The 57,671-nt window shown below is 63.4% G+C and carries 51 protein-coding genes (1 of these 51 running past the window's edge); 25 read left to right on the top strand and 26 right to left on the bottom strand.

Annotation, left to right across the window (positions count from 1 at the left end):
* From T5B8_RS04785 to T5B8_RS04740, 10 genes are all read left to right on the top strand, one after another.
* A protein-coding gene (locus T5B8_RS04785) for a metallophosphoesterase (protein WP_353176723.1) crosses the window boundary here: on the top strand, window positions 1-59 show its 3' portion. 712 nt of this gene lie to the left of the window's left edge; only the last 59 of its 771 coding nucleotides appear in the window; its start codon lies off the left edge, out of view; the stop codon is at window positions 57-59.
* Window positions 60-567: 508 nt separating this feature from the next.
* Window positions 568-1,347 carry a bifunctional hydroxymethylpyrimidine kinase/phosphomethylpyrimidine kinase gene (gene thiD, locus T5B8_RS04780; protein WP_353176721.1) on the top strand — a complete coding sequence of 260 codons (780 nt, stop codon included), beginning with the start codon at window positions 568-570 and terminating at the stop codon, window positions 1,345-1,347.
* Complete coding sequence (thiE, locus tag T5B8_RS04775) at window positions 1,344-1,961, top strand: thiamine phosphate synthase (RefSeq protein WP_353176719.1); 618 nt, start codon at window positions 1,344-1,346, stop codon at window positions 1,959-1,961. Before thiD ends, thiE begins: the two co-directional genes overlap by 4 nt.
* Before the next feature lie 49 nt (window positions 1,962-2,010).
* Window positions 2,011-3,336, top strand: coding sequence for a glutamate-1-semialdehyde 2,1-aminomutase (hemL, locus tag T5B8_RS04770; RefSeq protein ID WP_353176717.1), 1,326 nt, complete (start codon window positions 2,011-2,013; stop codon window positions 3,334-3,336).
* Between the two features lie 33 nt (window positions 3,337-3,369).
* Window positions 3,370-5,421 carry a VTT domain-containing protein gene (locus tag T5B8_RS04765; RefSeq protein WP_353176715.1) on the top strand — a complete coding sequence of 684 codons (2,052 nt, stop codon included), beginning with the start codon at window positions 3,370-3,372 and terminating at the stop codon, window positions 5,419-5,421.
* A gap of 78 nt (window positions 5,422-5,499) precedes the next feature.
* Entirely contained in the window at window positions 5,500-6,468 is a 969-nt protein-coding gene (ftsY, locus tag T5B8_RS04760) for a signal recognition particle-docking protein FtsY (RefSeq protein ID WP_353176714.1), read from the top strand.
* A gap of 18 nt (window positions 6,469-6,486) precedes the next feature.
* Entirely contained in the window at window positions 6,487-7,152 is a 666-nt protein-coding gene (gene ftsE / locus T5B8_RS04755; RefSeq protein WP_006914967.1) for a cell division ATP-binding protein FtsE, read from the top strand.
* A 4-nt stretch (window positions 7,153-7,156) separates the two neighbouring features.
* The gene (gene ftsX / locus T5B8_RS04750; RefSeq protein WP_353176713.1) at window positions 7,157-8,152 is read left to right on the top strand and encodes a permease-like cell division protein FtsX; all 996 of its coding nucleotides are present in this window, start codon (window positions 7,157-7,159) and stop codon (window positions 8,150-8,152) included.
* Between the two features lie 117 nt (window positions 8,153-8,269).
* The gene (gene rpoH, locus T5B8_RS04745) at window positions 8,270-9,148 is read left to right on the top strand and encodes an RNA polymerase sigma factor RpoH (RefSeq protein ID WP_353176711.1); all 879 of its coding nucleotides are present in this window, start codon (window positions 8,270-8,272) and stop codon (window positions 9,146-9,148) included.
* A 54-nt stretch (window positions 9,149-9,202) separates the two neighbouring features.
* Window positions 9,203-10,819 carry an OpgD/OpgG family glucan biosynthesis protein gene (locus tag T5B8_RS04740; protein WP_353176710.1) on the top strand — a complete coding sequence of 539 codons (1,617 nt, stop codon included), beginning with the start codon at window positions 9,203-9,205 and terminating at the stop codon, window positions 10,817-10,819.
* An 84-nt stretch (window positions 10,820-10,903) separates the two neighbouring features.
* Here the strand turns inward: T5B8_RS04740 and T5B8_RS04735 are convergent, their stop codons facing one another.
* The 4 genes from T5B8_RS04735 to T5B8_RS04720 form a co-directional block, all read right to left on the bottom strand.
* Window positions 10,904-14,353, bottom strand: a complete 3,450-nt coding sequence (locus T5B8_RS04735; RefSeq protein ID WP_353176708.1) for a mechanosensitive ion channel domain-containing protein — start codon at window positions 14,351-14,353, stop codon at window positions 10,904-10,906.
* 142 nt (window positions 14,354-14,495) lie between these two features.
* Window positions 14,496-14,840, bottom strand: a complete 345-nt coding sequence (locus T5B8_RS04730) for a hypothetical protein (RefSeq protein ID WP_353176706.1) — start codon at window positions 14,838-14,840, stop codon at window positions 14,496-14,498.
* Window positions 14,824-15,942 (bottom strand): fatty acid desaturase family protein, encoded by a 1,119-nt coding sequence (locus T5B8_RS04725; RefSeq protein ID WP_353176705.1) that lies wholly within the window; start codon window positions 15,940-15,942, stop codon window positions 14,824-14,826. Before T5B8_RS04725 ends, T5B8_RS04730 begins: the two co-directional genes overlap by 17 nt.
* 66 nt (window positions 15,943-16,008) lie before the next feature.
* The gene (locus T5B8_RS04720) at window positions 16,009-17,070 is read right to left on the bottom strand and encodes a ferredoxin reductase (protein WP_353176703.1); all 1,062 of its coding nucleotides are present in this window, start codon (window positions 17,068-17,070) and stop codon (window positions 16,009-16,011) included.
* Window positions 17,071-17,259: 189 nt separating this feature from the next.
* Here T5B8_RS04720 and T5B8_RS04715 point away from each other — a divergent pair, with 189 nt between their 5' ends.
* Window positions 17,260-17,928, top strand: a complete 669-nt coding sequence (locus tag T5B8_RS04715; RefSeq protein ID WP_353176701.1) for a TetR family transcriptional regulator — start codon at window positions 17,260-17,262, stop codon at window positions 17,926-17,928.
* Window positions 17,929-17,995: 67 nt separating this feature from the next.
* A complete protein-coding gene (locus T5B8_RS04710) occupies window positions 17,996-18,877 on the top strand; it encodes a dihydrodipicolinate synthase family protein (protein ID WP_353176699.1) in 882 nt (293 codons plus the stop codon).
* Between the two features lie 19 nt (window positions 18,878-18,896).
* On the opposite strand, the gene T5B8_RS04705 is transcribed toward T5B8_RS04710, so the two are convergent.
* Genes T5B8_RS04705 through T5B8_RS04695 form a run of 3 tightly spaced genes read right to left on the bottom strand, consistent with a single transcriptional unit; the run spans window position 18,897 to window position 23,088 of the window.
* Complete coding sequence (locus tag T5B8_RS04705) at window positions 18,897-19,475, bottom strand: DUF2059 domain-containing protein (protein WP_353176698.1); 579 nt, start codon at window positions 19,473-19,475, stop codon at window positions 18,897-18,899.
* Entirely contained in the window at window positions 19,444-21,192 is a 1,749-nt protein-coding gene (gene cysI / locus T5B8_RS04700) for an assimilatory sulfite reductase (NADPH) hemoprotein subunit (RefSeq protein ID WP_353176697.1), read from the bottom strand. Before cysI ends, T5B8_RS04705 begins: the two co-directional genes overlap by 32 nt.
* Window positions 21,193-21,252: 60 nt before the next feature.
* Window positions 21,253-23,088, bottom strand: coding sequence for an assimilatory sulfite reductase (NADPH) flavoprotein subunit (locus T5B8_RS04695; protein ID WP_353176695.1), 1,836 nt, complete (start codon window positions 23,086-23,088; stop codon window positions 21,253-21,255).
* Between the two features lie 344 nt (window positions 23,089-23,432).
* Between T5B8_RS04695 and T5B8_RS04690 the strand changes: the two genes are divergently transcribed.
* Both T5B8_RS04690 and T5B8_RS04685 read left to right on the top strand, forming a co-directional pair.
* Window positions 23,433-24,038 (top strand): transglycosylase SLT domain-containing protein, encoded by a 606-nt coding sequence (locus tag T5B8_RS04690; RefSeq protein ID WP_353176693.1) that lies wholly within the window; start codon window positions 23,433-23,435, stop codon window positions 24,036-24,038.
* A gap of 27 nt (window positions 24,039-24,065) precedes the next feature.
* Window positions 24,066-24,398, top strand: a complete 333-nt coding sequence (locus tag T5B8_RS04685) for a YqcC family protein (protein ID WP_353176692.1) — start codon at window positions 24,066-24,068, stop codon at window positions 24,396-24,398.
* Window positions 24,399-24,404: 6 nt separating this feature from the next.
* Here T5B8_RS04685 and cyoE read toward each other — a convergent pair whose 3' ends face one another.
* Genes cyoE through T5B8_RS04665 form a run of 4 tightly spaced genes read right to left on the bottom strand, consistent with a single transcriptional unit; the run spans window position 24,405 to window position 27,650 of the window.
* Window positions 24,405-25,328 (bottom strand): heme o synthase, encoded by a 924-nt coding sequence (gene cyoE, locus T5B8_RS04680; RefSeq protein ID WP_353176691.1) that lies wholly within the window; start codon window positions 25,326-25,328, stop codon window positions 24,405-24,407.
* Window positions 25,321-26,325 (bottom strand): COX15/CtaA family protein, encoded by a 1,005-nt coding sequence (locus tag T5B8_RS04675; protein WP_353176689.1) that lies wholly within the window; start codon window positions 26,323-26,325, stop codon window positions 25,321-25,323. The genes cyoE and T5B8_RS04675 overlap by 8 nt, the downstream gene beginning before the upstream one ends.
* A gap of 15 nt (window positions 26,326-26,340) precedes the next feature.
* Entirely contained in the window at window positions 26,341-26,913 is a 573-nt protein-coding gene (locus T5B8_RS04670; protein ID WP_353176687.1) for a redox-active disulfide-containing membrane protein, read from the bottom strand.
* Window positions 26,910-27,650, bottom strand: a complete 741-nt coding sequence (locus tag T5B8_RS04665; RefSeq protein WP_353176685.1) for an SURF1 family protein — start codon at window positions 27,648-27,650, stop codon at window positions 26,910-26,912. The genes T5B8_RS04670 and T5B8_RS04665 overlap by 4 nt, the downstream gene beginning before the upstream one ends.
* On the opposite strand from T5B8_RS04665, the gene T5B8_RS04660 reads away from it, so the two are divergent.
* Entirely contained in the window at window positions 27,651-27,857 is a 207-nt protein-coding gene (locus T5B8_RS04660; RefSeq protein WP_353176683.1) for a twin transmembrane helix small protein, read from the top strand.
* A gap of 281 nt (window positions 27,858-28,138) precedes the next feature.
* Here the strand turns inward: T5B8_RS04660 and T5B8_RS04655 are convergent, their stop codons facing one another.
* From T5B8_RS04655 to bioB, 8 genes are all read right to left on the bottom strand, one after another.
* Window positions 28,139-29,017, bottom strand: a complete 879-nt coding sequence (locus T5B8_RS04655; RefSeq protein WP_353176682.1) for a cytochrome c oxidase subunit 3 — start codon at window positions 29,015-29,017, stop codon at window positions 28,139-28,141.
* 221 nt (window positions 29,018-29,238) lie between these two features.
* Window positions 29,239-30,870: a cytochrome c oxidase subunit I gene (gene ctaD / locus T5B8_RS04650; RefSeq protein ID WP_353176680.1), complete on the bottom strand. Its 1,632-nt coding sequence runs from the start codon at window positions 30,868-30,870 to the stop codon at window positions 29,239-29,241.
* Between the two features lie 34 nt (window positions 30,871-30,904).
* Window positions 30,905-32,335: a cytochrome c oxidase subunit II gene (coxB, locus tag T5B8_RS04645; protein WP_353176679.1), complete on the bottom strand. Its 1,431-nt coding sequence runs from the start codon at window positions 32,333-32,335 to the stop codon at window positions 30,905-30,907.
* Between the two features lie 9 nt (window positions 32,336-32,344).
* Window positions 32,345-32,863, bottom strand: a complete 519-nt coding sequence (locus tag T5B8_RS04640; protein ID WP_353176677.1) for a DUF2244 domain-containing protein — start codon at window positions 32,861-32,863, stop codon at window positions 32,345-32,347.
* Window positions 32,864-32,927: 64 nt separating this feature from the next.
* Window positions 32,928-33,611, bottom strand: a complete 684-nt coding sequence (gene bioD / locus T5B8_RS04635; protein WP_353176676.1) for a dethiobiotin synthase — start codon at window positions 33,609-33,611, stop codon at window positions 32,928-32,930.
* A complete protein-coding gene (gene bioH / locus T5B8_RS04630) occupies window positions 33,608-34,393 on the bottom strand; it encodes a pimeloyl-ACP methyl ester esterase BioH (RefSeq protein ID WP_353176674.1) in 786 nt (261 codons plus the stop codon). Before bioH ends, bioD begins: the two co-directional genes overlap by 4 nt.
* Window positions 34,390-35,580, bottom strand: coding sequence for an 8-amino-7-oxononanoate synthase (bioF, locus tag T5B8_RS04625; RefSeq protein ID WP_353176672.1), 1,191 nt, complete (start codon window positions 35,578-35,580; stop codon window positions 34,390-34,392). Before bioF ends, bioH begins: the two co-directional genes overlap by 4 nt.
* A complete protein-coding gene (gene bioB / locus T5B8_RS04620) occupies window positions 35,577-36,638 on the bottom strand; it encodes a biotin synthase BioB (RefSeq protein ID WP_353176670.1) in 1,062 nt (353 codons plus the stop codon). Before bioB ends, bioF begins: the two co-directional genes overlap by 4 nt.
* Before the next feature lie 68 nt (window positions 36,639-36,706).
* Between bioB and T5B8_RS04615 the strand changes: the two genes are divergently transcribed.
* Window positions 36,707-37,411, top strand: a complete 705-nt coding sequence (locus T5B8_RS04615) for a double zinc ribbon domain-containing protein (protein WP_353176668.1) — start codon at window positions 36,707-36,709, stop codon at window positions 37,409-37,411.
* A 72-nt stretch (window positions 37,412-37,483) separates the two neighbouring features.
* Window positions 37,484-38,602 (top strand): magnesium/cobalt transporter CorA, encoded by a 1,119-nt coding sequence (gene corA, locus T5B8_RS04610; RefSeq protein WP_353176667.1) that lies wholly within the window; start codon window positions 37,484-37,486, stop codon window positions 38,600-38,602.
* Window positions 38,603-38,611: 9 nt separating this feature from the next.
* Here the strand turns inward: corA and T5B8_RS04605 are convergent, their stop codons facing one another.
* From T5B8_RS04605 to T5B8_RS04575, 7 genes are all read right to left on the bottom strand, one after another.
* A complete protein-coding gene (locus T5B8_RS04605) occupies window positions 38,612-40,576 on the bottom strand; it encodes a CASTOR/POLLUX-related putative ion channel (RefSeq protein ID WP_353176665.1) in 1,965 nt (654 codons plus the stop codon).
* Window positions 40,577-41,189: 613 nt separating this feature from the next.
* Window positions 41,190-43,307 carry an ATP-dependent DNA helicase RecG gene (gene recG / locus T5B8_RS04600; RefSeq protein WP_353176664.1) on the bottom strand — a complete coding sequence of 706 codons (2,118 nt, stop codon included), beginning with the start codon at window positions 43,305-43,307 and terminating at the stop codon, window positions 41,190-41,192.
* Window positions 43,300-43,695, bottom strand: coding sequence for a RidA family protein (locus T5B8_RS04595; protein ID WP_353176663.1), 396 nt, complete (start codon window positions 43,693-43,695; stop codon window positions 43,300-43,302). The genes recG and T5B8_RS04595 overlap by 8 nt, the downstream gene beginning before the upstream one ends.
* Window positions 43,696-43,781: 86 nt before the next feature.
* Window positions 43,782-45,944 (bottom strand): RelA/SpoT family protein, encoded by a 2,163-nt coding sequence (locus T5B8_RS04590; RefSeq protein ID WP_353176661.1) that lies wholly within the window; start codon window positions 45,942-45,944, stop codon window positions 43,782-43,784.
* Between the two features lie 687 nt (window positions 45,945-46,631).
* Window positions 46,632-46,949: a DNA-directed RNA polymerase subunit omega gene (rpoZ, locus tag T5B8_RS04585; RefSeq protein WP_353176659.1), complete on the bottom strand. Its 318-nt coding sequence runs from the start codon at window positions 46,947-46,949 to the stop codon at window positions 46,632-46,634.
* 77 nt (window positions 46,950-47,026) lie between these two features.
* Window positions 47,027-47,632: a guanylate kinase gene (gmk, locus tag T5B8_RS04580; protein ID WP_353176658.1), complete on the bottom strand. Its 606-nt coding sequence runs from the start codon at window positions 47,630-47,632 to the stop codon at window positions 47,027-47,029.
* A gap of 7 nt (window positions 47,633-47,639) precedes the next feature.
* A complete protein-coding gene (locus T5B8_RS04575; protein WP_353176656.1) occupies window positions 47,640-48,503 on the bottom strand; it encodes a YicC/YloC family endoribonuclease in 864 nt (287 codons plus the stop codon).
* 134 nt (window positions 48,504-48,637) lie between these two features.
* On the opposite strand from T5B8_RS04575, the gene rph reads away from it, so the two are divergent.
* From rph to pqiB, 8 genes are all read left to right on the top strand, one after another.
* Window positions 48,638-49,360, top strand: a complete 723-nt coding sequence (gene rph / locus T5B8_RS04570; protein ID WP_353176654.1) for a ribonuclease PH — start codon at window positions 48,638-48,640, stop codon at window positions 49,358-49,360.
* A gap of 6 nt (window positions 49,361-49,366) precedes the next feature.
* The gene (gene rdgB, locus T5B8_RS04565; protein ID WP_353176653.1) at window positions 49,367-49,984 is read left to right on the top strand and encodes an RdgB/HAM1 family non-canonical purine NTP pyrophosphatase; all 618 of its coding nucleotides are present in this window, start codon (window positions 49,367-49,369) and stop codon (window positions 49,982-49,984) included.
* Window positions 49,968-51,149 (top strand): radical SAM family heme chaperone HemW, encoded by a 1,182-nt coding sequence (gene hemW, locus T5B8_RS04560; RefSeq protein WP_353176651.1) that lies wholly within the window; start codon window positions 49,968-49,970, stop codon window positions 51,147-51,149. The genes rdgB and hemW overlap by 17 nt, the downstream gene beginning before the upstream one ends.
* 14 nt (window positions 51,150-51,163) lie before the next feature.
* Entirely contained in the window at window positions 51,164-51,352 is a 189-nt protein-coding gene (locus T5B8_RS04555) for a CPXCG motif-containing cysteine-rich protein (RefSeq protein WP_353176649.1), read from the top strand.
* Between the two features lie 278 nt (window positions 51,353-51,630).
* The gene (locus tag T5B8_RS04550; RefSeq protein ID WP_353176647.1) at window positions 51,631-52,902 is read left to right on the top strand and encodes a malic enzyme-like NAD(P)-binding protein; all 1,272 of its coding nucleotides are present in this window, start codon (window positions 51,631-51,633) and stop codon (window positions 52,900-52,902) included.
* Between the two features lie 37 nt (window positions 52,903-52,939).
* The gene (locus tag T5B8_RS04545; protein WP_353176646.1) at window positions 52,940-54,232 is read left to right on the top strand and encodes a citrate synthase; all 1,293 of its coding nucleotides are present in this window, start codon (window positions 52,940-52,942) and stop codon (window positions 54,230-54,232) included.
* Window positions 54,233-54,769: 537 nt separating this feature from the next.
* Complete coding sequence (locus tag T5B8_RS04540; protein ID WP_353176644.1) at window positions 54,770-56,029, top strand: PqiA/YebS family transporter subunit; 1,260 nt, start codon at window positions 54,770-54,772, stop codon at window positions 56,027-56,029.
* A partial coding sequence (gene pqiB / locus T5B8_RS04535; RefSeq protein WP_353176642.1) for an intermembrane transport protein PqiB occupies window positions 56,026-57,671 on the top strand: 1,646 nt, incomplete at its 3' end. The genes T5B8_RS04540 and pqiB, both read left to right, overlap by 4 nt.

Genomic DNA, 57,671 nt, shown 5'->3' with positions numbered 1-57,671 from the left:
ATCAGGGGGTTGCCAGCACAGTCGAACGCGTGCCGTGGCGCGACCACGGCTGTGGATAACTCTGGGGACAAAATGGGGGGCCGCAGCGCACGGGCTCGAAAGCCGTTGCGCCTAGCCCGACCCTTTCTGGCACTTTTCGAATTTATCTTTTAAATTCATAACGTTAGATATTATTCGAACGTGACGCAGTACGTCATAACAAACCGCTACCCGAACCACAACCGGGTTGACACTGTGCATAACCCGCCTCCTCGAGCAGACAGATTCTCAACTTTTTTCGCTAAACGCTTGAGCAAAAACGCGAAAGCACAGAAATACACAGCGGCTGTGGATAACTCTGTGGAAACTGTTTCGACAACCGCGCTTAAGCGGCGTGTTCTCAACGGTTTCGCCAAACCGGCGATTTTGTAACCATACCGCAACAGTTATTTATAATCAGATACTTATACATAGCCCGCGATTTCGTAGTTCGACGGACAAAAAAATTTCGATAACCCTCGAAAACCGGCCCCTGAACACTGTGTATAAGACACCGGCGCCCGGATCGCAGATGTTAGACTCCGCGCCATGAGACGACCCAATATCCTGGTGATTGCCGGGCACGATCCGAGCGGCGGCGCCGGCATTCAGGCCGACATCGAATCCGTCGCTGCCCAGGGCGCACATGCGGCCACGGTGATCAGCCTGCTCACCTGTCAGGACACGACCAATGTGTACGGCGTCGAGCCGGTGACCACGGACTTTTTTGCCCGCTGTCTGGATACCGCCCTCGCCGACATGTCGTTCGCAGCCATCAAGCTGGGGGTGATTGCCAGTCGCGAGCACGTCGCAATCATTGCCGATCGGCTCAAGCAGCTGCCCGACGTGCCTTTGATCATCGACCCGGTTCTGGTCGCCGCCGGCGGCGGCACCCTGGCCAACGATAGCGTTGGCCAGGCTTTGCGCGCGCAGCTGTTCGAGCGCGCGACGGCGATCACGCCCAATGCGCGCGAAGCCCGGGCGCTGTGCGACGGCGACTCCGATCTCGAGCGTTGCGGCGTGGCGCTGAGCCAGCGCACGCAACATGTACTGATCACCGGCGGCGACGAAGCGGGCCCGCAGGTCATCAACCGCCGCTACAGCGACGGGCAACCGGGACAGCGCTACGAGTGGCCGCGCCTGGACGGGGTATTTCATGGCTCGGGCTGTACGCTGGCCAGCGCGATCGCCGCACAGATCGCGCTCGGGCGCGATGTCGGTGACGCCTTTGAGCAAGCTCAGCATTACACTTGGCAGACACTCAATCGCGCCTTTGCGGCCGGTCGCGGCCAGCGGCTGCCCGCACGTACCACGGCTTTTTCCTCGTGAACGCACGCGGGCTCTATGCCATCTACGATCGCACCACGCTCGAACACGATGCGCTGGACCGGGTCGAGGCCGTACTGGCAGGCGGCGCGTGCTGGCTACAGTATCGCGACAAGCGCACAAGCGGTGCCGATGCCGCGTTGCTCGGCGAACTGCGCAGCCTCACCCGCGCCTACGACAGCAAACTGATCGTCAATGACGACTGGCGCCTGGCCCAGGCGGTCGCGGCCGATGGCGTGCATATGGGCCAGAGCGACGGCAGTATCGCCCATGCGCGGGCCGCCCTCGGCGACGACGCGCTGATCGGGGTGAGCTGCTCCGGCGAGCTCGCCCATGCCTATACCGGTATCGAACAGGGCGCGAGCTATGTCAGCTTCGGGCGTTTTTTCACCTCGCGCACCAAACCCGACGCACCGGCGGCCGATACCCGGGTACTCGGCCAGGCCCGCGCGCTGGGCGTACCGGTGGTAGCGATCGGCGGCATCGACGCCAATAACGCGGCCACGGTCATCGCCGCCGGCGCCGACCTGATCGCGGTGTCGGCGGCCCTGTTTCACGCAGCCGACAGCGGCGCGGCAGCCCGCGAACTGTCGGCCCTGTTCGAGCGCGCCGACTAGCACCCCGGCGCAGGTATTCTTTTTTGTCTTTTTGCAGGAGTATTTTTCGATGAGCGCATCCGAGAACCCACAATGGCAGCGCCCCGGCCCGCGTTCGGCACAGTGGTTCGAACGCGCGGCCCGTGTCACGCCGGGCGGCGTGAATTCGCCCGTGCGTGCATTCGCGGGCGTGGGCGGCACACCCGCGTTCATCGACCGCGCCGAAGGCGCCTATATCTACGATGTCGACGGCAATGAATATGTCGACTATGTCGGCTCGTTCGGGCCCATGATTCTCGGTCATGCCCACCCGGACGTGGTTTCGGCTGTCCAGCAGCAGGCGGCCAAGGGCCTGTCCTTCGGGGCGCCCACGGGTCTGGAAACCGAACTCGCCGAGCTGGTGTGTTCCATGGTCGATTCGATCGAATCGGTACGCATGGTCAACTCCGGCACGGAAGCATCGATGACCGCCCTGCGTCTGGCGCGTGGCTATACCGGACGCAACAAGATTCTCAAGTTCAAGGGCAACTACCACGGCCATGTGGATGCCCTGCTCGTCGACGCCGGCTCGGGCGCGCTCACCCTCGGCATTCCCGGCTCGCCCGGCGTACCGGAAGCGGTGGTCGCGGATACGCTCTCGGCGACCTATAACGACCTGGATTCGGTCGTCCAGGCCTTCGAAACCCACGGCCAGGAAATCGCCTGCGTCATGGTCGAACCGGTGGCCGGCAACATGAACTGCGTGCCGCCAGTCGAGGGCTTTCTCGAAGGGCTGCGCGAACTATGCGACAGCCACGGCGCGCTACTGATCTTCGACGAAGTGATGACCGGCTTTCGTGTACACGCCGGCTGTGCCCAGGCCTATTACGGCATCACACCGGATATCACTGCGCTCGGCAAGATCGTGGGCGGGGGCATGCCGGTCGGCGCGGTCGGTGGCCGCGCCGAGGTGATGCAAACCCTGGCCCCCACCGGCCCGGTTTATCAGGCCGGCACGCTCAGCGGCCATCCGCTGGGCATGGCGGCAGGCATTGCCACCCTGTCGCGCATCAAGGCCGGCGGTGTACATGAAGCCATCGCGCCGCAGCTGGATACGCTGCTGGCCGGCCTCGACGAGCGTGCCGCTCGCCACGGTGTGCCGTTGCTGACCCAGCGCGTGGGCGCGATGTTCGGCCTGTTCTTTACCGATGCCGAGCGCGTGAGCCGATTCGACGACGTCGCGGCCTGCGATACCCAGGCCTTTGCACGCTTCTTTCATGCCATGCTCGATCACGGTGTATATCTCGCGCCCTCGGCGTTCGAAGCGGCCTTCATCTCCCAGGCCCACGACGACACCGCGATCGCGCGCACCCTGGATGCCGCAGACGCGGCCTTTGCACTGCTCGCGCGCGGCTGAGCGCCCCGCGCGGGCACGTAACGGCTGCACACGATGGGGCACGAGCTGTTCGCGGCCCTGCTGGCCTGGGTTCAGACCCATCCGCTAGCCGCGCTCGCGCTCGTATTCGCGGTCGCCCTCGGCGAATCGCTGTTTCTGTTCGGCCTGCTGGTACCGGGGGCGCTGTTCATGTTCGCCTTCGGCGCGCTGATCGGCGCCAACCTGTTGCCGCTGGGGGCGACATTCGCGGTGGCGATCGTGGGTACGCTGATCGGCGACGGCGCCAGCTACGCGCTCGGGCGGCGCTATCGGGGCCGGCTATCGTCATTGCCCGGTTTTGCCCGGGCGCCCGCGCTGGTGGCACGGGGCGAGCGTTTTCTGGCCGAGCACGGCGGCAAGGCCATCGTCATGGGTCGCCTGATCGGCGCGCTGCGTCCGATCATACCCACGGTCGCCGGCGCGGCCGGGCTGTCGATCACACGCTTCGTGGTCATGGACCTGATCGCCACCGCGATCTGGGCGCCCTGCTATATCCTGCCGGGCGTGGTATTCGGCGCCTCGCTGGATCTGGCCGCCCAGGTGGCCACCCGCCTGGCGATCCTGCTGGTCGCGGTCGTGGCCATCGTCTGGCTGACGACCATTGCCGTGCGCTTCGTACTGGTCGCCGGGCGCGTCGCCCTGCATCGCTATGCCGGGCGACTGCTGGCCTGGAGCCGGCGGCATCGGCGCCTGGGCCGGCTGGGCCCGGCCCTGGCTGATCCGCGCCAGCCCGAAATCCCGGCCCTGGCCATCGGCGCGGTGTTGTTGATGCTGGCCACAGCGCTGGCCTATCTGCTCATGTGGGGCTGGCAACGGCCGGTCTATCCGGGGCATTTCGATGCCGTGGCGTTCTATATCGTACAAAGCCTGCAGACGCCGATCTCGGATCAGATCGCCTTCGCCATCGCCCAGATGGGTTCACCGTTGATCTATCTGCCCTTCGCGGTGGTGCTGGCAGCGGTACTCGCGGTGATGGGCAACGGTCGTGCCGCGACCCACTGGGTGGCCGCGCTCGGGTTTTCGGCGCTGGTCACACTCGGTCTGCGCTGGTGGCTGGCCATTCCTGCGCCCAGCGGCTACTTCCATGGCGATGTCAGCGATCCATTGTTTCTCGCGGGCGGCGGTCAGGATCTGATTCTGTGTGCCACCGTCTACGGCATGGCCGGGCTCATGATCGCGGCCGGCCAGCCCGCCACCGCGCGCCCCTACTATCATTCGATCACCGTCGCCGGCGTGGTGCTCATCGCGCTCGCGCGCCTGTATCTGGGCCTGGACTGGGCCAGCGATCTGCTCATCGGCCTGGCGATTGCGTTCGTGTGGCTGAACATGCTCGTGCTCAGCTATCGGCGTCAGCGCCCGGGCCGGGTGCGGGGCGCGCCCGTGCTGGCGGTATTCGCCGGTTTCGGGATGATCGCGGTGGTCGCCGGCATTCTGCCGGATACCACCTATCGCGCCTGGGCACAGGCGCAGGCCAAGCGCACCCAAACCGTCGTCGGCGACTGGGCCGGCGGCGGCTATCGCGAGCTCGATAGCCGTATTCGCGATATCGCCGGGCGCGCGAGCGCGCCGTTGAACGTCCAGGCCGCGGCCACGCCCGCCGAACTCGAACATGCGCTGGCCGAAGCCGGCTGGCAGGCCGCGCCCGCGCTGAGCATGAGTCAGCCGCTGCACTGGCTGGTCAGTGACAGCGATATCCGCCAGCTCGCGGTATTGCCACGCATTCACGATGGGCGCCAGCCGGCGTTGACGCTGGTGCATGCAGCCGCCGCCCCTGAAGCCGAACGGCTGCGCCGCGTATTGCGACTATGGCCGACCGGGCGCGTGCGCGCAGTCGATCATCGACCATTGTGGGTGGGCATGACCGATACCCAGCAGGTCGCGCATCGTTTCCATCTGCTGGCCACGGCTGCCGATCAACGCGACTATGCCAGCGCACGCCGTGCGCTGGTGGCCGACCTGGAACGCGCAGGGCTGACCTTCCGGTTGGTCGAAAACGATCAACGACCGATCGTACTCATCGCTGCGCCCGTGGCCGGCGGCGATGCTAAAGTAGCGCCCGATCGGTGACGTGCGCGCCGGCACCACCATGCCGGATTCGCGCCACGCGCCCTCGTTCACGTTTCAACCGCAGGCAGCGCATTCTTCATGGCCAACGTCGATCCCAAGGCGCGCAAGAGCTCCAAACTCAAACAGCCGGGTTTTTTCACCCGTATGCGAGCCAGCCTCAACAAGGGCGACTCGTGGCTGACCTACGACCTGCGCAATCTGTTGCCGGGCGAAACGGTCGATCAGGATGCGCTCGACGAACTCGAAACCCAGCTGCTGCTGGCCGATGTCGGTGTCGAGGCCACCGGTCAGGTCATGCATCGGCTGCAGGTGATGTTCGACGGCGGGCGCCTGCGTACCGGCAAGGATCTGGGCAAGGCCCTGCGCGAACATCTGGGCGCGATTCTCACCCCCTGCGAGGAACCGCTGACCATTCCCGAGCACACGCGTCCGTTCGTGATTCTCATGGTCGGCGTCAACGGCGTGGGCAAGACCACGACCATCGGCAAGCTGGCCAAGAAATTCCAGGACGCCGGTCAGTCGGTGATGCTCGCCGCCGGCGATACCTTTCGTGCGGCAGCGGTCGAGCAGTTGCAGGGCTGGGGCGAACGCAACCATGTACCAGTGGTGGCCCAGGGCAGCGGCGCGGATTCGGCATCGGTGGTCTTCGATGCCTTCTCGCGCGCCAAGGCCCGCGGTATCGACGTATTGATTGCCGATACCGCTGGGCGCCTGCACACCCAGGGCCATCTCATGGATGAGCTCAAGAAGATCAAGCGCGTGCTCGCCAAACAGGATGAACACGCCCCGCATGAAGTCATGCTGGTGGTGGATGCGACCACCGGCGGCAATGCATTGCAGCAGGCGGTGGCCTTCAATGAAGCCGTGGGCCTGACCGGTATCACCATCACCAAGCTCGACGGCACCGCCTCCGGGGGTATCGTGTTCGCCATCGCCAAGCGTCTCGGCCTGCCGTTGCGTTTTATCGGCATCGGCGAGAAAGTCGAGGATCTGGGCGTGTTCGAATCCGAGCATTTCATGGACGCGCTGTTCGATCGCAGCAAGTAACGCGGCCCGTTTTCGCCCATGACCGATATCGTCGCCTTCAAGAATGTGATCAAACGCTACCCAGGCGGCAAGATCGCGCTCGACGGCGTGTCGCTGCATCTCGAACGCGGCGAGATGGCTTTTCTGACGGGGCATTCCGGTGCCGGTAAGTCGACGCTGATGAAGCTCATCGGCCTGATCGAACGCCCCACCCGCGGTCAGGTGGTCATCAACGGCACCAATCTGGCCGCGGTCAAGCGCCGCCAGATCCCGCGCTATCGCCAGCGCCTGGGCCTGATTTTTCAGAATTACAATCTGTTGTTCGACCGCACCGTCTTCGACAACGTGGCCCTGCCGCTGGTCATCCGCGGGCTCGGTCATGCCGATATCGCCCGGCGCGTGCGCGCGGCGCTCGATACGGTCGGCCTGCTCTCGCTCGAGCGCAAGTTTCCGATCACGCTCTCCGGCGGCGAACAGCAGCGCGTGGGCATCGCGCGGGCGGTGGTCGATCGCCCCTATCTGTTGCTCGCCGACGAGCCGACCGGCAACCTCGACCCGGCGCTGTCGGCCGATATCATGCGGCTTTTCATGCGCCTGAACGAAGCTGGCACGAGCATCATGATCGCCACCCATGCCATCGATCTGGTCGAACGCATGGGTCATCGCCGGATTCGTCTGGATCACGGTCACCTGGAGAACGGCTAACGAGATGGCACGCAGTAGCGGCAAACCCGCCCCCAGCGCGGTTGGCAATACCCGTCGTCGCGGCATGCCGAGCACGCTCGCCGCGCCCGCGCAGGGTTGGGTGAGCTCGCATGCACGCTGTCTGATCGAAAGCCTGGGCCGGCTGCATCGGCGCTGGCTGGCGAGCCTGCTCACCGCCACGGTCATCGGCATCGCACTGGCCCTGCCGGCCGGCTTGTACGTGCTGATGAACAATCTCGATACGCTCTCGCAGAGCTGGCATCGCGCGGTTCAGGCCTCGTTGTACCTGCGCGACGATCTGTCGGTGTCCGACGGCCAGGCCCTGGCCAAACGCCTGGGCGAGCGCGACGATGTCGCAACCAGCCGCTATATTTCCGCTGCGGCCGGGCTGGCCGAATTTCGCAAGTCCTCGGGCTTTGGTGCCGCGCTCGATGCGCTGGAAGACAATCCGCTACCGGCGGTGATCACGATCAATCCACGCGCAGACATGTCGCGCGCCGAAATCGGGGCCTTGCTGGTATCGCTGGAAGACGAGCCCGGCGTGGCGCGGGCCGAGCTCGATCAGGCCTGGCTGGAACGTCTGTATGCGATTCTGTCGGTGATCGAGCGCTCGGCCTGGGTAATCGGGCTGCTGTTGTCGGCCGCGGTGCTGTTCATCGTGGGCAATACCATCCGCCTCGATATCGAGAACCGGCGCGAGGAAATCGAGGTCATGAAGCTGCTCGGTGCCTCCGACGCCTTCATTCGGCGCCCGTTTCTCTACAGCGGGTTCTGGTATGGCCTGATCGGCGCAGTGCTGGCGCTGATATTGCTGGGTATCTGTTTCCTTGCGCTTGCCGAACCCCTGGCTGCGCTCACGCGCTCCTATAACGGGGCACTGGCCATGCACGGGCTCGGCCTGAAAGGTGTGTTCATGCTGCTGGGTATCGGCGTCGCGCTCGGCTGGCTGGGCTGTGTGCTCACGGTCAACCGCCGTCTGGCCGCGATCGAACCACGATAGCGGGAACCTAACCTGGGGCCAGCGGTCTTAAAGGCATTGCTATGTTCACGGCATCAGCCGGCGTGAATTTTTGCTAGAATGGCTGTAATAGGCAAAAGTCCCAAGGAGGCTTTGCACATGGCTAACGATATTTCTCTATCCCCCGCCAAGATGAACCTGCCGACGCTTGCCTCGGGCAGCATCGACTCGTATCTGCAGGCGGTCTCGAACATTCCCGTGCTGGAAGTCGACGACGAGCAGCAGCTTGCCCGCAAGCTGCGCGACGACGGCGATATCCAGGCGGCTCAGAAACTCATTCTCTCCAATCTGCGTTTCGTGGTGCATGTTGCCCGCGGTTACTCGGGCTATGGCCTGCCGCTGGCGGATCTGGTTCAGGAAGGCAATATTGGCCTGATGAAGGCCGTCAAGCGCTTCGACCCGGATGTGGGCGTGCGCCTGATTTCCTTTGCCGTGCACTGGATTCGTGCCGAGATTCACGAGTTCATCCTGCGCAACTGGCGCATCGTGAAAGTGGCCACCACCAAGGCCCAGCGCAAGCTGTTCTTCAACCTGCGCAGTTCCAAGAAGCGTCTTGGCTGGATGAACGACAAGGAAGTCCAGGCCGTGGCCGGCGATCTGGGCGTCAAGCCGGAAACCGTGCTGCAGATGGAACGGCGCCTGTCCGGTGGCGATACCTCGTATAACGCCCTGCCCTCGGCCAACGACGAGGACAGCTACGCGCCCGAGGATTATCTGTCGGCCGACGACGGCTACGACCCGGCCTCGGATATCGAGAACGGCGACTGGCAGACCTATCAGCACGCCAATCTGTCGCGGGCGATGACCCAGCTGGACGAGCGTAGCCGCGATATCCTGGAAAGCCGCTGGCTGCGCGAAGACGGCAAGATCGGCCTGCAGGAACTCGGCGACAAGTATCAGGTATCGGCCGAGCGTATTCGCCAGCTCGAAGTTGCCGCCATCAAGAAACTGCGGGGCGCGATGGTCAGCGCGGCCTAGTCGGCCTATTGGCCATCTAGCCTTGTTGCCGGGCTGAACGCCAGCAATTCGCGCATGACAACCGATCTGGGAAGACGACGCCTGCTTGTGTCCACCACGGCACTCGCGGGCGTTTGTCTTTTGCCCACCTGGGCAGCCGCTACCACGGATATTCCCGCCTTGCCGGCCGACGGCGAAGCCTTCGATTTCGATCGCGTGATCGCCCACGCCCGTGCCCTGGCGCAACGGCCTTACACGGCCCCCGAACAACGCTACGACAAGCTGCTGGACGAGATCGGTTATGAAGCCTTCATGGGCATTCATACGCGCAAGCAGGCCGCACTCTGGGCCGCCTCGGACACGCCGGTCACGGTTGAATTCTTTCACCTGGATCAAAACGCCCGGTCGCCGGTGGCGATTCACGTGGTCGAAAACGGGCGAACACGGCGTATCCCCTACGACAGTGCCTTGTTTCGCTATGACGACCCAAAGCTCGCCGAGCGCCTGCCGGCGGATCTGGGTTTTTCCGGCTTACGCGTGCTCGGGCGGACCGAGCCGGCCCATGAATGGCTGGCCTTCAAGGGCGCGAGTTATTTCCGCAGCCCGGGCGGGCTGGATCAGTACGGTTTGTCGGCGCGCGGCGTGGCCGTCGATACCGGCTATGGCAGCGACGAGGCGTTTCCGAATTTCACCCAGTACTGGCTGATCAAGCCCGCGGCCAATGCCACCCGCATGACCCTGTGCGCCCTGCTCGAGGGCGAACATGTGACTGGCGCCTACCGGATCACCCTGAGCCGACCCAACGATATCGTGCTGGATATCGAAAGCCGGCTGTTTCAACGTCGCGCTATTCGGCGGCTGGGCATCGCCCCGCTAACCAGCATGTTCTGGTTTTCCGAAACCAACGCACGACGCGGCGTGGACTGGCGCCCGGAAATACACGACAGCGACGGCCTGGCCATGACCACCGGCCAGGGCGAACGCCTCTGGCGGGCGCTGGTCAACCCGCCGCGTACCCAGTACAGCGTCTTTGAGGATAAAAACCCGAAGGGCTTCGGACTGCTGCAACGCGACCGGGTCTTCGATCACTATCAGGACCCGGACGTGGGGTTCGAAAACCGACCCAGCCTCTGGGTCGAACCGCGCGGCGACTGGGGCAGCGGCCATGTCGGTCTGCTCGAACTGCCCACCGACGAAGAGGTGTACGACAACATCAACGTGTTCTGGGTGCCAAGCGAAAAAGCCACCGCGGCACGTGCCTGGCGCTTCGACTATCGTCTGTACTGGGGCGCTGATCAGCCCGATCCCCCGGCGTTGGCACGGGTAATGGCCACCCGTACCGGCCGTGCCGGCGCGCCGGGCACCTACCAGGACCAGTCGGTGCTGGCACGCAAGTTCGTGATCGACTTCGCCGGCAAGCCCCTGGACGGCCTCGACGCCGACAACGCACCCGAGCCGCGAGTGCACGCCAGCCACGGCAAGATCGACAACCCGTATGTACAGCATGTCGAACAAAGCGGGCGCTGGCGGGTGTTTTTCGACTGGAAAGGCGAACTGCCGCCCGACGACACACCGGTCGAACTGCAGGCCGCGCTATACCACGGCGCGCGCCAGGTGACCGAAACCTGGCTCTATGCCTACTACCCGGAGGCCCTGCCCCGCCAACTCTATAGCGGCGACGACAACGCCTGAGCAGCGCCACTGAGGCCGGCGCTCAGGACAATCCTCGCCGGCCGAACCGCGACGGCTGTGCCAAGCGCCAAGTCGGGGCGTCGATCAGGTGTCGCCCACCGGTTTCGGCGAGTCGTCGGTTCCCCCGCTCTCGGCCTGGGCTTTGCCGGGCGCGCCCCGAAAGACCTTGGCGAACGAGTCATCGACCGAGCGCAGATGCAGATCCTGCTGCGGGAACGACACCACCACGTCGTTGGCGCGAAAGGCCGCGTGCATGCCCTTGTAGATCGCATGCTGCAAGGGCAGCAGATTGTAGAGATCGTGGTAGAAGATACGCGCTTCGTAGATCAGCGCGCTATCGTCGTAGCCCACGAAGAACACCGTCGGCGCCGGGTTTTCCAGCGCAACCGGCTCGTCTCTGATCACGTCCATGATCAGCTTTTCGGCCAGTTCGGTATCGGTATCCAGCGCCAGATGCACGCGCAGGATCAAACGCGTGATGTCGTCGGTGAGCGTCCAGTTGATCACGGTTTCGGTGATGAACGTCTTGTTCGGAATCACCACTTCCTTGTTGTCCCAGTCGGTGACCGTGGTCGCGCGAATACGAATACGTGACACCGTGCCGGTGAGCGTGCCCACGGTAACCGTGTCACCCACCCGTACCGGGCGCTCGAAGAGAATGACGATACCGGAGACGAAATTGGCGAAGATCTCCTGCAAGCCGAAACCCAGGCCCACACCAACGGCCGCGACCAGCCACTGAATCGACGACCAGCGAAAGCCGATCAACGCAACCGCGCCCAGCATGCCCATGATCACGATCGCATACTGAAACAGGGTCGCCATCGCATAGCGACTGCCGGCATCCATGGAAAACCGCCGCAGCACGGTAATTTCCAGAAAGCCCGGCAGGTTGCGTCCGGCCAGGGCCGTAACCACACCCAGAGTCAGTGCCAGCAGCAAGGCCCCAAGGGTGACCTGGGTCAACTGGGTGCGCCCGTCGACCTCGCTGGCATACTGCCAGAGGGTGATGTTGTCCAGCAGCTGGAGCGCCGGCAAGGTATCCGACCAGATCAACCACAGCCCGGCCAGCGAAATCAGCGCGATCACCACCTTGATCAGACCGCGAGTCTGTTCGCTGATCTGAACGAGATCGATCTCCAACGTATCCAGATTTTCCGGCGTACTCTCACCGGCGGCAGCGGCGGCATCGCGGGTCGCACGCGCCTCGCGGGCTTCCTCGCGTCGGCGCAAGGCGCGCGTGAGCGCGAGCCGGCGCTCGGCGACCGTCAACCAGCGTACGATCAGCGAATAGAGTACGAAGCCGCCGCCCAGCAGCCCCGCCGAGTAGAAGAACCGGCTCTGCAGCTGCAAGGCGGTGTAGTAATAGCCCATGCCGGCCAGACCAAACAACAGCAACGGCACGCCCACCGCCACCGGCAGCCATAAATACCCCAGCCGCCAGGCCGAACCCGCCTCCGGGTTGACGACACCGGCGAGTTCGCCGCGGGTCGGATGCAGCAGTCGCCAGGAAAACGCCGCGATCATCAAAGAACTCGCCATGAAGGCGCCGCGGCCGATCGTTTCGCGCTTGCTGTCGTCGTCGAACGCTTCGGTGAAGGTGACCAGCATGGTTGGGATGAACAACATCGCCAGCAACCAGCGCAGCATGCGATACAGGCCGTGGCGCGCCTCTTCCGGCCACTGGAAATGGCTTTCGGCGAGGCCGTACTTGCGACATACCTGGGCAAACGGCTCGAGGAAGAGCACCAGAATCGCCACCTGGACGAACACCGCCGACACCGCCGTGGTAAACACGTCGGAATCGGCCGGGGTACGCACCAGATAACCGGCCAGCAACAACGCGGCCACCGGCGGGATGAACAGCAGCACGGTCGCAAGCGCCGCGCGCAGGGTGACCCAGAAGGTATCGTGCTGGACCTTGCCCACCGGCTCGGCCAGACGGCGCAGGCGCGAGCGCAACGGGCGGCGCAACAGCAACAGGGCCACGATCAGCGCCAGGCCGGCGGCGGCCACGAACGGGCGTGCCTGCACGCCGTCGACCAGACGTTCGAGCGCCCGCGTCCACGACGACCAGTTGAATGCCCAGGGCAGGTCCTGTCCGACCTCGGCGAACCAGCCCAGCCCCATGGGCGCAAAGGACGGCAGCCAGAACAGGCGTTCGTCGAGCAGGCGATTGAAGGAATCGACGGTCTGGCCGTATTCCGAGGACAGCCGGCGCAGATCGCGACCGATCTCGATATAACGGCCCTCGGCACTGATCAGCAGATCGAGAATATCGCGGCGATGCCTGAGCAGCGCTTCGAGCGACGTCTTCTGGCCCTCGTCGAGGTCCGGATTGTCGGCCGCGATTTCGGCGACACGGCGGTCGATATCCTCGAGATCGGCGCGTTGCTGCTGCAACTGGAAGCGCTGCAACTCGGCGGAGGCGATTTCCGGCTGGCTCGTATCGGCCGCGTGGTCGCCCCCGGTCGACAACAGGCCCGGTCGGGCCAGATCACGACGCTGGGCACGCAGCACATCCCCCAGCGCGACCGAGGAACCGCCAATCTCGAGCTGGCGCTGAACCAGGCTCAGCCGCCGCTGAATATCATCGACACGCTTGTGCTGGCGCACCTGTTCGGAGGCCAGTGACTCGGTCTGGGCGGTAATATGGGTGAGCTGGTCGGCCAACTCCACATTGCGCTGGGCGGTATCGCTGATCGGCTCGGCAGCCGTGCGCAATTCACTGAGTTTTTGCTCGCTGGCCTTGCGTAGCTCGATCGCGCTCTGGTTCTGACGTTGGCCCAAGGCCAGCTGCAACGACTCCAGCAGCTCCGTGTCGTAGGCCTGGCGCGCTTCGGCGAGCGCACGCTGCGCCTCAAGTGCACGCTGGCGCGCATCCTGACTGCTGAGTTCCTGCTGCAGGCGCTCGATTTCGGCGGTCAGGGCTTCGCGCCGGGCAGCCAGCGCGGCGTTTCTGGCTTCCAGCAGCAGACTCGGCTGATCGCGCTCGATGGCGCTGCTGTCGCTATCCAACGATCGCAACGACTCGCGGGCATCGGCCAGGGCTGCGCGCGCTGCATCCGGCCGTTGGGCGATACGGTTGAGCTGGTCACGCAGATCGGCCAGACGGGCCTGATTATCGGCAATACGCGAACTGGTGGCCTCGACACGGCTCGAGAGCGTACTCGCGGGCAGATCGCTGAGCGCCTGACTCGAAGGTGGCGCGTCGATCTGTTGCAACTCGTCCTTGAGTTCACGAATACGCTCCGGCGCCTGCTCGGCCTGGCGGCGTATTTCGGCGGTGTCCTGGCGGGCGTTACGCGCGGTTTCCAGCGACGAGATCGCGCGCTGATACGTTTCCACGATCTGATCGCGCAACGCCGAATCCATATTCTCGCGCGCCGGCACGGCCTCGGCCCGGCTACGCAGATCGGCGATACGTTCTTCGAGGCCTTTCTGCTCACCCGCGACTTGGGCCAGCGCGGGCTGCAGCAGTACCAGACACACGATCAAACAACCCAGCACTACCCGACCGAGCCGCTGGGCCATACATCGACGTGTCAACACCGGTACCGCCATTCGGCCCTCGCTCGGCTATCGTTCGCGGGGCGATTTTACGCGTTCGCGACCGGCACGGCGAACCGAACGTTGTACTCGCAAACGTATTGTCGAGCGCAGGTGTATGCGCGCGCTACGAATCGCGCTCGCTATCCTCGCCCGGCTTGGTAGCACCCCGTTTTTCGATCGCCCGACGCGTACGGGCATCGTCGATGATTTCGAACACGTCGGTGCCGAACTCCCCGATTTCGCGATTCACGCCGCGAATGACATCGTAGATGCTCGCGTCACGCGGCTGGCTGCTACGCGGCGACTGTCCATCGCGCGGGTCGGCTTGCGGCCGGCGTGCGCCGCGCAGGCGGCGTGTCTGCCCACCGACATAGCCACTGATCAGCCGATGCACGTTCTCGACACGCGACGCGGCCGAGTCGAAGGTCGACTCGGCCGAGTCCTTGAGGGTTTCAAGCAGCTTGAGCATAGGCCGGCGCATCCGCGGATGTCTTGGGCTCCAGCGTATTGCGTTTACGCCGATGGGGCAACGACATGCGCAGAATGCGCTTGACCACGCCTCCGAACTGCTTGGTCAACGGCCCGGTGTTGTAGTTCAGGCCGTAGCGCTGGCAGATCTCCTGGATCTTGGGCGCGACTTCGCGATAGCGATGCGACGGCATGTCCGGGAACAGATGGTGTTCGATCTGATAGCTCAGATGGCCGGTGAGGATATGAAACGGCACGCTGCCGGTCAGATTCGACGAGCCCAGCAGCTGGCGCAGATACCATTGCCCGCGCGTTTCGTCGCGCGTTTCCTCGACATCGAACATTTCCACCTCATCGGTGAAATGCCCGCAGAAGATGATCAGGAACGACCACAGGTTGCGGTTGAGATTGGCGGTGATATTACCCGCCAGTACCGGCGCAAACATCGGTCCCGCCAGGGCCGGGAACAGCAGATAGTCCTTGAGCACCTGCTTGCGAGCCTTGCCCCAGATCTCGCGCAGCTGAAGCGCGGCCTCCTTGAAGGTCTTGTCCTTGCCCAGACGCTCGACTTCCAGATCGTGCAGGGCCACGCCCCACTGGAAGAAGGTCGCCAGCGTCGCGGCCGTGAGCGGCTGCGCCAGGTGCGCCACACGCCAGGGCTGGTCTTCGCTCATGCGCAGAATGCCGTAGCCCACATCGCGATCCAGATCGACGATATTGGTGAAGGTGTGGTGCATGTAGTTGTGGGAATGCTTCCACTGATGCGCCGGGCAGGTGTTGTCCCAGTCGTAGGTGGCCGAATCGATGGCCGGATCGTTCATCCAGTCCCACTGGCCATGCATGACGTTATGCCCGATCTCCATGTTTTCCAGGATCTTGGACAACGACAGCAGGCCGACACCGGCCACCCAGGCCGGCGGCAGCAACCCGGCCATCAACAACGCGCGGCCGGCAACCTCGCTATAGCGCTGGGTCTTGAGGATGTTGCGGATATAGCTTGCATCACGCTCGCCGAGGTCGTTCATGACCTCATCGCGAACGGCATCGATTTCGCGCCCGAAGGCTTCGATATCGGCTTTGCTCAGATGTGTCGGTTTACCCATGTTTCTACTCCATGACGCGCTATGCGTCGATCGTGAGAAGCTTTTAAAAACAGATCGAACCGCGTTCTACAGTTCGACAGCCACGTCGCCGGCGGCGGCGTGGATACAGAGTTGGATATCGGTATCGCGGACCTGGCGTACGCGGTTGGTGCGCAGGTCGCGCACGCTGCCTTCGGCCACCCGGCACTTGCAGGCATGGCAGATGCCCATGCGACAGCCGTAGTTGGGCTTGAGTCCGGCGCCTTCGGCGACTTCCAGCAACGAACCGCTTTCCCCCGAGGCCGCGACGTCGCTTTTGAGAAACTGCACTGCGCCCTCGCCCTGGGCGGCATCGCGGCGGGTGGCCGCAAAATGCTCGCGATGCAGCGGCGCATCGCTACGCGCGGTGATCAAAGGCTCGGCGGCATCCATGAAACCGGCTGGGCCACACATCCAGGTTTCGCGCGCGGCCAGATCGGGCACCATGTTCTGGAGCGAGGCGTCGTCGAGACGCTGGCCGCCATCAGCGGTAAATACGCTTTCCACCCGCAGACCGGCATGACGCGCGGCCAGGGCTTCGAGCTCCTCGGCGTAGATCATGTCGGCGCGCGTACGGGCGTAGTGAACGAACACCACGTCGTGCAGTTCGCCACGGGCAATCCAGTGCCGCAACACGCCCATCACCGGGGTAATGCCACTGCCCGCGCTCAACAACAAGGCCTGCTGCGGCGCGCGCGACTGCGCATAGAATTCGCCTTCGGCCGGGCTCAGATAGACCAGTTGGCCACGTGTGGCATGATCCACCAGATAGTTGCTCACGCGGCCGTCGCCGTTGCGCTTGACCGTAATCTCGAGCATCTTTTCGCCCGGCGCGCTGGCCACCGAGAAACAGCGACTATGACGCACGCCATCGAGATCTACGCCGAGCAGCACATGCTGGCCGGGGCGATGCCCGCGCCAGTTGTCGTTCGGCTCGATCACCAGGGTCACGCTGTCCGGCGTCTGGCGCACGGCATGCGTGACGCGCCCGCGCGGTTCGGTGAGCGACAGACGGCCGTCGATGAGGGCCAGATAGTCGTCGACCGACAGCGGGCTGGTCAGCGCGCTGACGACGGAACTACCGAGAACTTTCTTCATCACCGGGTTCATCGACGCTTCCTCGTGAATGTGAACACGTGTACACTTTATGGCGATCGCAGGGCGTAAGTCAACACTTGTTCACAAGCGATTTATCGATCTCACGCCCGCGATCGCCGTGCCCTGTTTTCAATCGCCTCACAAGCGGCTAAGGTCGCTATCCATGCCGATGACGCTTTTATGTCCGTACCGCCGACAGCCATGAGCCGCGATGCGAAAAAACCGGCGGCGCGCCAGCGCAGCGCGCCGCGCCGCGGCGAAGCGCGCGAGGCGCTCATGCAGGCGGCACTGGAACTGGTCGCCACCGAGGCGAATTTCTCGGCGATCTCGCTGCGCCGCATCGCGCGTCAGGCCGGTGTGGTGCCCACCGCGTTCTATCGTCACTTCGAGGATCTCGACGCGCTGGGCCTGACCCTGATCGAGGATACGTTTCGCTCGCTGCGTCATATCCTCAATGATGCGGCGCTGTCGTCCATGCCGCTCAAGGGTCTGGTGCGCTATTCGGTGGAGCTGTTCGCCCACTACGTACGCGACAACCGGCTGCTGTTTCAGTTCGTGGTCAAGGAACGCTTTGCCGGCACCGTAGCCATGCGCGAAGCTATTCACAACGAGATCGTGCTGCTGACCAATGCCCTGGCCGCGGACTTCGCGCGCTTTGACGAGTTTTCGCATATCTCGCAGGACGATCTGCGCACGATCGCGGATCTGGTGGTGAATACCGTAATCACCCTGTCCGAGCGTATTCTCGATGTCGACCCCGACAACGCCGAAGACGATGCGCTGATGCTGCGCGCCGAAAAACAGCTGCGCCTGATCTTCATGGGCGTCGGGCGCTGGGAAAGCAGCCGGACTGAGCGTTCGCATGCCTGAGCACATGAACCGAACCGGGCGCCTGAATACGCCAGATCAAGATGCTACCGGTCGCGCTACACGGGTCTTGCGAGGTCTGATCGCGTTCCCCATCACGCCGCTCGATAATGCCGGTCGGGTTGATACCGACGCATTCGCTGCAATTCTCGAGCCGCTGCTTCAGGCAGGCGTCGATGGCATCGGGGTATTGGGCAGCACTGGATCCTACGCCTATCTGGATGCCGCACAACGCGGGCGTGTCATCGAAACGGCCGTGGCGCAGGCGAAGGGACGCATCCCCGTCATCGCCGGGGTCGGCGCGCTGACCCAGGCCGATGTGCAACATCACGCACAAAAGGCATGCGCGCTTGGCGCAGACGGTCTGTTGCTGGCCCCGGTTTCGTATATTCCGCTGCGCGAAGTCGAGGTCGAGCGCCTGTTCGTAGCGGTCGCCGATGGCGTCGGTCGCCCGATCTGTATATACAACAATCCCGGTACTACCGGCTTCGACTTCAGCGAAAGCCTGCTCTCACAGCTCGCCGAACATCCGCATATCGCAGCACTGAAGCAACCTGCGCCGCCGCATGATGCCGCGGCCAGGCACGAGGCCCTTGCCAACCATATCGGTGATCGCCTGCAGATCGGTTACAGCGGCGATGAGCTGGCCTTGAACGCGTTAGTCGCCGGCGCGAGGGCCTGGTATTCGGTCATGGCGGGCGTTTTCCCCGGCGCATTCCACCAAATCATGCAGGCAATCGAGCAGGCGGATTATGCCAGCGCGCGCTCGTGTCATGCACGCATGCAACCACTGTGGGATGTCTGCCGAGACTACGCGAGCTATCGCGTCGCGCATGAGGCCATTCGACTGATCGAACGCGCCGCGCCCGTGATGCCGGCCCCACTACAACCACTCTCGGCGCATGAACGTGAATCGGTACGCCGTGCGCTTGTCGCCAGCCAGTTGATCTGAGTTCGTACCCGCCGGCGTGCTACTGCGCCAAACGCGCCTGCACGCGTTCCATGATCTCGGGCACCAGCGACAGGCCCCATTCGCGCCCCAGGGCGAGCGTTTCGGTCAGCAATTCGGGGGAAACACGTACCAGCTTCTGGCCCACCGGCGACTGGTAGAACTCGACCAGCTGGTTGAGCTCGAAGATATTGAAGTGTTTTTCGTAGACCGGATACAGCACCGAATACAGCGCATCGCCGGATTCGATACGTTCGCGGATCACCGACGTGGCTTCCTGGCGAATCACACGCATGGTGGCCGGGTCCATATCCGGGCGAAACAGCGCCACGGCATTGGCCACGCGATCGATGAACTGGCGCGAGAATATCGCCTCCAGCTGTTCGGCATCGGTGAGCGCGATCAGCTCACGGATGACATCTTCCTTGTCCTGTTGCGCGGCCGGGCTGCCGGCCGAGTCGGCACGCGTCGTCGCTGATGTGCCGCCCTGAGCCAGCAGAGGCGGCGCACAGAACAGTAGGAACAGCGCGGGCGCGAGCCATCGGCCCGCGCCGCGCCAGCGATTGCGATCAGGCCGCTTCGGGGGAGCCGACGTTTTCATGGAAGAATCGTCCTTCGGTGGTTTCGGCAATAATACCGGCCCGAATGACGAAATCCCCGAACGGTTCGCCAGCTTCGCGCTCGGCGGCATATTGTTCGATGATCGGCGTAAGCTCGGCCAGGATTTCTTCCTCGCCGATATTCTCGCGATAGAGCTTGTTCAGGCGGGCACCGTCATGACCGGCGCCGAGATAGAGGTTGTATTTGCCGGGGGCCTTGCCAACGAAACCGATCTCGCCGAGAAACGGCCGCGCGCAGCCATTCGGGCAGCCGGTCATGCGAATGACGATCGGCTGATCGGTCACGCCGGCATCCTCGACGATCTTCTCGATCTTGGTGACCAGTGTCGGCAGATAGCGTTCGGATTCGGCCATGGCCAGCGCGCAGGTCGGAAACGCGACACAGGCCATGGCGGAATGACGCAGCGTGGAATACTTGCGGCCGTCGTCGAGGCCGTAATGCGCGACCAGTTCCTCGATGGCCGCCTTTTCCTCGGGTTTGACGTTGGCGACGATCACGTTGTGATTGCCGGTCAGACGGAACTCGCCGGTATGGATCTTGGCCAGTTCACGCAGGCCGGTCATCAGCTTGTAGTTGGCCGGGCCGTGATACTGGCCATAATGCGCCGTGCCGTTGGCATCGAAATCCGCGATGCGGCCGTTTTCGATGAACAGGGTCAGATGCCAGTTGCCGTTGTCGCCCTCGGCCCAACCCAGCGGATCGCCATTGCGGGCGAACTGGTATTCACGCGCCGGCTTGAGCTTGATACCCGCACGTTCGTCGAGCTGTTCGTGAATCCAGCCCAGGCCGTGGTCGTCGATGGTGTACTTGAAACGCGCATGCTTGCGGTTGGAGCGATCGCCGTGGTCGCGCTGAATCTTGACCAGTTCCTCGACCACCTCGAGCGTGTTCTCGGGGGTGGCGAAGCCGATCACGCTACCCAGACGCGGATAGGTCGCTTCGTCGCCATGGGTCGAGCCCATGCCGCCGCCGATGGCGATATTGAAGCCAAGCAACTGGTCGTTTTCCGTGATCGCGATCAGGCCGATATCGTTGGCGAAGACATCGACATCGTTTTCCGGCGGAATGGCGATGGCGATCTTGAACTTGCGCGGCAGATAGGTCTTGCCATAGATCGGTTCGTGGTCTTCGCCCTGTGGCGGCTGTTGGAGAAAGATTTCTTCGTAGGCGCGCGATTTCCAGGCCAGATGCTCGGAAATCTTCACCGACCAGTCGTGCACTTCACGATGCAAGGCCGATAGATCCGGGTTGGCCGAGGCCATGACGTTGCGGTTGACATCACCACAGGCACCGCGTGCGTCCACGCCCACCTGGTAGGCATCCTGAAGCAACGGGCGCAGGTGTTTTTTGAGCACGCCGTGGTACTGGAACGTCTGGCGCGTGGTCAGGCGCAGCGTGCCGTTGGCGTAGCGATGGGCCAGTTCATCGATCTTGAGCCATTGTTCACCGGTGACCACACCGGCCGGCAGACGCAGACGCAGCATGAACTGGTAGTGCGGCTCCAGCTTGGAGGCCTTGCGCTCGGAGCGCAGATCGCGATCGTCCTGCTGATAGAAACCGTAGAACTTGGTCAGCTGGGTGTCGTCCTCGGCGATCGACCCGGTGAGTTCGTCGGCCAGGCCGTCGGCGATCGTGCCACGCAGATAGTTGCTGGCAATCTTGATGTGTTCGACCGGGGAAAGTTCTTTATCGCTCATGATGCGGCTCGAATTCGGTGGTGTCGGTAAAACCGGACGCGACGTAGGCGGCGTAGCGGTTTAGTAGACGTCGCGCTGATAGCGCTTTTCTTTCTGCAGATTCTTCAGGTAGTCGGCCGCGCCTTCGGCGTCGAGACCGGCGTTGTCGCCGATGAGTTCGAGCAAGGCTTCGTGCACGTCGTGGGCCATGGCATTGGCATCGCCACAGACGTAGACGGTCGCGCCCCGCTCGATCCAGTCGAAGACCTCCTTGCCGGCGGCGCGGATCTTGTCCTGGACATAGATCTTTTGTTCCTGATCACGCGAGAACGCCACGTCCATACGCGTAAGCAGGCCTTCCTTACGCCAGCGCAGCCAGTCGGTCTGGTAGTAGAAGTCGGTGAGAAAGTGCTGGGCGCCGAAGAACAACCAGTTGTCGCCGCCCGCGCCGCGCTCCTCGCGTTCTTCGAGAAAGGCACGAAACGGCGCCACACCGGTGCCCGGCCCGATCATGATGATCGGGGCGTCGTCGTCGGCCGGCAGCTTGAAGTTCTTGTTGTGGTCGATATAGATCGGCAGCTTGACGTCCTCGCTGCGATCCGCGAGCTGAATCGACGCCACGCCCGTGCGTGCCCGACCGAAGGTTTCGTAGCGCACCGCGGCCACGGTCAGGTGAATCTCGTCCGGGTTGGCGGCATGGCTGGAGGCAATGGAATACAGCCGTGGCGGGAGCTTGCGCAACAGGCGTACGAAATCCTGACCGGTCATGCCCTGAACGGGATAATCCTCGACCACATCGACCAAAAAACGACCGTGCATGTATTCGGCCAGCGCTTCGCGCTGATCCTCGGCGAGCAGCGCATCGAGCGATTCGTTCTGTGCCTGGACGGCGTATTTCTCGATCAGCGGGCGCGTGAGCGTGGTGATTTCGTACTGGTGCGTGAGCGCGTGCTGCAACGTCACTTCGCCATCGATACCGGTCACCTTTTCCTCGGGCGAGAGGTTCAGCGCGGCGATGAGTTCCTCGACCACGGCCGGGTCGTTCTCCGGAATCACACCCAAGGAGTCGCCGGGCTCCCAGACCAGCCCGGAGTCTTCGGTATCCATCTCGATATGATGGACTTCCTTGTCCGAGCCGCGCCCGTTGAGCACGACGTTCTCCAGCACTTCGGCCGGGTACGGGTTCTTGCGCGAATAGGTCTCGCCGGCCGACGCTGCGGCGCCGCCTGCACCGGGCATGGCAGTGACGGTCGGGTGTGCGCTCTCGCCGCCGCCGAGCTGCTGTTTGTAGGTATCGACGACCGTTTCCATCCAGGCTTCGGCGGCGTCGTCGAAATCCACATCGAGGTCGACACGGTCGGTCAGGCGCTGGCCGCCGAGTTTCTCCAGCTGCGCGTCGAAGTCCTTGCCGGTCTGGCAGAAGTGTTCGTAGCTGGTGTCGCCAAAGGCGAGCACCGAGAATTTCAGCCCGTCGAGCTTGGGCGCCTTCTTGCCGAAGAGGAAGGCATGCAGTTCTTCGGCGTTGTCCGGCGGGTCGCCCTCGCCGTGCGTGGACACACAGACGATCAGGTTCTTCTCTTTCTTGAGATCCTTGGGCTTGTAGTCAAGCATGTCGTAGGCGCTGGCATTCAAACCCGCAGCCTCGGCGCGCTCACGCAGCGTTTCGGCAATATCTTCGGCGTTGCCGGTCTGCGAGCCGTACAGAATCGTCAATGGCTCGCTGGCTTGGCTCTGCGCAGCGGGCGCGGCCTGCGGCGAAGCGACTTCGCCGGTCGTGGCATGGGCGTTGATGCCAGCCAGATAGCCGCTGATCCAGGTCACCTGCATCGGCGTGAGCGTTTCGATCAGCGCCGAAAGCTGCTGTGCCTGCTGGGCATCGAGCGGGCTGGTGTGTTCTTGAATGGGAGTGGCCTTCATCAACAATCCGCAAATAGTGGGTTCATCAGGCCGAACGCCTGCGCCGCGCAGGGTAGCCGGCCACGACCTGTATTAAAACGTCTGGATTTTTCTTTTCTTATAACTTTTGCACATATACAAACCGCGTCCAGCCGGACCATGTCTTGCGCTGGCGCGTCGTTTGTCGGGCCGCGCATTATACCGGTCGGTGCCAGCCGGGTCTTATCGCGCCGCCCGCATCAAGACCGCACCGGCCTGTATGGCGAACGCCGCGGCGGGCTCATCGCCGCGCCAAATAGCCCGTCGCACCGATCGAGCGCGCGACAAGCAGCCGCAATCCGCGCAGGCTCTGCTACGCTTTTACCATGCACCGTATTGTTCTGATTTGCATTGCAGCCGTTCTCGGCGGCTGCGTGACCGCCCCGCCGCGCGCGACCGGCAATGTCTGCGACATCTTCTACGAAAAGAGCGGTTGGTTCGATGCGGCTGATGCAGCCTTCGATCGCTGGGGCGCGCCGATTCATGTCCAGATGGCCATCATCTATCAGGAGTCACGCTTCGTGGGCGATGCACGCCCGCCGCGCAAGCGTCTGCTGTGGTTCATTCCGTGGACGCATATCACCTCGGCCTACGGCTATACCCAGGCCCTGGACAGCACCTGGGACTGGTACAAGCGCGACAGCGGCAATGGCTGGGCCGATCGCGACGATTTCGACGATGCCACCGATTTTGTCGGCTGGTATATGGCCAAAAGCCACGCCATGCTGGGTATTTCCAAATGGGATGCCTATAGCCAGTATCTGGCCTATCACGAAGGCCAGACCGGGTATAAACGCGGCAGCTACCGGCGCAAACCGTGGCTGCGGCGTACCGCGGGCAAGGTCAACGCGCGTGCCGATCGCTATGCCCGCCAATTGCAGGGCTGTCGCGTGGATCTCGAGCACCCCAGTCCCTGGTGGTGGCCGTTCTAGGGCCCGGCATTAATTAAATCATCCGAAATGACCGACGAACTCTCACGCCTCTACGAGCTGGCCGATCTGGTGCTCGCGATCGAACAGGCCATGCGCGGCGCCGACTACTGGCATGACGATGTGCCCTCGCCGGCCGCCATGGCGAGCCGTACGCCGTTTTGTGCCGACACGCTGGCATTCAGCGAATGGCTGCAATTCATCTTCATCCCGCGCATGCGGGCGTTGATCGAAGACAATGCGCCGATGCCACAAGCCAGCGCGATCGCGCCGCTGGCCGAAGAAGCCCTGGCCGAACAGCCGGGCAAACAGGCGGTGGTCGATCGGCTGCGCGCCTTCGACCAGGCGATCAGCGGGGCCTAGCGCAAATCAGCTGCCGAATACCACCGGCACGTAGTGATCGACCAGCAGCGCGCTGAACAGAGCCATCAGATAGAGAATCGAATAGCCGAACGTACGCATCGCAAGCCCGGGCTTGGGCGCGTATTTGAGCCGAATCGCATACACCAGGAACCAGCCGGACAGGCCGATCGCGCTGACCAGATACAACGGCCCGCTCATACCCGTGACAAACGGCAGCAACGATACGATGAACAACAACACCGTATAGAGCAGCACCTGGGTGCGGGTGTATTCCAGCCCGTGCGTGACCGGCAGCATGGGAATATCCACCTGGGCATATTCCCGATGGCGCTCGATGGCCAGCGCCCAGAAATGCGGCGGCGTCCAGATGAAGATGATGAGAAACAGAATCAATGCATGTGCATCGACCGTGCCGGTGACCGCCACCCAGCCCAGCAGCGGCGGTGCCGCGCCGGCCGCGCCGCCGATGACGATATTCTGCGGCGTCGCGCGTTTGAGATAGACGGTATATATGCCGGCATACCCGATCAGGGTGACCAGCGTAAGCCAGGCGGTGAGCGCATTCACCAGCCACAGCAGAATCGCCATGCCGGCCAGCCCGATGGCGGCGGCGAAACGCGCCGACTGCGCCATATCCAGATGGCCGGTCACCAGCGGGCGTTCGCGGGTACGCGCCATACGCTGGTCGGCCTTGCGATCGAGCATCTGGTTGACCGCAGCCGCCGAGGCCGCCATCAGCCCGATGCCGAGCGTACCGAACAGCAGCGCGTCGATTGGCACCATGCCGGGCGTCGCCAGAAACATGCCCACCATGGCCGTGAACACGATCAGCAACACCACGCGCGGCTTGCACAGCTCGTAGTAATCCGTCAGCCGCTGAGACAGCGACGAACGATCAAAGGCGGCGCTTGAGCTGGACGAGCTAGACATGATCGCGCGCTTTCCAGACTGCGTGGTTAATGGCCATAAGCGTCAATAATAACAGGGCCGCCCCACCATTGTGGGCAACCGCCACCGGCAGCGGCAGGTGAAAGACCACCACCGACAGGCCCAGACCGATCTGCAGGGCGACCGCGGCGAGCAGCGTCAGGGCCATACCGCGCCAACGCCGGTCGCTCTGGCCCGCGCGCCAGAGCAGCGCGGCAAGCCCCAGCATGGTTAGCGCAATCGCCACCGCGCCCAGACGATGCGCCCAGTGGATGGTCGCCCGGGGCACGCTATCGAGAATGCCGTATTCATAGTTGATGCCCAAGCCATGCCAGAGCGTAAACGCAGTCGACCAGTCCGTCGGCGGCCACCAGTAGGTCTGGCAGGTCGGGAAATCGGGACAGGCCATCGCCGCGTAGTTGGTCGATGTCCAGGCGCCGAGAAAGATCTGGCCGATCAACAATGCCAGGGCCACGCCGGCAGCGATCCGCAGTCCGCGGCGCATACGCAGACGAAAGCCTTCGAACAATGCGCCCTGGCGAAACAGACACCAGCCAAGCAAGGCAAAGGTGGCCATGCCCCCCAGCAGGTGGGCAGTCACGATCAGCGGCTTGAGCAATAAGGTGACGGTCCACATGCCCAGCAGCGCCTGAAAGACCACCAGCACCAGCAACACCCAGGGCAGAACGCGTTGCTGGTGGGGATTGCTGCTGCGTTTGAGGGCGAGCAGCGCCATCGCGAGAATCAGCAGGCCGAGCGTGCCCGCCGCATAGCGATGGATCATCTCCTTCCAGGCCTTGGGTGCCTCGACCGGGCGATGGGCAAAACGCTCGTTGGCCGCGGCCACATCCGCTTCGGCGGTGGGCACATCCAGATGGCCGTAGCAGCCGGGCCAGTCCGGACAGCCCAGACCGGCATCCGACAGGCGCACGAACGCGCCCAGCGTGATCACCACAAAGGCCAGACAGATCGTAATCAGATTCAGACGAAAACGGGTCATGACGCGGGTCCGGGTCTAGCCGATATGGGAGAGCTTGAGCAGGTGCTTGACGTCTTTGAACAACGCCGAGCCATCGCCGCCGGGCGGATAGTAAAGCATCCAGTTACCCAGGGGATCGATCAGATAAACCGTGCCGGGCGTCATCGCATCCTGGCTTTCGAACAGATCACGAAAATCTTCCAGCGGTGCGCGGTAGAGACTCAGGTCCGGCTGTTCGGGCATCGCCGGCAACGGCTGGGCATCGGTCAACAGCACGCGTTGCACGCGCGTGGCGCGGCGATGCAGCAGCGCGCGGATCTGGCGCGTTTCCTTGAGCGAGGTCTCGCAGGCCGTATCGCAGCCGCCGGGCGCGACCTGCAGAATCGTCCATTTCTGCTCCAACAACTGGCCGCTGGGCGTCTGGGCACCCTCGCTGTCGGTGAGCATGACATCCGGAACGCGCATGGCCGGGTCGATCAACGTCCCGCCATTGGTGCCCGGCCCACCGTACGACAGGCCGTAATAGAGCAGATAGGCCAGCGCCAGCGGGCCTACAAAGACCATGATCACGCCCAGAAGCTTCAGACGCTGGCGGGTCTGTGTCGTCATCGGATACGCCTTACATTGAGAACCACGAAAATCACGACCACCGCGAAGGCCATGGCGAACCACTGCAACGCGTAGCCGAAGTGCCGAATCGGCGGCATCTGATCGAACTGGGCCTGCCAATCGCGTGCAAAGCCGCGCGGGTCCGCCTCGTCGAGCAGCAACAGCCCGTCGACCACGGGGCCATCGTACTGACAGCGCAGCTGCTGGATGTTCGGATAGTTGAGCACCCGCGGCCAGCCCTGCTGACGGCACGCCGAATCGCCACCCAGACGCATCCCCGGCTCGGGCAGATCACGCCACATACCCGTCATGGTCAGCACGCCGGCGGGCGCATCCGGCTCGGGGGGCTTTGCCCGCCCACCGGGGCCCAGCGGTATCCAGCCTCGATCGATCATCACACGCCGGCCATCGGCCAGAATCAACGGCGTCCATACGTGATAGCCGATACGTTCGTTGCGAACCTGGTTATCGAACAGAACCTGATGCCGCGCATCCAAACGCCCTCGCAGCGTGTAACGAACACCGTATTCGGGCGGGGCAGCCTGCGATGCAGGGCTTGCGCTTGCAAAATCCCGGGCCGGGCTTTTGCCCGCAGCCTGACGCTGCGCTAGCATCGCCTGCTTGCTCTCGCCGCGGTCGATCTGCCACACACCCAGGCTCGACAGCGCCGCAACGCCCACACACACGATCACCCATCCCCACCAGGGGGGCGCGAACCGATAGCGCCCTAAGCGCATATGGTCAAGATAGTCATCATCATGTTCCTGATCGCCATCGTCGCGGCCCTGGGCTACGGGCTGATGTCTCTGGTACGTGATACCGGCGATACTCGACGCACGGTCAAGGCGCTGACCTGGCGAATCGCCCTGTCAATACTGCTGATCACCCTGCTCGTCATCGGTTATCTGACCGGTATCGTACAACCGCATAACCTCGGCCAGTAGCAACGTTCAACGTCAACGCCGGCTCGGCGCAAGCCCGCTACGTGCCCGACTAGCCGGATACCAAATCGCTCGCGGCCGTTTCTTACGGGTCTTGACGATCGGTCAAGCAATCACAGCGCGGGCGGCGCAACGGTCAATCGCCGTTGTCGGACCGCGGAGCCGCGTTCACGAGATCTACCCGGCAGGCGGCGGGTGGCCGCTGCCGTTCATAGCAAACCGGACTTGATCTGTATGCAGGCGCAGCCGTTGCTGGCTGCGCTGCCATCGGCTCGGGTGTTCGTTTAAAGGATGTAAACGAAGATAAACAGGCCCAGCCAGACCACGTCGACAAAGTGCCAGTACCAGGCCACGGCTTCGAACCCGAAGTGGTCGTGCGAACTGAAATGTCCCTTCAGGCAACGCAGAAGAATGACGATGAGCATGATCGTGCCCAGCGTCACGTGCATGCCGTGAAAACCGGTCAACAGAAAGAACGTCGAACCATAGATGCCCGAGCCCAGGGTCAGGCCCAGATGCTCATAGGCCTCGTAGTACTCGAACGCCTGGAAATACAGGAAGGCAGCGCCCAGTGCGGCAGTCGCAGCCAGCCCCAGGCAAAGCTTCCAGCGATTGTCTTCCTTGAGTCCCCAGTGCGCCCAGGTGATGGTCAGCGACGAGGTCAGCAGCAGGATGGTGTTGTATAGCGGCAGATGCCAGGCGTTGACCGTTTCGAACTCGCCACCGATATTACCGGGGCCGTTGGTCGGCCAGGCGCCTTCGAACTGCGGCCACAGATAGACGTTGGTGAAGAACTTCTCGCCCTCGCCGTTGAGCCAGGGCAACGCGATCATGCGGGTATAGAACAACGCGCCGAAAAACGCGGCGAAGAACATGACCTCCGAGAAGATGAACCACATCATCGCATAGCGATAGGTGCGGTCTTCCTGCACGCCATAGGCGCCAGTACGGTTTTCGTGCACCACATCACGAAACCAGATGAACACCATCACCAGAACCATCGCCAGGCCGATCGCCGCCATATAGGGCGCGACGCCCGTGTGGCCATTGAGCCAGAACCCGGCACTGCCCAGCATGAGGAACAAGGCAACCGTGAGCATGAACGGCCACGGCGACGGTTCCGGTACGTAATATTTGTGGTGTTCGCTGGTATGCGTGGCCATAACGATCGGTCCTTGCTTCTATCCTTGCTGCCATCGGCCCGTCACTCGGGCCCGGCCGTTGCAGGGCGTATAACGCATACGCCCCCTCTCCCCTGACTATCTCGGCTAGCGTGCCGCCATCTCGAAGAAGAAGGCAACATAAACACCGATGGCGATGCCCGCGAGTGCAATCGCGAGCACCGCATTCTTGCGTTTAGGCGACATTGTCGCTCCCTGTCCGGCTATGCCAGCTCACGCGGGTCGATCTTCGGCGGCTGCTCGAAGGTGTGGTACGGCGCCGGCGACGGCACCGTCCATTCGAGACCGCGCGCGCCTTCCCAGACACGGCCGGTAGCTTTCTTACCCGCGCCGCGCATGCACATGATCATGTTGTAAATGAACACGAACTGGCCGAGGAAGAACATCAGCGCACCGATCGACGAGATCACGTTGAAATCGGTGAACTGGGTGGCGTAGTCGGGAATACGACGCGGCATACCGGCCAGACCCAGGAAGTGCTGCGGGAAGAACAGTACGTTGATCCAAACCGCACTCCACCAGAAATGGAACTGGCCGAGCTTTTCGTTGTACATCACGCCGGTCCACTTCGGAATCCAGTAGTAGATGGCGGCGATGATCGAGAAGATCGCGCCCGGCACCAGCACATAGTGGAAGTGCGCAACCACGAAGTAGGAGTCGTGGTACTGGAAGTCCACCGGCGTGAGCGCGAGCATCAGGCCCGAAAAGCCACCGATGGTGAACAGCACCACGAAGCCCAGGGCAAACAGCATCGGTGTTTCGAAGGTCATCGAGCCGCGCCACATGGTGGCGACCCAGTTGAAGACCTTCACGCCCGTGGGCACGGCGATGAGCATGGTCGCGAACATGAAGAACAGTTCAGCCGATACCGGCATGCCCACGGTGAACATGTGATGCGCCCAGACGATGAACGACAGGAACGCGATCGAGGCCACGGCATAGACCATCGAGTCATGCCCGAACAGCGGCTTGCGCGCAAAGGCCGGGATGATCGTGGAGACAATGCCGAAGGCCGGCAGAATCATGATGTAGACCTCGGGGTGCCCGAAGAACCAGAAGATATGCTGGAACAGGACCGGGTCGCCGCCGCCGGTGGCATCGAAGAAGGTGGTGCCGAAGAAGTGGTCGGTCAGGATCATGGTGACCGCGCCGGCGAGCACCGGCATCACCGCGATCAGCAGATAGGCGGTAATCAGCCAGGTCCACACGAACAGCGGCATCTTGAGCAGCGGCATATCCGGCGCGCGCATGTTCAGGATGGTGACCACGATGTTGATCGCACCGGTAATCGAGGAAATACCGGCCAGATGGATGGCGAACACCATCAGCGGCAAGGCATTACCGGTCTGCATGACCAGTGGCGGATACATGGTCCAGCCCGAAGCCGGCGCGCCACCGGAGACGAACAGCGTGCCCAGCAGCATGGTGAACGCAAAGGGCAGAATCCAGAAGCCCCAGTTGTTCACGCGTGGCAGCGCCAGATCGGAACAGCCGATCATCATCGGCACCATCCAGTTGGCCAGACCCACGAACGCCGGCATGACGCCACCGAAAATCATCACCAGTGCGTGCAGGGTGATCATTTCGTTGTAGAAGCCGGGGTCGACGAACTGAATGCCGGGGGCGAACAGTTCGGCGCGAATCACCAGCGACATCAGCCCGCCGATGAACAGCATGGTGAACGAAAAGATCAGGTACAGCGTACCCAGATCCTTATGGTTGGTGGTACCGATCCAGCGCTTCATCCACGGCCACACGCCATCGGCCAGGGTCACCGGGCCGTGGTGGTGATCGTGATGATCGTGGTGGGTATCAGTCGGATTGACAGTGCTCATCGCAAACTCCTGAACCGTCGTGCGAACGGTCTACTTATCGCTGCGCGGCAACCTGGGAAGGCTGCACCACGTCGCCGGTATCGTTACCAAATGCGTTGCGCTCGTATGTGACGACGGCCGCGATCTGCGTATCGTCGAGCGACCCCTTGTACGGTGGCATCGCGCCCTTGCCATTGAGAACCTGGCCGATATGCGCATCGACGTCGCCGGTGGCAACCGCGCTGCCCTTCATGGCCGGGAAACCCGCTGCCGACATGCCGCTGCCATCCGGCTGATGACAGGCTGCACAGAGGTTGCCGTACACCTGCTTGCCCTGGCTCATCAACTCGTCGCGCGACATTTCGTCGCCTGCGGCCGCGGCATCGTCCTGCTGATCGTTGCCGTCAGCCGACGACTGATCTTGCTGATCCGGGTCCGGCACCTTCGGCGAGCCACGATCGGACGAGGCTTCGGCTTCTTTCTGTTCGGCGCTGTCGCCGCCCTGGTCGTCGGACTCGCCGACGCCCACGATGCTTTCCTCGGCCGCCTGCGGATCGTTGGTGCTGCCGTCTTCGGTACGCGCTTCGGTGGCCGTGCCGGCGGTCGCGCTTTCATCGGCCGAGGTCTGGGCCTGCGCGTTGGCCTGGTTGGTGCTGGGCTGGCCGGTGGCCAGATCGGATTGCGGGTTCGGATTGCCGCCCTGCTCACGTACCCAGGCGTCGTAATCGTCCTGCGAAACCACTTTCACGACGATCGGCATGAAGGCATGACCGCGCCCGCACAGCTCCGCGCACTGACCGCGGTAGACACCAGTTTCGTTGGCCTGAAACCACATATCGTTGATATAACCGGGGATGGCGTCTTTCTTGCCGCCCAGTTCCGGCACCCACCAGGAGTGGATTACGTCGCTGGCGCTCAGCAGCAGGCGCACCTTGGTATCCACCGGCACAACCATCGGTTTATCGACGTTACGCAGGTAGTTGTCGACCGTGTTCGGATCGATACCGGAGTTGCGCTGACGGGCCTGATCGCTGTCACGATCGAGGCGGCTGAAGAAATGCACGTTGCTGTCGACGTAATCGTATTCCCACAGCCACTGATGACCCGTCACACGGATCGTCATGTCGGGGTCGCTCGAATCCTCGATCTGTAACAGCGTGCCGGCTGCCGGGATGGCAACCGCGATCAGAATAATGAACGGCACGATCGTCCAGGCGATTTCGACCACCGTGGATTCGTGGAAATGCGAGGCCTCGAAGCCGCGCGATTTGCGATGCACGATGACCGAATAAAGCATCGCGCCGAAAACGCCGATGCCAATGACCACGCAGATCCAGAAAATCAGCATGTGAAGGCCGAAGACCTTGCTCGTCAGGTCGGTGACGCCCTCGTTCATGTTGAGCGTCCACGCCGCATGCGCCGGCGAGACGGCCAACGCCCCAAGCACGGCCAGGCCCGATCGAGACAGAATGCTGATTTTATTCATAATCGCTCTCTATAAAACACGTTGCCGACCATCGTCGTGCTGTGACGATAGTTGCGGCGCGGTCACCCACGCTTTCAGGCGTCGGGCGACCTTCTCCCGTTCTTGTTCGCTCAGGCAGCGCCCCAGCTCACAGCCATGGCCGTGGCGGGTCAGCAGCAAGCGTGACGGACTATGCCGATACACGCCCGGACTCAACCGGACCTGAGTCAGTAAACGCGGAAACTCCCAGCGCCGTTCGGGCTCGTTGAGGCCGGCTTCGACCTCGATACGATCCTCGTAAACCGATATGACCTCACGGTAACCGTTGTCGCGCAGACTCAGGTAGAGACCTGCCCCAAGCGCGGCCATTTCCAGCCCGGCGAATGGCCAGATCAGCCATAGACCGAACACCGTCAGCACAGCCGCGATACCGAACGACACGCCACACATGCCGATGAAAAACCACTGTGCCTGCGCTACCGACAACGACCCGTTCGGGGCAATGACCAAGCGGCGCATCGGTTCGGTGGTTTCGTATCGGCTCGACATCCCGCCGTGTCCTCCGGCCGAGAGTTTATGCGAAGCGCTATTGTGCTGGCAAACGATTCAGCCTTCATTCACACCTGCTTATACGCGCGAGCCACGGCTGGGGATTCATCTGCGTATCCGCCGGCGCATGACAGGCCAGACGCGCACGCAGCGGCGTCGGCATCGCCTGCTGCAGACAAGCGATATTGGCTTCCAGTCGTGGTTGCAGCGGGGGCAGCAGGTTGGCGACCCAGCCGGCCAGCGCGTTCGTGCGCGCGATTGCATGCGCGCTGAGCAGCGCATGATTGACACAGCCCAGGCGCATCCCCACCACCAGCAGCGTGGGCCAGCGATGCGCGCCCACCCACTGGGCAAAGTCGGTTTCGGCGTTGAGCGGCACGTGCCAGCCGCCCGCGCCCTCCACCACGACCCAGTCGCTGGCCGCGGCCAGACGCGCGTGGCCAGCATCCAGCACGGCGGTATCAATGGTCACGCCCTGCTCGGCAGCGGCGATATGCGGCGCGATCGGCTCGGCGAGCGCGATCGGATTGATGGCGTTGTAGTCCCAGCCGGGCGTGCTCGCGGCCTGAAGCGCCAGCGCGTCCTCATTACGCAAACCTTCGGCCGTCGCCTCGCAGCCGCTGGCGACCGGTTTATAGCCCACCGCGCGAAAACCGGCCGCGCGCAGCCCGTTCAGCAAGGCAACCGCCACCCGGGTCTTGCCGATCCCTGTATCGGTGCCGGTCACGAATAGCGTGGTCGCACTCATGCGCGCTCGCTATCGTCCGCGCAATCGCTCGCAAAGGCAGCCAGACGATCGGCAAACGGCTTTTCATGAGAAATGAACGGTGCATGGGCCGCGCGCTCGACGCACCAGAACGCCGCATTGGGCAAGGCATGGGCCAGCGCGGCCATGCCGTCGGGGTGCGCCATGCGATCGCGCGCGCCCGCAATCACCAGCGCCGGCTGCGCGATATCGGCCAATACCGCGCGAAAATCGGCCTCGAAGAGAATATCCAGGCCCCGCTCCAGCGCATCGCGCGCCGGCGGCTGGTCCATGAGATCGTTGCGCAGGCTGCGCACTGCCCGTGCCGCGCCCGGCTCGCCCAGCACCTGCTGCATCAGAAACTCGCTCAAGGTCGTGGAAAAATCCTCACTCAGGCCGCGCCGCGTCGCCTCGATGGCCTGCGGCTTCATACCGTAGTTGTTACCCGACTCGCGTATGAAGCGCGCGAGCGTGGCCACCAGCACCAGCCCCTCCACCCGATCGGGATACCGGCGGGCCGCGCCAAGCGCGATCAGCCCGCCCAGCGACCAGCCCACAAACACCGCGGGCCGCTCGACGGTTTCCATGACCGCGTCGACCCAGTTATTGAGCCCGGTCGGCCCGGGCGGGCTTTCGCCGTGACCGGGTAGATCCACCAGATGACAACGAAAACGCGTCTTCAGCCGCGCCGCCAGGGATTCCCAGATCCTTGCCGACAGGCCCCAACCGTGCAAAAACACCAGATCGGGCCCCTGCGTGCCCACGCTTTGCACATGCAGGCTCATGCGCTGCGCCGGCTTTCAGCCGTGGCCAACACGTCAGCGAGCGCGTCCAACAACGCATCCACCTGGGATTCGCTATGGCCGGCGGTCAAGGTGATACGCAGCCGGGAGCTACCCGGCGCGACCGTCGGCGGACGAATGGCGCCGACCAGAAAACCGCGCGCCAGCAGCGCATCGCTAACCGCCAGCGCCCGGGCTTCATCGCCGAGAATAAGCGGCTGAATAGGGCTATCCGAGTCGTTGACCGGCAAACCAAGCGCGCGCGCGCCGGCGCGAAAACGCGCGATCAGGGCCAGGAGATGCACCCGCCGATCATCACCGGCCCGTGCCATCGCCACGCCTTGTCGGGCCGCGGCGGCGAGTGCCGGCGGCGGCGCGGTAGAAAAGATCAGCGAGCGCGCGCTTTGCAGGATTGCCTCGATAACCACCTCGTCACCGGCGACGAACGCGCCGGCCGCGCCAACCGATTTGCCGAGCGTGGCCAGCAACAGCGGAACCCGCTGGCTGTTCAGGCCGGCTTCGGCCACCCGGCCTGCGCCCTCACGGCCGAACACCCCCAGACCGTGGGCATCGTCCACGGTTAGCCAGGCGCCGTGACTATCGGCATGATCAGCCAGCGCCGCTAAGGGCGCGGTATCGCCATCCATCGAAAACACGCTATCGGTGACCAGCAGGCGATTGCCGGCACCGCAGTCATCCAGTTTACGGGCCGCATCGGCGGCATCGGCGTGCGCATAAACATGCTTGTGCGCGCCCGACAGGCGTGCGCCATCGATCAACGAGGCATGATTGAGCGCATCGGCCACGATATGGTCGCCACGCGTCATCAACGCGCTGAGCACACCCACGTTGGCGGCATAGCCGGTCGAAAAAACCAGCGCGCGCTCGCGCCCCACCCAGTCCGCGAGTTCGGCTTCCAGCGCGGCATGCTCGGCGTTATGGCCGGTAACCAGCTGCGAAGCCGCGCTGCCCGTGCCAAGCGTCTCGCCGGCACGGGCCATGCGCTGTGCCAACGCCGGCTCGGCGGCGAGGCCGAGATAATCGTTGCTGCAGAAATTCACACAGCGGCGCCCGTCGGCGACCACGACCGGCGCATGCGCGCCTTCGATCACGCGTCGACGGCGAAAGCGCTCGGCCGCGCGTACCGCGGCCACGCGCTCGCCACAATAGGCAGCCAGCGTCGCACTCACGAGGCGCGGGCGGCTGCGCTTGGCTGACGTGCGCCCTGCGGCGCGCGATCGGCGCTCGGCGCGTGGCCGGCGTCGATATCGCTGTACTTGGGCGAGGCTTCGGGCTGCATGCCCAGCTTGTCGAGCAGCGCCAGATCCTTGAGATGCGCGGGATTGGACGTGGTCAGTAGCTGATCGCCATAGAAAATCGAGTTCGCGCCAGCCAGAAAACACAGCGTCTGGGTCGCCTCCGACATCTGCTCGCGACCGGCGGAAAGCCGTACATAGGAGGCCGGCATCATGATCTTGGCCACGGCAATCGTACGCACGAAATCCAGCTCGTCGATCGGATCGACGCCGTGTAGCGGCGTGCCTTCGACCTGCACCAGATTGTTGATCGGCACGCTCTGCGGATGCTCGGGCAGGTTCGCCAGCTGGCATAGCAGCTCGGCGCGATCCAGCGGCGTTTCGCCCATGCCGACAATGCCGCCACAACATACCTTGATGCCCGCATCCCGCACATGACCGAGCGTATCCAGGCGATCCTCGTAGGTGCGTGTAGTGATGATGTCCTGGTAATACTCCGGCGAGGTATCGAGGTTGTGGTTGTAATAGTCCAGCCCCGCGGCCTTGAGTTTTTCGGCCTGGCGCGCCTTGAGCATGCCCAGCGTCACGCAGGTTTCCAGCCCTTCGTCCTTGACCGCCTGGACCATGTCGATGACTTTCTCCAGATCGCGATCCTTGGGGCTGCGCCAGGCCGCGCCCATGCAAAAGCGCGTGGCCCCGGCGGCCCGCGCGCGCTGGGCCGCGTCGCGGACCTGTTCCAGCGGCAACAACGCCTCGCGCTCGAGGCCGGTATCGAAGCGTACGCTCTGCGGACAGTAGGCACAGTCTTCCGGACAGGCACCCGTTTTGATCGACATAAGCGTCGACAGCTGCACCTCGTTGGCATCGAAATGCGCCCGATGCGCGCTCTGGGCGCGATAGATCAGGTCCGCGAAAGGCAGTGCGAACAAGGCTTGCACCTCGTCAGCACGCCAATCGTGGCGAACAGCAGCGGCATCGGCGGTTTGAGTCATGGCAGTATCGACGAGCAAATGGGATACGAAAGGTTTGGCCAAGCGCGGCCCACTGTCAAGGCGGAAAAATGTCTTTCCTTTACAGGTGGTCAAAAACCGTACAAACACATCTGTTCGGCCCAGCCTGCGTGCTCTGTCATGGCGCCGCACCGCTGACCCACGATCTGTGCGCCGACTGCCAGGCCGATCTGCCCTGGCTCGATGCCGCCTGTCACCACTGTGCGTTGGCCATGCCGACGGCCGCGACCGAGCGCGTTTGCCGGGATTGTCGTTGCCGCCCGCTGGCCGAACAGGCGCTGGCCGCGCTGCACTACCGAGCGCCCGTGGACTGGCTGATCACGCGCTTGAAATTCAATGCCCGTATGCCCCATGCCCGCGTACTGGGAGATCTGCTGGCCGAGCGTATCGTCGCCAGCGATCTCGACCGGCCCGATTGGCTGGTACCGGTGCCGCTGCATGCGCGCAATTTGCGCGAGCGCGGTTTCAATCAGGCCGAACGCATCGCGCGTCGTATTGCCGGGCCGCTGGATACGCCCCTGGCCGTGCACGCCGTGCAACGCGGCCGCAACACGCAGCGACAGAGCACGCTGGCCGCCAGCGCCCGTCGGGCCAATGTGCGCGATGCTTTTGTATGCCACCACGACCTGACCGGTGCGCACGTCGCGATCGTCGATGACGTGGTCACCACGGGTCATACGGCGCGCGCGCTGGCGGCCTGTCTGCGGCGCGCCGGTGCACTACGAGTCGATCTCTATGCCGTCGCCCGGGCCTGAATGGCATGAATGGCTACCGTCAGTAACACGGGCGACTTGACGCCGGCGCGCGCGCATTGAACGCTTTGCGCCATGCTGCGTCATATCCGTATTCATCATCCCAAGCCGGGCACCCGCCCCGGTGCGCTCATCGAGCGCAAGCGCGATGTCGAAACGCCGGCACTGATCATTCATGCACTGACCTTCGGTGGCCCGGACGGTGCCCGCGGGCATGTCGCGGACACGCTCGAAAACGCGCTCGCCCATCTCGAACCAACGGCTACGCTGCGCTGGCTGCATTTCGAAGGCGAACCCAGCACCACCGACCTGGCCCGCCTGGGCGAGGTATTCCATCTGCATCCGCTGGCGCTTGAAGACGTGCACAACCACGGCCAGCGCCCCAAGTTCGACCCGTATGCCGATCTGGTCTTCATCACCCTGGCGCTGCCCGTCACCCATGCCACGCCCACCCGTACGGATCTGGATGCGGCGCTGGAAATCCAGCAGATCAGCCTGTTCATCGGCGCCGGATTCGTACTGAGTTTTCATGCCGGTGGCCAGGATATCTTCGCGCCGATACGCGAACGCCTGTTAACCATGGGCGATACGATCGCCACCGCGCGTAGCCGTGCCCAGGCTGATCATCTGGGCTATGCCCTGGCCGACGTGGTGGTGGACAGCGGTTTTGCCGTGGTGGCCGACTACGACGAACGCCTGGAGCGCCTGGAAGACGAAATATTCGAAGCGCGTACCCATAACCTGATTAGCGTCATCCACGATCTGCGCTGCGCGCTGAGTACGTTGCGCAAGACACTGCGTGCTCAGCATGAAACCATTCAACGCTGGCTGGTCAGCGAACATGCCGTCGTGCATAGCGAAAACCGGCCCTATATCCGCGACATGGAGGATCATGCCCGGCGCGTGGTCGATCTGGCCGACAGCTATCACGACGCCACGGGCGCCCTGCTGGAAACCCATCTGTCGCTGGCCTCGATGCGCCTGAACGAGATCATGCGCATGCTCACGCTGATTGCGACGATCTTCATGCCGCTGTCGTTCATCGCCGGTCTGTATGGCATGAACTTCAACACCGCCAGCCCCTGGAACATGCCGGAACTGGGCTGGCGCTATGGCTATCCGATCGTACTCGGCGTAATGGGCGCACTGGTGACGGTCATGCTCATTTTCTTTCGTCGCAAGCGCTGGCTATAGGGTCTGCCGTCAGCCGCTATCCGACACGCCGGCGACCGCTGCCGGCACGGCCAGCACGACCAATTCATCGCCTGCCGCCAGGCGCAATGGCGCCTGCTTTTCGACGACATTGAGCTGCAGCCGTGGCTGGGCGCCATGCGGCGCACGCAGCACGCCCAGCAGGATCTCGTCTTCGCGTGCACGGGCACGCCGCAGCGTATCGAAGCTGTCGTCGCTGCCCGTCACGCCCAGCGTATGTGCGTCGCGAAAAACCACTTCCGCGCCGCCCGCACCGAACAGCTCTTCCATGACCCAGTGCAGTTCGCGACGCAGGGCCACCTGGGTGAGCATGCTGGACTGAATCTGCGGCGAGATCAGACGTTCTACATGCGCGGCTTCGAACAGGGCCGCATTATCCGCCGACATCGTCTCCACCAGGGTGAACGGCGGGTTTTCGATGTGTTCGAACTGCTCGCTGAGCACCAGATAACCCATCACCATGCGTGCATCCGCGGCCTCCGCCGAGCCCAGCCAGTCGCTGGCCAGCAGGATGATGTTGTCGTAATCGGCCAGCGCGAGGCGGGCAAGATCGTGATAGGAAGTGAAATCGCCTTCGATCTGGCGCACCGTGGCATGGGAAAACGCCACGCCCTGACGCGCCAGCAATGTTTCGCGTTCGCTGACCGGACGCAACGAGAACACATCAATGGTCACGCTTTCGCGTTGATAGGCTTCGAACTCGGCCAGCAAGGCGGGTAGCTTGCGGTTCCAGCCGAGTACGAGCACCCGCCGGTGACCGCGGTGGCTGGCACGCAGTTGCCGTTGTAATGGCGAGGCCGTGACCACGGCTTCCGGCGCGCGCGTGGGCACGCAGTCTTCGTAACTGCGTGCAATAAACGCCAGGCGGTCGCCGGCGCGTATGTGCTCGTCATCGGTGCGATGCACGGGCACCAGCGCACCGTCGCGGGCGATACCCAGCAATACCGCGCGCTCGAAACAGCCAGCCACATCCACCAGCCGCTGATCGGCCAGGCTCGGGCATTCGCGTACGAAGATCTGCTCGTCGCTACCGTTGAGCAGCTCGCCGTAGACCCACGACAGCCCGCGATTACGCGCGTTCTGGGCCAGCAGGCGGGCCACGATACGCCCGGCGCCGATCAGTTCGGCTTCTCCCGCATAGGCCCGACGCGCGGTTGGCAGATGATTGGCATCGAAGATTTCGGCCACCAGCAACGGCAGTTGTTCCTCGGTGCTGCCGGTGGCGTTCATCAGCGTCTTGATCGTGGCCTCGTCGGTGGCGTTGTCGCCCTCGAACTCGCGCCCGGCCAGAATTACCGCGGCGGCATGGCCGAAATCCACCCGGCGCAGATGATCGGCCCGTAGTGGCGTACCCGAACGCAGGGTAATGTGGCGCGAGTTGTAGCGCCGGCCGAGGCGGTCCTTGAGTTCCTGTGCCATGGCGGTATTGACCCGCTCGGCCAGAATCACGATATGCAGACGCCCGCCGCCATGGCGATCGAGAAAACGCTTCACCCGCGCCTGCGAATACACCAGATCGCGGACCATGCCCGGGGTGCGACTGCTCCAGCCCAGAATGAGGATATGGTTGTTCTTGGCGATCGGCGTGTAGCCGGCTTCGAGTGTTTCGATGGTGTCGTCGAGCCATTGCGTCATGGTCGCGATCAGCGCGCCCACGAACAGTACGACACCCATCACGGTTAACGTGGTGGAAACCGTGCGCAGCAACGTGCCCTCATCGTCGCCGAGATAGCCCGAATCGGTCAGCCGCAGAAACGCCCACCAGATCGCCGAACCCGGATCACCCTCTTCACCGGCCTGCCCGGCATGCGGCAGGTTGTAGACAAGCAGCCCGGCACTGACCGCGATCAGCACCATGGCCCAGGCGATCACCAGCAGCCGTGAGAGCACGCCCCGCAGCATGAACTGTTCGAGCTGGAACTGAAGCAGATTGCGTAGACGTACGAGCAGTTTCACGCCGGGCTTTTCCCGTCTCGATATGGATGGAGTTCAGTAGCGACTTCAGGCGCCGCGTGCCCGTGCGACAGCCTATCTGTCGCCTCGATTATGTATGAAACGCATTTGGCCGTGCTCAAGCAAGCAGTGTGGCCGGCAATGAACGCGAAAATACGCGAACAGCGCGGAAGACAAAGCGCGAGAAATCCGGCCGCTCTGACGTTTGCGCCGCACTAATAGGTAGTCCGCACGGGGTACCGATGTGGGTCGGCTTCGTTGTTTGACCTGCCCGGCGGCTCCGTTGTCCAAGAGGAACCACAAATTTCGCAGATTACGCAGAGGAGGAAGAGCGCCGGCGCGTGCGCCAGGCGACGACGAACGATCAAGATTTCCTGCCTTTGGTCTGTGTGATCTGCGTCGATCTGCGGACTGTTCCTTTTCGGCAGTACCACCGCAGTCACGGCGCCAACGCAGTCGATCGCCCACCCTACGCCAGCGCGATCAATCAATCGGCGTAATCTGTGGATCAGCGGTGTTTCGAATATGGATGCAACGCAGCCGCCTTTTCTCTATCAAGTCGTTGCCCGAACGCGGCCGGCTGAGTTTCATGCGTCACCTCGTCGACCGTAAGTTGTCAGACGCCGGCGTAGCCGCCGCGCCCGCCGGCCCAGCGCTCGATGAGCGTGGCCGCCTCGCGCGGGTGATAAGCGAGCACATCATCGGCCGCGGCCAGGGCCTTTTCCACCCAGACGCCATCGCGTACCAGATCGGCGATACGAAAACTCGCCGCGCCGGTCTGGCGTGTGCCCAGCACCTCGCCCGGCCCGCGCAGTTCCAGATCGGCACGTGCGATGGCGAATCCGTCGCCGGTATTACGCAACACCGACAAACGCTTGCGCGCCGTTTCCGATAGCGGCGGCTGATAGAGCAGTACGCAATGGCTTTCTACCGAGCCGCGCCCCACGCGCCCGCGTAGCTGATGCAGCTGGGCCAGCCCGAGGCGTTCGGCATTCTCGATGATCATGAGCGAGGCATTGGGCACATCCACACCCACCTCGATTACGGTCGTGGCCACGAGCACATCGATCGCGCCCGCCTTGAAGGCCTGCATGGCCTTTTGCTTGGCCGCGGCCTTCATACGCCCGTGCGCCAGCGATACCTGCACACCCGGCAATGCGACGGACAGTGCCTCGGCCGCGGCTTCGGCCGCCTGCGCCTCGAGCTTGTCGGAAGCCTCGATGAGCGTACACACCCAGTAGACCTGTCGGCCGTCGGCGACCGCCCGGCCAATCCGTTCGACCACTTCATCGCGACGCGTATTGGGCACGGCGACGGTGACGACCGGCGTGCGCCCGGGCGGCAACTCGTCGATTACCGACGTATCCAGATCCGCATAGGCGCTCATCGCCAGGGTGCGCGGAATCGGCGTGGCGGTCATGATCAGCTGATGCGCGGTCAGTCCGCCGGCGGCGGCCTTGTTGCGCAGCGCCAGCCGCTGATCCACGCCAAAACGGTGTTGCTCGTCGATCACGCACAGGCCGAGCCGCCCGAAATCCAGCGACGCCTGAAACAGGGCATGGGTACCGACCACGGCCACCGGCTCGCCGTCGCGAATCGGCGCGAGCAGCGCATCGTCGCGCCGCCGTCGTCCGGTTACCAACAGCACCTTCACACCCAAAGGCTCCAGCCAGGCGGCCAGATTGGTGTAATGCTGTTCGGCCAGCAGTTCGGTGGGCGCCATGAAGGCGGCCTGCCAGCCGTTTTCTATCGCGGTGAGCACGGCTGCGGCCGCAACCACGGTCTTGCCCGAACCGACATCGCCCTGAATCAGGCGCAGCATGGGATGGGCCACCGCCATATCGGCGAGTATCTCGCCGATCACGCGCCGCTGGGCGTTAGTCGGCGAAAAGCCGAGCTGTTCGAACAACGGCGCCAGACCGCGCCCGGCATCGCCGAGCACTGGCGCGCGTTCGGTTTTTACCTGGCGCCGTCGACTGCGCAAGCCAAGCTGATGGCCCAGCAATTCCTCGAAGGCCAGCCGGGTAACCGCGGGATGGCTGCCCTCGACAAGGGCGGCCAGATCCTCGCCCGGCGCCGGCCGATGAATACAGCGCAGCGCAGCTGCGACATCAATTTTGACGCCGGCCGCCGCCAGGTCCGCGCCCAGGTCGGCCGGTAGCGCATCCGGCCAGAAACCGGGTCGGTCGAGCATATCCAGCGCCTGGCCGACCATATCGCGCAGGCGGTTCTGCGTGACCCCGGCCGTGGCCGGGTAGACCGCCCGCAACTCGGGGGTGAAATCGTGACCGGCGTTCGCATCGTCGACGATCTGGTATTCCGGGTGCACGATTTCCAGGCCATAAACGCCGGCACGCGGCTCGCCGAATACGCGCAGCCATACCCCCGGCGCCAGCCGTGCCTGCTGAGCCGGGGCGAAATGAAAGAAACGCAGCCACAGCCGCGCCTGGCCATCGGTCGTACTCACCAGCAGGCTGCGCCGACGCCCGTGGCGCACTTCGGCGGCTTCGATACGCACCACCGCGATCACCGGCGCGGCGTGGTGCATCATCTCGGCGACCGGCGTGACCCGGCTACGGTCTTCGTAGCGCAGCGGCCGGTGCAGCAGCACATCGGCGATACTGGCGATGCCGAGTGTGGCGAGCTTGTCGGCCAGTTTCGGGCCGACCCCGCTCAAGCGCCGACAGGGATCGCTGGCCGCCAGGCCTGGGGTCTTTCGGGCCTTGTCAGCCAAGCACGAGGATGGCATCGGCCTCTACGGCAGCGCCCTTGGGCAGCGCAGCGACGCCCACGGCCGCGCGTGCCGGATAGGGCTTGGCCAGCTTGCGTTCCATGACCGTATTCACGGCGCCGAAGTTGTCCATGTTGGTGAGGTAGATCGTGAACTTCACCACATGCGCGAACGTGCCACCCGCAGCGCGGGCCACGGCATCGATATTGTCGAAAACACGCTCGATCTGGGCTTCGATATCGCCCTCGACGAGCTCGCCGGTGGCCGGATCGAGCGGAATCTGACCGGAGATATATACAGTGTCGCCTGCCTGAACGGCCTGCGAATAGGCGCCGATGGCGCCGGGCGCCTCTTCGGTCTTGATGATCTGATGTGTGGCCGGTTGAATCATGAAATTGCGCCTGGTGGAAAACCCAAGACCGCATTGTCACACAGGCGCGCCCGAACGCCCCAGCCCCGGTTCGACCATGCGCAGGCTCAGGCCCGTTCGACTCGCTCGACCGCGTTGATCCGCCTCAGCCTGCGGATGATATTGGCCAGATGGTGGCGATCGCGCACTTCGATGAGAAAACGGATGGTGATCAGTGCGCCGCTGCTTTCCGGGAATACGATGTTCTGGATGTTCGAATCGGCATCGGCGAATTTGGCGGTCAATGTGGCCAGCAGCCCGCGCTTGTTCGACGCGGTCACGCGCAATTCGACATCGTATTCGCCGGTGACATTGTCGGCCCAGGTCAGCTCGACGCGATCGGCCGAGGCCCCCTTGCGGGTGGAATAGGCACAGCCAAAGCGATGCACGACCAGCCCACGGCCAAGGCTGGCCTGGCCGTGGATGGCATCGCCCGGTACCGGATGACAGCATTTGGCGAACTCGACCACCAAGCCTTCCGTGCCCTCCACGGCCAGCGGCTTGGCCCGCCGGCCCTTGGCCACCGGCGCGTCACTGGCCAGAAAATGCCGGGCGACCAGCGGCGCCAGCCGCCGCCCCAATCCGATGGCGGCATACAGCGCCGGCAGGCTGGGTTCGTCCATTTCCGCCAGCCCGCGGTCGATATCCGAGCGCGACAGCCGTCGCAACGACAGCCCCAGATCGCCCAGCGCCTTGTCGAGCAGCCGCTCGCCGAGCCGCTGCGCCTTGTCTTCGCGCTGATTCTTCAGGAAGTTGCGTACGCCGGTACGCGCTTTCGCGGTCTTGAGAAAATGCAGCCACGCCGCGTTCGGGCGCGCGTGCTTGGCGGTGATGATCTCGACCGTCTGGCCCGATTGCAGCTGGCTGTTGAGCGGCGCGAGATGACCTTCGATACGGGCCGCGACACAGCGATGGCCGAGCTCGGTATGCACCGCATAGGCAAAATCGACACAGGTCGCGCCCTTCGCCAGACGGATGATCTGGCCCTTGGGCGTGAACACATAGACCTCGTCGGGAAACAGGTCCATGCGCAGATTGTCGACAAAGCGCAACGAATCGCGCTCGCCCTCATGCATTTCGGCCAGATGCGACAGCCATTCCTCGGCATCGAGATTGCCGAGCTTGCCGGCCTTTTCGCCGAGCTTGTATTGCCAGTGCGCCGCAATCCCGGATTCGGCGATCTGATCCATTTCGCGGGTGCGAATCTGGACCTCGAACTTGATCCCGCCGCGCGCCATCACCGTCGTATGCAGCGACTGGTAACCGTTGAGCTTGGGGTTGGCGATGAAATCGTTGAACTGTTCGGTAATCGGCCGATAACGATGATGCACGATGCCCAGCGCGCGATAGCATTCGTCCACGGCGTCGACGATCACGCGCACGCCGTACAGATCGAACACATCCAGAAAACGCCGATGCTTTTCGCGCATCTTGCGATAGATGCTGTACAGATTCTTGCGCCGGCCCTTGACGATCGCGCCGATGCCTTCGGCGGCCAACGCGCGCGACAGGGTTTCCTCGATCTCGCGCAGCAGGCTGCGACGATCCCCGGTGACCGACTGGCTGGCCCGCCGCAAGACTTCGTAGCGGCGCGGGTACATATTCTTGAAGCCGAGTTCCTCGAGCTCCTGGCGCATGCTGTTGATACCCAGCCGCCGTGCGATCGGCGCATAGATTTCCAGCGTTTCGCGGGCAATCGAGGCGCGCTTTTTCGCGGTCATGCCCTCGAGGGTGCGCATGTTGTGCAGCCGATCGGCGAGCTTGACCAGAATCACGCGGATATCGCGCGTCATCGCCAGCATGAGCTTGCGAAAACTCTCGGCCGTGGCCTGTTCGCGGCTATGGAACTGGGCCTTGTCGAGCTTGCTGACGCCGTCGACCAGATCGGCCACTTCCTTGCCGAAGCGCTGTGCGACTTCCTCGCGCGCGGCGTCGGTATCCTCGATCACGTCGTGGAGAATGGCCGCGATCAGCGTGGTCGCATCCAGGCGCATCTCGGCCAGAATCCGGGCCACGGCCAGCGGATGGTAGATATACGGCTCGCCGGTCTTGCGAAACTGACCGCGGTGCTGGCGCTCGCCGAATTCATACGCCGCGCGCACGCGCGCGATTGCCGGCTCCGGGAGATAGCTTTCCAGATGTTCGGCCAGCGTATCGATACCGAACTCGCGCGAAATACGCGAAGTACGGATACGCGTTTGTAGCCGGTTGATACCGCTTGGCAATTCCATGCGCCAAGACTACTGCTAAAACGCCGTTTTGACGACTCGATATACGACGGGCCCTGCGCCGCAACCCTGGCCCCGGGGAAATCGACCCGCGCCGCGCGCTACCGCCCCGCGTTTCGCGCACAGAACGAACCAAGACCAACGCGACCGAGCCCGTCAAGCGCCCCCGCGCAGGCCGAGACAGGTCCGCAAATGAACGCGAAGACACGCGAACAGGACGAAAGACAAAAGCGCGAAAGCCGTTGCTCTGCTGTTCGCGCCTCACGCTGAAGGCGGTGCGCAGACGGAAACCGATGTGTGTAGGTTTCGGTGTTCGGCCTTTGCGGCGGCTCCGTTCTTCAAGAGGAACCGCAGAGTTCGCAGATTACGCAGATGAACAAGCGCGCATCCCAGGCGCAAGATGGCAGCGAACGGCCACGATCGCTCGTGTTGGATCTGTGCGATCTGCGTCGATCTGCGGAGCTTTCCATTTCGCACGGCTACCAAGACCGAGGCGCCAACGCAGTCGATCACCCAGCAAGGCCACACCAAGAATCTGCGCAATCTGCGTAATCTGCGGATAAACGCTGTTTCACTAAGCATGAAACACAGCTGGCTTTGATCAAGCAACGGCCTGACGTTCCATATAAAAAAGCCGCTGAAGACAGCGGCTTTTCGTCACGTTTGCCGGCAACGGCCGGCCACGTTGACTTATTCGTCGGCGTCGGCCGCGGGCTTGGCGGCTTTCTTTTCGCCTTCGGCTTCCAGTTCGTCTTCGCTGGGCTCGGCCGGCTGCGGCGCATCCATGCCAGTGCTCACCGGCGGCAGGTCCGGCTCGTCGAGAATCGCGATGGTGACTTCACCGGCCGCGATTTCGCGCAGCGCCATCACCGTGGGCTTGTCGTCTTCCCAGGGCAGGCGGGCATTGGCGCCGCGGGCAAGCTGGCGCGCGCGCTTGGCCGCGATTGTGGCCAGCTCGAACTTGTTGTTGACGTGCTCAAGACAATCTTCGACGGTAACTCGGGCCATGACGATACTCTCGCGACGAGGGTGGCAAACCGCGCAGTATAACCATGCGCGCGCCGCCCGGCCAGCCCTGTGACGCGTTACCGCGTGTTTCGCCCCGGATCGGTGTCCCAGAAGATCTGTTCGAGCTTGTCGATGGCCTCGTCGAAGACGTCGTTAACCAGTTGATAGTCGTATTCGTCGGCGCGAGCGAGCTCGTCGTCGGCCTCGGCGAGCCGGCGCTGAATCTGGGCGTCGTCGTCGGAAGCGCGCGATCGCAGACGCCGCTCCAGTTCGTCTCGCGAGGGCGGGCGAATGAAGATGCTGACCACATTATCGGCGCGCTCACGTACCTGGCGTGCGCCCTGCCAGTCGATATCCAGCACCACGTCCTGGCCGTGGGCGAGCCAGCGCTCGGTTTCGGCGGCGGACGTGCCGTAGTAACGATCAAACACGCGCGCATGTTCTAAAAACGCGCCGGTGGCGATCATGGCTTCGAAATCGGGCACCGACACGAAGTGATAATCCTCGCCGTCGACCTCGCCCGGGCGGGCGTTGCGCGTGGTGTAGGACACCGAAAAACGCGCCTTGCGCCCGCGCGCGGCCAGTCGTTCGATCACGGCATGGGTCAGGCTCGTCTTGCCCGCGCCCGAAGGCGCGGAGATGACGTACAGCTGCCCGCGGCGTTGGCTTTGGCTATCGTTCACGCGCGCCCTACTCGATGTTCTGAACCTGTTCGCGCATCTGCTCGATGAGCACTTTCATCTCCACCGCATGGGCGGTCAACTGCGCGTCCTGCGATTTCGAACCCAGCGTGTTCGCCTCGCGGTTGAACTCCTGCATGAGAAAATCCAGCCGCCGGCCGATTGGCTCTTTCTTCTTGAGCGCTTTTTCCAGCGCGGCCACGTGACTGTGCAGGCGATCGATTTCTTCGGCCACGTCCATGCGCTGGGCGGTGACGATCAATTCCTGCTCCACCCGGGCCGGATCAGCCTCGGTGTCCAGCTCGGCCAGACGCGCACGCAGCTTGTCATGCCAGGCCGCGCGCGCCTGCGGCACACGTTCGGCGGCGGCATCGGCGTGCTCGCGAATCTGGCGCGCGCGTTCGATGAGCATATCCGCCAGGCGGCCGCCTTCATCCGCGCGCATGGATTGCAACTGGGCGAGCGCATCCTCGAGGGCGGCGAGCGCCTCGCGCTGAATGGCGTCGGTATCGGGTTCGCGCTCGCGCTGCACACCGGGGTAAGTCAAAAGACGCAATGCGTCCGGCGCGCGGCAATCGATCACTGTCGATCGCACCTGCGACAGTGCTTCGGCGAGCGCGGCCAGACGCTGCTCGTCGATCTCGATGGACTGGGTGTCATCGGTGGTCACGAGCTTGGCGCCGATATCGACCTTGCCGCGCGAAACAACGCGTGAAACGGCTTCGCGAATCGCCGGCTCGAGGGCGCGCAGCGCGTCCGGCAGCCGCAGATGGATATCCAGATAGCGATGGTTGACGCTGCGCAGCTCCCAGACGACCTCGCCCCAGTCGCCCTGGGCCTGGCTGCGTGCAAAACCGGTCATGCTCCGGGTCATGGGCTGTCCGTGGTCATCGTCAATACAAGCAAGCCGCGCAGTATCGCATAGGCGTGCCGGCTTACGGGCAAGAAACCTCCTCGGCGCTGTTACACTGCGCGGCTGACTTTATTGACGACCAAAGGCAACGAATCTTGACCACGCGACCCAGCGGACGCGCTGCCGACCAATTGCGCGACGTACGCTTCGAACGCCATTTCACCAAACATGCCGCCGGCGCCGTGCTGGTGAGCTTCGGCGATACCAAGGTGATCTGTACCGCCAGCGTGGAAGAGCGCGTGCCGCCGTGGCTGCGCGGCCAGAACACCGGCTGGCTGACCGCCGAATACGGCATGCTGCCGGGCGCGACCGGTAGCCGCAATCAGCGCGAGGCCGCGCGTGGCAAGCAAGGCGGGCGCACGGTGGAAATCCAGCGTCTGATCGGGCGCAGCCTTCGCGCGGTGGTCGATATGAACGCTCTCGGCAGCCGTACGGTCACCATCGACTGCGACGTCATCCAGGCCGATGGCGGGACACGCACGGCCTCGATTACCGGCGGCTATATCGCGCTGGTCGATGCGATGGATTCGCTGGTGGCTGCGGGCAAGCTCAAGACCAGCCCCATTCATGGCCAGATCGCAGCCGTGTCAGTGGGCATCTATAACGGCATGCCGGTGCTCGATCTGGACTATGCCGAGGATTCCCAGGCCGAAACCGATATGAACGTGGTCATGAACGAGGCCGGCGGCTTCGTCGAAATCCAGGGCACGGCCGAAGGCCATGCCTTTGCCCGCGGCGAGCTCGATGCCCTGCTCGGCCATGCCGAGAAAGGCATTGGCGAGCTCATCGAAGCCCAGCGCGCGGCGCGCACGGACTAGCCCGCCATGTCCGGATCGCCGCAACGTTGGGTATTGGCCTCGGGCAATGCCGGCAAGCTCGCCGAAATGCGCAGCCTGCTGGCCGTGCTCGACATCGAACTGGTCAGCCAAAGCGAATTCGACGTGCCCGATGCCGAGGAAACCGGTATCGCCTTCGTCGACAACGCGCTGATCAAGGCCCGTCATGCGGCAGCCCACACCGGCCTGCCCGCGATCGCCGACGACTCCGGCCTGGCCGTGGATGCGCTCGATGGCGCGCCTGGCGTTCATTCGGCCCGCTATGCCGACACCCACGGCGACGACGCCGCCAATAACGCGAAACTGGTGGCCGCACTCGAAGGCCTCGCGCCGCACGAGCGTGGTGCGGCGTTTCATTGTTGTCTGGCGGCCACCCGAACCGCGGACGATCCGGTGCCGGTGATCGCCCACGGCGTGTGGCGTGGGCGCGTACTCGACGCGCCACGCGGCGATCACGGCTTCGGCTACGACCCGTTGTTCTGGGTCGATGCGGAAAACGCCAGCGCCGCCGAAATGGGGGCCGAACGCAAGAACGCGATCAGCCACCGCGCCCGCGCCATGCAACAGCTGGTCGAACAACTGCGCGGTCATGAGCGCGGCGGCTGAGCACGACACGCACGCGATCGCCCAGCGTGATGCCATCGCGCTATCGGTCTATGTGCATCTGCCCTGGTGTGTGCGCAAATGCCCTTACTGCGACTTCAATTCGCATCGCGCACCCGCACAACTGCCGGAAACCGCCTATATCGAGGCCCTGCTGGCCGACTGGCAACTGGCCGCGGCCGAGGAAACCCGCCCGATCGAGAGCGTGTTCTTCGGCGGCGGCACCCCCAGCCTGTTCTCTGCGGCCGCGATCGGGCGGGTACTCGATGCCCTCGATGATCGCCTGGGCTTGAGCCGCGACTGCGAGATCACCCTCGAGGCCAACCCCGGCACCACCGAACACGCCCGCTTTGCCGATTTGCGTGCGGCCGGCGTCAACCGGTTGTCGCTGGGTATCCAAAGCCTGGACGACGACTGCCTGAGCGCACTCGGGCGTATCCACGGCTCGGGCGAAGCCCTGGCGGCGATTGACGACGCCCGCGCGGGCGGTTTCGAGGCGATCAATTGCGATCTGATGTTCGGCCTGCCCGGCCAGACGCTGGCCAAGGCGATGACCGATGTGGAAACCATCATCGATCGCGATCCGGGCCATATCTCCTATTACCAGCTCACGCTGGAGCCGAATACGCCCTTCTACCGCCAGCCACCGGCCTTGCCAGATGACGACTGCGTGGTCGAAATCTTCGAACAGGCCAGCGCCCGGCTCAGCGCGGCCGGCTATGCGCAATATGAAGTATCCGCCTGGGCCAAACCGCAGCGCGCATGTCGCCACAACGAGAACTATTGGCGTTTTGGCGACTATCTGGGGATCGGCGCGGGCGCCCATGGCAAGCGCACCCGCGCCGACGGGCACATCGAGCGCAGTGCCCGCCAGCGCTGGCCGACCGGCTATATGAGCGTGGCCGGCAAGCCGGCCTCGATCGCCGAAACCCGCGTGCTCGATGCACAGGATGCCCGCTTCGAATGTCTGCTCAATGGCCTGCGCCGACGCGCGGGTATTACACGCGAAGACTACGAACAACGCACGGGCCTCGACTGGTACGAACTGGGCGCGGCGCTGGCCGGCCCGATCGACCGCAAGCTGGTATCTTTCGATGCCAAGTCGCTGCGGGCCACCGACCACGGCTGGCGTTTTCTGGACAGTATCCTGACCGAACTGCTGCCCTGAGGCCGAACGACCCGATGCTCGAAGAACACACGATTACCTGTCCCTACTGCGGCGAGCCGATCGTCGTGGTCGTGGACAGCTCGGCCGGCGATCAGCGCTATATCGAGGATTGCTTCGTGTGCTGCCAGCCGATCGATATCCAGGTCGCGCTCGACGCCGACGGTACGGTCGCATCGATTCAAGCCGACCAGGAAAACGGTTAGCGCACCGAGCGCTGGGCGATGTTCGACCGGATTCTGTTGCGTTGCCCGGCGGCTCGAATAAGTGCCCGGCGACTTCGAAAATGTCCTTATTCGACATTCGTCGCAGTCGATTTCTATAAAAAATTTTTTTGACGGCAGTGATTTACGTACGCTGAACGGCCGCGTCGCTAGTCGCACGGCAAGTGCGCCGGTATACTCGGGCATTCGTCGATCATTGCCTGGGTGCCGCATATCGCGCGCCAACGGGCTCCTTACGCTTCAACGCAAAGCCAAACTGCATGGCCGATTACTCGCGCAAACAGGAAGCTCTGGACTATCACGCAAAGCCCAAGCCGGGGAAACTTGCGATATCGGTCACCAAGCCTTTCACCACCTACGAAGAGCTATCGCTGGCGTATACGCCGGGCGTGGCCGAACCGGTCAAGGCAATCCGTGACGATCCCGAGGCGGCCTTTCGCTATACCTCGAAGGGCAATCTGGTTGCCGTGATTTCCAACGGAACCGCGGTACTGGGCCTGGGCAACACCGGCGCGCTTGCCAGCAAGCCGGTCATGGAAGGCAAGGCGGTACTGTTCAAGAAGTTCGCCGACGTGAATGTCTTCGATATCGAAGTCAACGCCGATAATCCGAAGGATTTCATCGACACCGTCGAGCGTATCGCGCCCACCTTTGGTGGCATCAATCTCGAAGATATCGCCGCACCCCACTGTTTCGAAATCGAAAACACGCTGATCGAGCGACTCGATATTCCCGTGTTCCACGACGACCAGCATGGCACCGCGATCATCGTCGCCGCCGGGCTGATCAACGCGCTGGAACTGCAGGGCAAGAAGCTGGCCGATGCCAAGATCGTGTGCATGGGCGCAGGCGCGGCGGGCGTCGCTTCGATGAACCTGCTGCTGGAAATGGGCGCCAAGCTGGACAACGTGTTCATGTGCGATCGCAAGGGCGTGATCCATTCCGAGCGCGACGACCTGTCCGAGCAGAAAGCCCAGTTCGCCACCAAGACCGATCTGCGCAGCGTCGACGACGCCATGAAACAGGCCGATGTGTTCGTTGGCCTGTCCGGCCCCGGCACGGTTTCGGCCGAACAGATCGGCATGATGCCGGCCAAGCCGGTGGTGTTCGCGTTGTCGAACCCCACGCCCGAGATCACGCCGGAAGAAGCCAAGGGCGTGCGCGACGATCTGATCATGGCCACCGGGCGTAGTGATTACCCGAACCAGGTCAATAACGTACTGGGCTTTCCATATATCTTTCGCGGCGCGCTGGATGTGCGCGCACGCCGAATCAACATGACCATGTGCGTGGCCGCGGCACGGGCGATGGGCGAACTCGCCCGCCAGCCGGTGCCCAACAGCGTACTCGAAGCCCACAGCCAGGATTCGATGTCGTTCGGCCCGGAGTACATCATTCCGAGCCCGTTCGATCCGCGCCTGATCGATTTCATTCCGCCCGCCGTGGCACAGGCCGCTATCGCCACCGGCGTTGCGCGCACCGACTATCCTTCGCATTATCCGCAGCCGGTCGTCGAGCCCGATCAGGGCTGATACGACTTCGAGGCGGACAAAACCCGGGAGATCGCAGATGAGTCAACCCTTCAAGATCAGCAATCCGCAGGACGACAGCAGCACCGAACTGCCGGTCGTCGAGGGTACCCTCGGCACACCCGGTGTGGACGTGCGTGGCCTGAACACCAAACAGGGCGTATTCACCTACGACCCGGCGTTCACAGCCACCTGTAGCTGCAAGTCCGATATCACCTTCATCGACGGTGAGAACGGCATCCTCATGTATCGCGGCTACTCCGTGCAGGAGTTGGCCGAGAAATCGAGCTATCTCGAAGTCTGTTATCTGCTGCTCAACGGCGAACTGCCCGATGCCACGCAGATGGAAGACTTCCGCCATGCGATCACGCATCACACGATGCTCAACGAATCGCTGGTGAAGTTCTATGATGGCTTCCACTACGATGCCCACCCGATGGCCATTCTGACCGGCATCGTCGGTTCACTGTCGGCCTTCTATCACGACACCACCGATATTCGCGATCCCGAGCATCGCGCGATCTTCGCCCATCGCATGATCGCCAAGATGCCCACGATCGCGGCGGCTGCCTACAAGCATTCCATCGGCCAACCCAAGATCGGGCCGAAGAATCATCTGGACTACGCGGCCAACTTCCTGCGCATGTGCTTTGCCGTGCCGGCCGAAGAATACGAAGTGGACCCGGTCGCCGCCAAGGCGCTGGATGTGCTGTTCATTCTGCACGCCGACCACGAGCAGAACGCCTCGACCTCGACCGTGCGTATGGCCGGCTCCACCGGCGCCAACCCCTATGCGGCGATCTCCTCGGGCATCGCGGCCCTGTGGGGACCGGCACACGGCGGCGCCAACGAAGCCGTGCTGAACATGCTCGGCCAGATCGGCGATGTATCGCAGGTACCCAAGTATCTGGAAAAGGCCAAGGACAAGAACGACCCGTTCCGTCTGATGGGCTTTGGCCATCGTGTGTACAAGAACTTCGATCCGCGTGCCAAGATCATTCGCGGCTACTGCCACGAGATCCTCGAGCACTACGGCATGCAGAACAACAAGCTCTTCGAGCTGGCCCTCGAACTCGAGCGCATCGCCCTCGAAGACGACTACTTCGTCGAGCGCAAGCTGTATCCGAACGTGGATTTCTATTCCGGCATCATCTATCAGGCGCTGGGCATTCCGATCAACATGTTCACCCCGATGTTCGCGATCGCGCGCACCGTCGGCTGGGCCGCGCACTGGTCGGAAATGATGGCCGATCCTGGCATGCGTATCGCACGTCCGCGCCAGGTCTACACCGGCTACCAGCTGCGCGACTATGTCGATATCGACAACCGCTGATCGACAGCGACGTCGCGATTGAAAAAAGCGGGCTACGGCCCGCTTTTTTTGTGGGTATCGCAACGCCAAGGACGCGGCCAATGCAAACTGCGGCGCAACCTGCGCTCATCGTTGAAAAGTCTCGTCCGCGAATGAACGCAAATGAGGCGAAAAGGCAGAGCGACGCAAAGCGGGCGATCGGCGCTTCATACCTTTTGCTGAACTTTGTACCTGCGCAAGATAATGCATGCTTTCATACGCACAGTCGCCCGCACACTGCGACTTTCTACACCCACGCCAAAGGCGCGAGGCGTTTGCTCGCCTTCGATATTCGCGCGTATTGGCGTTCATTCGAGGACCTGAACCGGCCATAAGTGCCGGCGACTGCCGCATAGCCGTCTGTCTCGACTCGTGCTCGGCTGTCGATGCCCTGCCCGCGAGCCGGACTTGTTCGCGTATATTTGCCCTGACCCGCGGGCCCGCGTAGGTAACACACCCGCACGACCGTCAATCCCGACCGGCGCATCCAACCATGGATAAAAACCCTATCTTGACCGCATGAATTCGCGCCGCGCGCTACCGCAGACAATCGCCGTTTGCAGCGAATGCGACTGGGTAATGCGCGTACCGCCGCGCGCGCCGGGCGAAGCCGCGCAATGTGTGCGGTGCGGCCATCACGTCGCGCCACCGGCCCAGGCCGACCATCAACGCCCGTTGGCCTGGGCACTGGCCGCGCTGATCATGCTCGCGCTGGTCTTCGCCTTCGACTTTCTGAGTTTTTCCACCCGCGGCGTGACCCACACGATGAGCTTTCTGGATGCCGCAGGGGCGATGGCCGGCCATGACTATCCAAGCCTGGGCCTGTTGCTGCTGTGTACCACCGTCGCCCTGCCGGGGCTCTATCTGCTCGCGGTCGTGTTTCTTTGCCTCCAGGCCATCAGAGGTAGCGCGGGTAATGCCACCCGCCTGCTCGCCCGCCAGTTGCGCCCGCTCGAACCCTGGATGATGGCCGACGTATTTATCGTCGGTGTACTGGTCAGCCTGATCAAGATCGTCACGCTCGCCGATATCGCCATCGGCCCGTCGTTCGCAGTGTTCTGCGTGTATGCGGTATTGCTACTGCGCTGCTTCACGCTCGTCGATTGGCCCTCGCTATGGCGGGATCTGGCCCCGGATGCTGTCGAGCCCACCAGTCTGCAACCCGGGCGAACCGGCGCCAGTCAGGGCGCGGTCGTGTGTCGCGGCTGCGACATGCCGTTTCGCCCGCGCGAAGGCGAACGCTGCCCTCGTTGTGGGCGGCGTAGCGTGGCCCACGCCGCCGACCGGTTGCAGCTGACCTGGGCGCTGCTGGTTACGGCCGTGATCCTGTATATTCCGGCCAATATCTATCCGATCATGTCGACGACCAGTCTGGGTTCGACCGATCCACAGACGATTATCGGCGGCGTACTGCATCTGGTGCATACCGGCTCCTGGCCGATCGCGGCCGTGATCTTCATCGCGAGCATCGTGGTGCCGATCAGCAAGATCATCGCACTGGCCTGGCTGTGCCTTGCTGCCCGTCATGGATACCACCACGATTCGCGCGTGCAGATGCGCCTGTATCGCATCACCGAAAAAATCGGCCGCTGGTCGATGATCGATGTGTTCGTGGTCGCCGTGCTGGTCGCGCTGGTGCGCGCGGGCGCGCTGATGGCAATCGAACCCGGCCCGGCGGCGCTATGTTTCGCGGCGGTCGTGATCATTACCATGGTCGCAGCGCTGACCTTCGACACGCGCCGGCTGTGGGGCGAGACTTTCGAAACGGAAACACCATGACCGATGATCCGAACACCGCCGTGACGCACGACGCACGGCGCCGGCGAATTTCGCCGGTCTGGCTGATCCCCGTGGGCGCGGCGCTCATCGGCCTGTGGCTGATCTACCAGAACGTCATGTCGCGCGGCCCGGAAATCACCCTGGCCCTGGATACCGCCGAGGGTCTCGAAGCCGGCAAAACGCTGGTCAAGGTCCGTAGCGTCGAGGTCGGGCATCTGGAATCCGTGCGCCTGGCCGACGATTACGAAGGCGCGGTCGCAACCGTACAGATGAACCCGGATACCGCCGATCTGCTGGTGGCCGACAGCCGCTTCTGGGTGGTCAAACCCCGGGTGGGCCGTCAGGGCATCAGCGGCCTGGGCACGATTCTTTCCGGTGCTTATATCCAGCTGCAACCGGGTAATGCAGACACCTCGCAACGCCGCTTCAAGGTCCAGGATACGCCGCCGGCGACGTCCTCTGACGAACCCGGGGTTTCCGTACGCCTGACCAGCGATGGCGACAACTCGCTGGCGGTGGGCGATCCGATCATCTATCAGGGCCAGACGGTGGGCCAGATCGAGGCCAGTGAGTTCTCACTCGAGAAAAAGCGGATGGAATACCGCGTCTTCGTACGCGACCCCTATGCCGAGTTGATTACCGATACCACCCAGTTCTGGCTGCGATCGGGCATCGATTTTCATCTCGGCTCGGACGGCGTGGACGTACAGACCGGCTCCCTGCAGAGCATCCTGGCCGGCGGCGTGACCTTCGGCCGCGCCAATGGCGTCGATGCCGGCGAAAAAGCCAGCGATGGCCAGGCGTTCAAGCTCTATGCCACGCGCAGCGCGGCCAACCAGGATCGTTTCGATCGCAAGATCCGCTACGTGATCCTGCTCGACGACTCGGTGCGCGGACTCAACCCCGGCGCGCCGGTGGAGTATCGGGGCCTGCGTATCGGCACGGTTGTGGAAGTGCCCTTCTTCCGCGATGACTTCAACTACGACCAGCTCTCCGATTTCAAGATCCCGGTGCTCATCGCAATCGAGCCCCAGCGCCCTGCCAACAGCTGGACCCAGTGGAGCGATGCCCAGTGGCGCGAGAAAACCCGTCGCTTCTTCGCCAATGGCCTGCGCGCGACAATCAAGTCGGGCAATCTGCTCACCGGCTCGACCTTCATCGATGTCCACTTCGAGGACAAGACGAGCGACTATACGCCCACCACCATCGGCGCCTATGACGTCTTTCCGAGCGTGCCCAGCAGCATTACCAGCATCCAGAGCCAGCTCTCCGACCTGATGGACAAGCTCAACGCGATCGATATCCGTCCGATCGCCAACGATCTCCGACACACGCTGGAAACCTCCAACGCCACGCTCGACGAACTGCATCGCGCGACCCGCAATATCAACCGGTTGCTGGAGTCGAAAGACACGCGTGAACTGCCGCGTACGCTGCGTGTCACCCTCGGCGAACTGCAGCAAACGCTCGACGGTTTCCAGCAGGGCGCGCCAGCCTACGGCGAGTTGAGCCGCTCGCTGGAGCGGCTCAACCGCGTACTCGATGATGTCGCGCCGCTGGCGCGCACCCTGCACGACCGACCCAACGCCCTTATTTTTGGTTCATCGCACATTACCGGGAAAGGCGTCTCGTATCTTGAGGA

Source organism: Salinisphaera sp. T5B8 (assembly GCF_040361255.1).
Lineage (GTDB): Bacteria > Pseudomonadota > Gammaproteobacteria > Nevskiales > Salinisphaeraceae > Salinisphaera.
Note: the sequence above shows the minus strand (reverse complement) of the source record. Positions and strands in the feature narration are given on the sequence as shown.

Excerpts from the sequence above, each read along its gene's own strand:
- bioH (WP_353176674.1), bottom strand. The coding sequence starts at position 34,393 with ATGAGCCTGCATGTGCAAAGCGTGGGCACGCAGGGGCCCGATCTGGTG.
- T5B8_RS04595 (WP_353176663.1), bottom strand. The coding sequence starts at position 43,695 with ATGATTCAACCGGCCACACATCAGATCATCAAGACCGAAGAGGCGCCC.
- T5B8_RS04655 (WP_353176682.1), bottom strand. The coding sequence starts at position 29,017 with ATGGCCACGCATACCAGCGAACACCACAAATATTACGTACCGGAACCG.
- bioB (WP_353176670.1), bottom strand. The coding sequence starts at position 36,638 with ATGACTCAAACCGCCGATGCCGCTGCTGTTCGCCACGATTGGCGTGCT.
- ctaD (WP_353176680.1), bottom strand. The coding sequence starts at position 30,870 with ATGAGCACTGTCAATCCGACTGATACCCACCACGATCATCACGATCAC.
- hemL (WP_353176717.1), top strand. The coding sequence starts at position 2,011 with ATGAGCGCATCCGAGAACCCACAATGGCAGCGCCCCGGCCCGCGTTCG.
- T5B8_RS04615 (WP_353176668.1), top strand. The coding sequence starts at position 36,707 with ATGTCTTTCCTTTACAGGTGGTCAAAAACCGTACAAACACATCTGTTC.
- T5B8_RS04690 (WP_353176693.1), top strand. The coding sequence starts at position 23,433 with ATGCACCGTATTGTTCTGATTTGCATTGCAGCCGTTCTCGGCGGCTGC.
- cysI (WP_353176697.1), bottom strand. The coding sequence starts at position 21,192 with ATGAGCGATAAAGAACTTTCCCCGGTCGAACACATCAAGATTGCCAGC.
- hemW (WP_353176651.1), top strand. The coding sequence starts at position 49,968 with ATGAGCGCGGCGGCTGAGCACGACACGCACGCGATCGCCCAGCGTGAT.
- thiD (WP_353176721.1), top strand. The coding sequence starts at position 568 with ATGAGACGACCCAATATCCTGGTGATTGCCGGGCACGATCCGAGCGGC.
- T5B8_RS04725 (WP_353176705.1), bottom strand. The coding sequence starts at position 15,942 with ATGGGTAAACCGACACATCTGAGCAAAGCCGATATCGAAGCCTTCGGG.
- T5B8_RS04575 (WP_353176656.1), bottom strand. The coding sequence starts at position 48,503 with ATGACCCGGAGCATGACCGGTTTTGCACGCAGCCAGGCCCAGGGCGAC.
- bioD (WP_353176676.1), bottom strand. The coding sequence starts at position 33,611 with ATGAGTGCGACCACGCTATTCGTGACCGGCACCGATACAGGGATCGGC.
- T5B8_RS04540 (WP_353176644.1), top strand. The coding sequence starts at position 54,770 with ATGAATTCGCGCCGCGCGCTACCGCAGACAATCGCCGTTTGCAGCGAA.
- T5B8_RS04640 (WP_353176677.1), bottom strand. The coding sequence starts at position 32,863 with ATGTCGAGCCGATACGAAACCACCGAACCGATGCGCCGCTTGGTCATT.
- T5B8_RS04675 (WP_353176689.1), bottom strand. The coding sequence starts at position 26,325 with ATGACCCGTTTTCGTCTGAATCTGATTACGATCTGTCTGGCCTTTGTG.
- rdgB (WP_353176653.1), top strand. The coding sequence starts at position 49,367 with ATGTCCGGATCGCCGCAACGTTGGGTATTGGCCTCGGGCAATGCCGGC.
- coxB (WP_353176679.1), bottom strand. The coding sequence starts at position 32,335 with ATGAATAAAATCAGCATTCTGTCTCGATCGGGCCTGGCCGTGCTTGGG.
- T5B8_RS04545 (WP_353176646.1), top strand. The coding sequence starts at position 52,940 with ATGAGTCAACCCTTCAAGATCAGCAATCCGCAGGACGACAGCAGCACC.
- ftsY (WP_353176714.1), top strand. The coding sequence starts at position 5,500 with ATGGCCAACGTCGATCCCAAGGCGCGCAAGAGCTCCAAACTCAAACAG.
- T5B8_RS04695 (WP_353176695.1), bottom strand. The coding sequence starts at position 23,088 with ATGAAGGCCACTCCCATTCAAGAACACACCAGCCCGCTCGATGCCCAG.
- ftsX (WP_353176713.1), top strand. The coding sequence starts at position 7,157 with ATGGCACGCAGTAGCGGCAAACCCGCCCCCAGCGCGGTTGGCAATACC.
- T5B8_RS04720 (WP_353176703.1), bottom strand. The coding sequence starts at position 17,070 with ATGAACCCGGTGATGAAGAAAGTTCTCGGTAGTTCCGTCGTCAGCGCG.
- T5B8_RS04735 (WP_353176708.1), bottom strand. The coding sequence starts at position 14,353 with ATGGCCCAGCGGCTCGGTCGGGTAGTGCTGGGTTGTTTGATCGTGTGT.
- rpoH (WP_353176711.1), top strand. The coding sequence starts at position 8,270 with ATGGCTAACGATATTTCTCTATCCCCCGCCAAGATGAACCTGCCGACG.
- T5B8_RS04660 (WP_353176683.1), top strand. The coding sequence starts at position 27,651 with ATGGTCAAGATAGTCATCATCATGTTCCTGATCGCCATCGTCGCGGCC.
- T5B8_RS04685 (WP_353176692.1), top strand. The coding sequence starts at position 24,066 with ATGACCGACGAACTCTCACGCCTCTACGAGCTGGCCGATCTGGTGCTC.
- T5B8_RS04715 (WP_353176701.1), top strand. The coding sequence starts at position 17,260 with ATGAGCCGCGATGCGAAAAAACCGGCGGCGCGCCAGCGCAGCGCGCCG.
- T5B8_RS04550 (WP_353176647.1), top strand. The coding sequence starts at position 51,631 with ATGGCCGATTACTCGCGCAAACAGGAAGCTCTGGACTATCACGCAAAG.
- ftsE (WP_006914967.1), top strand. The coding sequence starts at position 6,487 with ATGACCGATATCGTCGCCTTCAAGAATGTGATCAAACGCTACCCAGGC.
- T5B8_RS04765 (WP_353176715.1), top strand. The coding sequence starts at position 3,370 with ATGGGGCACGAGCTGTTCGCGGCCCTGCTGGCCTGGGTTCAGACCCAT.
- rpoZ (WP_353176659.1), bottom strand. The coding sequence starts at position 46,949 with ATGGCCCGAGTTACCGTCGAAGATTGTCTTGAGCACGTCAACAACAAG.
- T5B8_RS04590 (WP_353176661.1), bottom strand. The coding sequence starts at position 45,944 with ATGGAATTGCCAAGCGGTATCAACCGGCTACAAACGCGTATCCGTACT.
- T5B8_RS04665 (WP_353176685.1), bottom strand. The coding sequence starts at position 27,650 with ATGCGCTTAGGGCGCTATCGGTTCGCGCCCCCCTGGTGGGGATGGGTG.
- T5B8_RS04730 (WP_353176706.1), bottom strand. The coding sequence starts at position 14,840 with ATGCTCAAGCTGCTTGAAACCCTCAAGGACTCGGCCGAGTCGACCTTC.
- T5B8_RS04555 (WP_353176649.1), top strand. The coding sequence starts at position 51,164 with ATGCTCGAAGAACACACGATTACCTGTCCCTACTGCGGCGAGCCGATC.
- corA (WP_353176667.1), top strand. The coding sequence starts at position 37,484 with ATGCTGCGTCATATCCGTATTCATCATCCCAAGCCGGGCACCCGCCCC.
- T5B8_RS04705 (WP_353176698.1), bottom strand. The coding sequence starts at position 19,475 with ATGAAAACGTCGGCTCCCCCGAAGCGGCCTGATCGCAATCGCTGGCGC.
- T5B8_RS04740 (WP_353176710.1), top strand. The coding sequence starts at position 9,203 with ATGACAACCGATCTGGGAAGACGACGCCTGCTTGTGTCCACCACGGCA.
- cyoE (WP_353176691.1), bottom strand. The coding sequence starts at position 25,328 with ATGTCTAGCTCGTCCAGCTCAAGCGCCGCCTTTGATCGTTCGTCGCTG.
- T5B8_RS04670 (WP_353176687.1), bottom strand. The coding sequence starts at position 26,913 with ATGACGACACAGACCCGCCAGCGTCTGAAGCTTCTGGGCGTGATCATG.